Below are 57,219 nucleotides of genomic sequence, written 5' to 3' on the forward strand. Positions count from 1 at the left end.
GGTGGCACCAACACAGTGCAGCTCGCCACGGGCCAGCGACGGTTTAAGCAGGTTAGAGGCATCCATCGCCCCATCGGCCTTGCCCGCACCGACCAGCGTGTGCATCTCGTCGATGAACAGAATGATCTGGCCCTCGGCAGCGGTAATTTCCGACAGCACGGCTTTTAAGCGTTCCTCAAACTCGCCACGGAACTTGGCCCCGGCGATCAGCGCGCCCATGTCAAGCGCCATCAGTCGCTTGCCGCGCAACGCCTCGGGCACATCGCCATTAACGATACGCAATGCAAGCCCCTCGGCAATGGCGGTCTTGCCAACGCCTGGTTCACCGATCAGCACCGGATTATTCTTGGTCCGGCGCGACAGCACCTGAATGGTGCGGCGAATTTCTTCATCGCGGCCGATCACCGGATCCAGTTTACCGGCCCGGGCGATCTCGGTCAGATCGCGGGCATATTTTTTCAGCGCGTCATAGCCGTTTTCGGTGGTGGCGCTGTCAGCGGTGCGCCCTTTGCGCAGATCGGTAATCGCTTTATTGAGGCCCTGCGGTGTGACACCGGCAGCTTTCAGAATACGGCCCGCCTCGGTCCCCGTGGCCAGCGCCAGGGCCAGCAGCAGATATTCGGCAGTGACAAAACTGTCACCGACCTTTTTTGCGGCCTCCTCGGCGGCATCGAACAGCCGCGCAGTCTCGTTAGCCAGATAAATCTGACCCGCACCCTGCACCTTGGGCAGCTTGCTTAACGCGGTAGCAACGCCGGTGACGACATCTTCCGGTCGCCCGCCCGCGGCGGCGATCAGGCGGGCTGCCAGCCCTTCTTCGTCATCAACCAAAACTTTCAGTAAATGCTCTGGCGTGAAATACTGGTGCTGTTCGCGTAAAGCGAGGCTTTGCCCCGCCTGCATGAAACCGCGCGCCCGTTCGGTGAATTTTTCGATATCCATTTTTTCCTCATCAGCCCTGGTCCCCCACCCCATCACAACAGGCGGCAGGAAACCGTCCACCGTCACGGCCCGCTGAGGCACCGTGACCATTCTTATTTGGGTAGCAATGGGTTAAAGCTCAAGGGTAAGACTGATTTGAAATACGCCCTTCAGGACATTATATACGCTGCCCATGAGCAATGAATCCCCCAATGCCGTCGTCAAGGTCGGCCGTATCGAAATCGGCAACGCCAAGAAACTGGTGCTTATCGCCGGTCCCTGCCAACTGGAAAGCCGTGAGCACGCCTTTGAAATGGCCCGCGCGCTCAAGGAAATCACCGAACAGGTCGGCATCAGCCTCATCTATAAGACGAGTTTTGATAAGGCGAACCGGACGTCGGCCAATGCCCCGCGCGGCATCGGGCTGGAACGGGCACTGCCGATCCTGAAACAGATTCACGAGCGCTTTGGTCTGCCGGTGCTGACCGACGTGCACGAGCGCGATCATTGCGCCGCCGTCGCCGAAGCGGTCGACATCTTACAGATTCCCGCCTTCCTGTGCCGCCAGACCGATCTGCTCGATGCGGCCGCACGCACCGGCAAGGTGATCAATGTGAAAAAGGGTCAGTTTCTGGCCCCGTGGGACATGAAGAATGTCATCGCCAAACTGACCGGCGCAGGCAACCCCAATGTGCTGGTGACCGAACGCGGCACCTCGTTTGGCTATAATACGCTGGTCAACGATATGCGGGCGCTGCCGATCATGGCCAATTTCGGTGCCCCGGTGGTGTTCGATGCCACCCATTCGGTGCAGCAGCCCGGCGGGCTGGGCGCCGCGACGGGGGGCGATCGCACCATGGTGCCGTATCTGGCCCGGGCCGCAGTTGCCACCGGTGTGGCGGCAGTGTTCCTGGAAGTCCATCAGGACCCGGACAATGCCCCCTCAGATGGCCCCAATATGCTCAAGCTGGAAGATCTGCCCGCACTGCTCAAAGAGCTGGTGGCAATTGACGCCATCGTCAAAAAGCGCGTCTGATTGGGTATTACAGATACAAAAAAAGCCCCGCATGACATGCGGGGCTTTTTGTTTGTCCGCGTTTTAAGCGGCAAAGCCAAGCCCGATACCGATCAGGCTGAGCAATAACAGGCCAAGACTGGCCAGCGCGCCCAAGCCAAAACCGGGGCCACGTTTGGCCGGGTCTTCCATATAAAGGCTGGCATAGAGCACCCGCCCGATAATCCACACCAGCCCAAGCGCCGCAGGCAGCCAGGGCAGCGGCGTGAAGAACAGCGTTGCAATCCACAACAGCGGCAGAAACACCGCAAGCTGTTCCAGCGTGTTCATCTGCACGCGGAAGGCCCGGTCGAATTCAGCATGACCGCTGGTCGCCGGGGCCTTGATGCCGTGTTTGCCGCGCATCCGCCCGACATTAACCGAAAAGGCAAAGTAGATAATGACGGTCAGCACCGTGATGGTGGCGCTGAATAAAATGCCAAGCGAATGCATATTCATCCTCCGGTTTGAAAATTTGATTTAAATTGCCGATAGATCAGCCTTACTGATCGCCGCAGCCGGGCGACGTTCACCCACTTCGATACCACGCGTATTAAGGATGGGGGCGCGGACAAAGGGCTGAATATCCGGCCCCGCCACACCCAGGCCCGCCAACACCGCGGCCATCACGGTCTCGCAAGCCCGCGCGCCACCATCGTCGATTTTCAACGCGACGCCAAGGCCACTTTCGGGAATAAACGCAGCATAGACGCCTTCTGCCCCGGATTTGACCGCCGCACGGCCATGACAGGCCCGCATAAAAGCGCTACATGTCCGCCCGGTGCCGGCGACCAGTTCCGGGAAAGTCGTCATCGCACTGAATATCCGCACGGCGCCTTTGGTTTTACCACCGGCCATCCGGGCCAGCGCGCGCGAGAACCCCGTCAGCGACAGACAGAAATTCGGCGCGGCGCAACCATCGACGACATAGGGCAGATTTTCCACCCCGGACAGCCGCCGCAGCGTCGCCGCAATCTCTTTTTGTACAGCATGATCGGCATGGATATAGCTGACCGGCCCGGCACCCAGATGCTGGGCCACGGTGAGAAAACCGGTATGTTTGCCGGAACAATTGTTATGCAGGCTGGTCGGAACCTCGCCCCGCGCAGCCATCTCGATCCGGGTCTTTTCATCAAAGGGGGGATGGGGACCGCAGGCCAGATCGGCCTCGGAACAACCAATACGCTTTAACCACGCGGCGATGCGGGAAATGTGCATCGCTTCGCCAGAATGGGACGAACAGGCCAGTGCGACCTCCTCATCGCTGACGGAAAAATGTTCCGCTGCGCCGGTTTCGATCAACGGCAAGGCCTGTATAGGCTTGAGCGCCGAGCGCGGCGCGGTGAGCGATTGTACATCGCCGCGGGCAAAACGGATCACACCATCGGCGTCGGCTATGGCGAGCGAACCGCGGTGAACGCTCTCAATCAGGCTGCCGCGGGTAATCTCAACCAAAATAGGGTTGGACATAACGGGCTCCAGCTTTATTGCATACTTGACGAGAAGATGGGCTTACCGGCACACGAGTGCAAGGCTCGAAAGGGAAAAGCAGCTATGCGTGGTTATTTTGCCGTCGGGGTCGACGGAATTTCGAAAGCGATGAATCTGGGCAATCTGATCCGAATTGCCCATGCCTTCGAGGCGAGTTTCTTCTTCTCGGTCAATGCGCGGGTCAAATTCTCCGATACCGAGTCCGATACCTCGCGCGCATCGCTGTCGATGCCGTCCTATAATTACGATACGGCCGACGAAATGCGCCTGCCGGTGGGCTGCAGCCTGGTCGGGGTCGAGATCACCGAAGATGCGGTCGAACTGCCGCGTTTTCGCCACCCGCACCGCGCCGCCTATCTCTTTGGGGCGGAACGCAATTCCATATCACCGCAGATGCTTAAACGCTGCGAGTTTGTCGTCAAGATTCCGATGCGGTTTTCGATCAATGTCGGCATGGCCGGGGCCATTGTGCTCTATGATCGTCTGGTCAGTCTGGGTGGCTATCCCGGTCGCCCCCTGATGCCAAACAAGCCCGACAGCGCGCTTATTCCACCGCCGCACACATGGGGCGCACCGCGCGTTCGCAGCAAGGAATAAGACCAATTGGCCGCAGCAAAGACAAATATGGGGCCGGATGGCCACACTGATGCCGTGACGTTTTCTTGAAATTAACCATGGCACACGCTCACATCTTTGTTTTTTCTGTATTCGCCATGGACGTATCGGCCGGGCGACTTTATTCTCCGGCCGCACGAGGAGTTACGATTCAATGCCCGCAATGATGCGTACGATTTCGTTTTTAGCCCTGACCGGTGTGGCCTTTACGGGCAGCCTGGTGGCGGCTGGTTTTGCGCCCGCCCTCGCGGCAGACAAAAAACCCACTTTGATCGCCACGTTGAAAAACTGGTCGGCCTATAGCTGGAAAACGCCGGATGGTAAGGTCTGCTATGCCATGGCCAAGGCGGCATCGACCAGCCCGGAAAAGGTCAAACGCGACCCAGCCTATATCATGATCAACAACTGGCCGGGCCGTAAGTCTACCGGCGAGATCCAGGTGGTTCCGGGGTATCTCTATGACGAGAATGTGCCGATCAAGGTGACGGTTGGCAAACTTTCGGTCGATTTCTTCGCCAAGAATGACGGCGGTGCAGGTTCGGCCTGGATCAAAGATACCGCAGACGAGCCCAAATTGCTTGATGCCATGCGCAAAGGCAGCCGTCTGACGGTTACCGCCGCAGCGCGCAAAGGCGGCAAGACCCAGGACACCTACTCGCTTGCGGGGCTCGGCGAGATGGTCGATAAAGCCCGCAACGCCTGCGGCAAGTAAGGAACAGCGTGCAACCATCCCTGATCGGACTTTCGCCACAAGCACTGGCAGCGGAACTTGCGGCGGCCGGCGTGCCGCCCAAGGCGTTGTCCATGCGTGTGCGCCAGTTATGGAACTGGATCTACGTCCACGGCGAAAGCGATTTTCCGGCCATGAGCAATCTGGCCAAGGATTTCCGCAGCCTGCTCGAAAACGCTTTTACACTGGCCCGTCCCGAGATCGTCACGGAACAGATCTCGAACGACGGTACCCGTAAATGGCTGCTGCGCGGCCCGGATGGCCAGGAATTCGAGACGGTTTATATTCCGGAATCTGACCGCGGCACGCTGTGCGTTTCGAGCCAGGTCGGCTGCACGCTCAATTGCCATTTCTGCCATACCGGCACCCAGGCCTGGGTGCGCAACCTGTCTCCGGCCGAAATTGTCGGCCAGATCATGGTGGCGCGCGATGTGCTGGAGGACTGGCCCTCGACCGGCGTTAGCCGCCGCGTCACCAATGTGGTGATGATGGGCATGGGCGAGCCGCTCTATAACTTCGACAATGTGCGTGATGCGCTGAAAATTGTCATTGATGGCGATGCACTGGCGCTGTCGCGACGCCGGGTGACGATTTCGACCTCTGGCGTGGTGCCGATGATCAAACGCGCCGGGGAAGAGCTTGGCACATCGCTGGCGATTTCGCTGCATGCGGTGCGTGATGACGTGCGCGATGTGCTGGTACCGCTCAATAAAAAATATCCGATCAAAGAACTGCTCGACGCCTGCCGCAGCTATCCCGGTGTGTCCAACGCCCGCCGCATCACCTTCGAGTATGTCATGCTCAAAGGCATCAACGACTCCCTGACCGATGCGCGCGAACTGGTCCGTCTGGTCGCCGGGATTCCGGCCAAGATCAATCTGATCCCGTTCAATCCCTGGCCCGGCTCGCCCTATGAATGTTCCGACTGGGCGCAGATCGAAAAATTCGCCGAGATCGTCAATCGGGCTGGTTATGCCTCGCCGGTGCGCACCCCGCGCGGGCGCGATATTCTGGCGGCCTGCGGTCAGCTTAAAAGCGCCTCGGTTCGCCAGCGGGCCAGCGCAAGGGTGGCAGCCGTGGCCGCGCCACCGGACACGACCACCACGACAGACGAAAATTAGCTTTCTCAAAATGAAACGATTTAAGGGGCCAGGCGCAAGTCTGGCCCTTTTTTGATACATGCCCTGATGGGGCGAAGTGCGCATCGACTCCTGACATGAATATGAATTATTCTTCACGTATTACGGGTAGAAAAAGAGTTTCATGAAACCGTCAAAGCTGGCTTTTATACACCCGGTCAGAAGAAGGGGCATTTGTCATGGTCAGTGTATCCCATTCCACGGTTGATGCCTTCTGTGGCACCTGGTGTGGCCAGACATCGATCTTTGGCAAGGTCGTGCATTTCTCCTTCTATGTCGGCTTATGCGAGGACGGCTTTGCCGCCACATTCGATTGCCGCGAACCCGGTTTTGTCGGCATGGCGGTGCGCCAAACCAGTTTTCAGCGCAATGTGGTCTATTTTGACCTCGGCAGCTTTGAAACCTCGTTCCGTGGCGTGCTTTCGCCGCTCGGCGATGAAATCTCCGGCTTTATCAGCCAGGGGGCCTATCGCTTTGCCCTGACCCTGACCCGACCGGTGGAAACCAGCCATCCGGCTGCAAACAGCGCTGACCAGCTGCAAAGCGGCCCGGCGTTTGACAGCGACCTGCAAGAATATAAACAACAGGCACTTTCTGTATAATTAAAAACATTATCTGATCTATCACTGTACAAAAAATATTTTGTACATATATACTTCTGCAGAGAACAAAGCTGTCGATGCAGGAGTACTCTCATGTCTGGCACAAAACCCGGCCGCGGTCGGATATTCGATTCCATTACCGAAACGATTGGCAATACCCCACTGGTCCGCTTAAAGCGCCTGCCCGCCGAAAGTGGTGCCAAAGCCGATATTCTGGTCAAGCTTGAGGCCTTTAATCCGAATTCCTCGGTAAAGGACCGCATTGGCGTCGCCATGATCGAGGCGCTGGAAAAAGCCGGCAAGATCTCGCCCGAGAAGACCGTTCTGGTCGAACCGACCAGTGGTAACACCGGTATTGCGCTGGCCTTTGTCGCCGCCGCCAAGGGCTACCGGCTGATCATCACCATGCCGGAATCGATGTCGATTGAACGGCGCAAGATGCTCGCCTTTTTCGGGGCCGAGCTGGTGCTGACCGAAGCCTCCAAGGGGATGAAGGGTGCCATCGCCAAAGCTGCCGAAATTGTCGAAACCGTACCGGGCGCGGTCACACCGGGCCAGTTCGACAATCCGGCTAACCCCGATATTCATCGCCGCACCACCGCCGAAGAAATCTGGAACGACACCGATGGCGCGGTCGATGCCATCGTCGCAGGCACCGGCACCGGCGGCACGCTGACCGGCATTGGTCAGGTCCTGAAACCGCGCAAACCAGGCATCAAATTCTTCGCCATCGAACCGGAAGATTCGCCGGTTCTGTCGGGCGGCAAACCCGGTCCGCACAAGATTCAGGGCATTGGCCCCGGCTTTGTGCCCCCCATTCTGGACCGCAGCGTGATCGACGAAGTCATCACGGTTTCCAATGAAACCGCGCTGGAAACCGCCCGCCTTGCCGCCCGCCACGAAGGCATTGCGGTCGGCATTTCCGCCGGTGCGGCGATTGCCGTGGCGCTGGAAATCGGGGCACGGCCGGAATTTGCCGGCAAGACCATCGTGGCGATCGCACCCGACTTTGCCGAGCGCTATTTGTCCACGGCGCTGTTCGACGGCATCGGAGCTTAAAACGCTTCCAAAACTCGTCCGTAAGCGGAAAAAGAGTTTATCTGCAAAACGCCGGCCATTGCGCCGGCGTTTGCTTTTTTAAGGCCGGATTTTGCAAATCTTTTTATCCCTCATGACAACGGGGTTGCCACAGAAACGTCGTAATGCAATGAAAACGTCCGACAAAAGATACTGCCAAAATCGTCTTGTTGGGGAAATCGCTGTCATGCGAACTGGTTTTGCATTTATCGACGCGGTTATCGGGCGAAACCGCCGGAATAGACTGCTCGCACCACTGATCGCCTTAAGCGTTGCCGCGCCATTATTGGTGGCCCCGGCCATGGCGGGCAGCTTCCCCTGGACCAACAAAGACCTTTCCGCCGACCGGCGCGCCGATCTCGTGCTGGCGCAGATGACCGAGGATGAAAAACTTCAGCTTGTACATGGTCACGGCTGGGGCGCGCTGAAGGATCAGCCGCAGCCCGGTTCCAATGGTGGGGCCGGTTTCGTGCGCGGCATCCCCCGCCTTGGCATTCCCAATGTTGATATGGATGATGCCGCCATCGGGGCGCGGCTTAGTGCCTATAACGGGCGCTACTCGACTGCGCTGCCCTCGGTACTGGCGCTGACCGCCAGCTGGAACCCGGAAACCGCCTATCTCTATGGCCAGCTGATCGGCCGCGAACTGCGCGCCCAGGGTTATAACGCCGCCCTTGGCGGGGGCGTCAATCTGGCCCGCGATCCGCGTGCCGGACGTGGTTTTGAATATGCCGGCGAAGACCCGCTGCTGGCTGGCACCATTGTCGGCCGTCTGGTCAAGGGCGTGCAGTCACAGCATGTGATGAGCACGATCAAGCATTATGCCCTCAACGATCAGGAAACCTTACGCGGCAGCGGCAATGTGGTAATCGACGAAAAGGCGATGCGCGAAAGCGACCTGATGGCCTTTCAGATTGCGCTGAAACAGGCCGAGCCGGGCGCAGTGATGTGCGCCTATAACAAGGTCAACGGCGATTACGCCTGCGAAAATGATTTCCTGCTCAACAAGGTGCTCAAGCATGACTTTGGCTTCAAGGGCTTTGTCATGTCGGACTGGAGCGCCACCCACAGCACGGTGAAGGCGGCACTGGCTGGTCTGGATCAGGAACAACCCGATAGCCCGTATTTCGGTGACGCCCTCAAAGACGCGATTGCCAAAGGCGATGTGCCGACCGCCCGCCTCAACGATATGGTGCACCGCATCCTGCGCAGCATGTTCGCCAGTGGCCTGTTCGATTATCCGGTCAAACGCAGTGTGGTCGACCCGTTCCGTGGCCGCAGCGAAGCCCAGACCATTGCCGAGCAAAGCTTTGTTCTGCTCAAGAACACCAACTATATTCTGCCGTTCAAGTCCAATATCGCTTCAATTGCGGTGATCGGTGGCCATGCCGATGCCGGCGTGCTGGGCGGCAGTGGATCGGCAATTGTCGATCCGCCGGGGGGCGATGTCGTCCCGGCCGACAGCAAGGTGCCCGACTGGCTGCGGCCGGTCTATTACCCTTCGGCCCCGCTGCAGTTCATCCGCGCGCGTGTGCCCAATGCCAAAATCGACTTTACCGACGGCCAGAATATCGAGGCGGCGGCCAAACTGGCGGCCAAGTCCACGGTGGCAGTTGTTTTCGTCACCCAGCATATGGCCGAAGGCCATGATGCCGAAAATCTGTCCCTGCCCGGCAATCAGGATGCACTGGTCGCCGCGGTGTCCTCAGCCAACCCGCACACCATTGTGGTAATTGAAAGCGGCGGACCCGTTGCCATGCCCTGGCTTGATCAGGTCGATGCCGTGCTGGAAACCTGGTACCCCGGCATTGGTGGCGGCGAAGCCATTGCCGCCACGTTGTTTGGTGATACCGCCCCCAGTGGCCGCCTACCGGTGACCTTCCCGATCAGCGACGCCGATCTGCCCCACCCCACCATTGCTGGCACCGGGCTTGCCAAAAAGAGCGAGATCGACATTCCGTATACGGAAGGTGCTCTGGTCGGCTACAAATGGTTCGCGACCGAGGAAAAACCGGTACAGTTTTCCTTTGGTTACGGGCTGACCTACACCACCTTTGCTTATGCTGACCTACGTATTGATACCAAATCCTCGTCGGTACGGGTGACGTTGCGCAATATCGGCCCACGCACCGGCACCGACGTTGCGCAGGTCTACGCCCTGCTGCCCGGTGATCCGCAGTATCCCCGTTTGGTCGCCTGGTCTCGCGTCACACTGGCACCGGGGGAAAGCCGTACGCTGCTTATGCCGATCGATCCGCTGGTGCTGTCGCGCTACGATCTGTCCGACAATGCCTGGCACATCGCCCGCGGCACCATCCATTTTGCCGCCGGGCCGTCCTTCGGCTTCCTACCGCTGCAGGCCGATGCCACGCTGCGTTCACGCTAGGGGCAGGCAAATCCGGTTGCGATGTTGACGCGAAGACGGTATCTTTCGCGTCAAATGCAGGAAAATCTGTGTAACTGGGGCAGATTGACGTTTCACATACGACCCCACCGCAACCGGCTCGACGCGCCTCGCGCGCGGCGGGAAATTTCCACATGGTGGGGCTGATGGAATTTCCTAGTCAGGCGGAATATGTGCTCGATTGGTCACCGGCGCTTGGCTGGTCCTATGGGCAGTTTCTGGCAGCCAAGAAATTTGACTCCACCATCCGTTTTGCCGTTCAGGCCAAGCTGCAGCCGTTGATCGGCCATCCGGCAGAGCTGGAAAAACGTGGCTACCAAACCGGCACGCCCCCATCCCCGGATTTTGTTGAACTGATCCGTAACGAAAGCGGACTGGAGCAAAACGCCCGGATCGGCACTGCGGATACCGCATCAGCCTTGCGCTGGGGCTTTACCCAGCCCGCCATTGGGATGACCCGCTTCAACGACTCTCTGAAGGAGTTGAAAGAAACTTTAAGCAATGCCGCGCAAGCCTGGGCGTATGAGCAATTCACCCGCGCCCGGGACGAGTATAATCGTGGTCAGTATGCCCAAGCGCTGAACGGTGTGACCCAGGCACTGGAAGGCGGCATGGGCCATGCCGGATTTCCATCAGAATTTCGTTTTCATTTTCTGCTCGGGCGCATCCGCATTGGCAGCTGGTTTGGCGATTACAAAAACGATGATCCGACCCTGATCGATGCCGTGGCCGCCGAGACCGCGTTTCTTGACGCCGCCCGGCTGCGCAAACAGGCCCGCACCCCGGCCAGTGTGCACATCAATGAAACACAGCGCCAGATCGACAGTGCCGAAACCGATACCGGTCTGATCCTGTTGTGGGCCGGGCGCGCCGCCTATATCGCCGGGGCAACGGATCGCGCCATCAGCCACACCCGGCAAGCCCTGAACGCTTTATCGCCTGCGCTGGTGTCCGTGTATGCCGCCGGGCACTATCAATTCGCCCGATTTCTTTGCACCCGCGGCGGGCTTACCGACCTCAGTGCCGCAACCGACGCCTTGAAAAAAGCCTTCTACAGCGCCCCCGGTCTGGTGGTGGAAGCGGCGGGCGATCCCGAGTTTCTTGCCCGCCCACAGCTGCTGGAAAAAATTCTGGCCGATCAGGTGCACGACACCCAAAAGCGCGTTGCCAAACAGCGCAGTGATCTCGACGTGCAGCTGAAGCGGCTGCAGACATTTCGCCATGATGAAACCCCGGCCGAGTGGCTGCTGGCCGAAGAAACCGCCGCTTTACGTAAAGCGCTGGAGGAAAGCGCGGCCGGTGCCGCAGGCGGGCTGTTTGATCTGGAAAACGCTGGTGCCCTGCTGACCGAGGCAATGCCGAAAACCGGTTTTCTGTTTGGCCTGTTCAAAACCCGTTTCGCCAAGGACCGGCTGCAGAAATGGGAAAGTCAGGATATTACACGCGCCGCCAAAGATTCTGTTTCCTATCTCAAATGGTGCGAGGAAGAATATAAAAAGGCTGAAGCATATTATCGCCAGAATGGCGGCTTCAACCGCGATGGCGGTGCTGACAAGCTGGGCTATGCCGTGATCTGCCTGCTCTTATCGATCTATATGTTTTTCGCCCAGGCCCGCTGGGGTGGCCACGCGATCATTATGGCGATTTTATCGCTATCCGCGTCACTGTGGTTTTTCCTGCTCTTTCTGCGTATCAAACTCGGTTTGGTTGATGGCTATGAAAAATATCGCGCCTGCCGCAGCGAACTGAATGCCGCACGCCGCGATGCCACCCGCAAAGATGATGCCGCCGCCAAAGCCTGGCTGGCCTATCAACGCACCATCGATCAGCTTTCAGAGATGCGTGCGCCTTTCTAGCCCACTATAGTAGGTGGAAACCGACGGGCAGGCAGGTCAGTATTTGCCGACGGGACCGGGCAGGATCACCGGTGTTTTGCTTGTAAAACCATACTTTTGTACTATATTATTTTTAGGTATTTGGGATACCGCTTTTAAAGCGAGATATGGAGATAAAAATGAAAATTGCCGTGTTCGAGGCGGAGGAACGCGAGCGCGCAGCCTTCAAGAAACTCAGCGCCAAACATAACGTCGTCTTCGAGAGCGAGCCGCTGCGCCCCGGTATGATCAAGCATCAGGATGCCGACATCATCACCACCTTTATCTATTCGGAACTGAATACCGACGTCATCAAGCAGTTTCCCGATCTTAAACTGATTGCCACCCGCTCCACCGGTTTCGAGCATATTGATGCGGCCAGCTGCAAAGCGCGCGATATCGCGATTTGTAATGTGCCGTTCTATGGCTCGAACACTGTGGCCGAACATGTTTTCGCACTGCTGTTATCGCTCAGCCACCGCATGCCGGAAGCAGCAGATCGCGCCCAACGCGGCCATTTCTCGCCCTTTGGTCTGCAGGGCTTTGACCTTGCCGGCAAGACTTTCGGCGTGATCGGCACCGGTGGCATCGGCCGCAATGTGATCCGCATTGCCAAGGGCTTCGACATGGATGTCATCGCCTTTGATGTCTTTGCCAAAGAGGAAGTCGCCCAGGAAATGGGCTTCCGTTACGTCTCGCAGGATGAGCTGTTTGCCCAGTCCGACATCATCTCGCTGCATGTACCGTCGATGCCGTCGACGCATAACCTGATCCGTGAAGAAACCATCGCCAAAATGAAAGACAGTGCGGTCATCCTCAACGTCTCGCGTGGCGATCTGATTGAAACCGGCGCGCTGATCAAAGCGCTGACCGTCGGCAAGATTGCTGCCGCCGGTCTCGACGTGCTGCCGGACGAACCGATGATCCGCGAGGAAGCCTTGCTGATCAATTCCATCCTCGGCAATGAAGACGAGCTGCGCACCCTGGTGACCAACCATGTTCTGCTGCGCATGCGCAACGTCATTGTCACGCCGCACAGCGCCTTCAACACCAAAGAAGCGGTGGATCGTATTGTTGCGACCACGGTTGATAATATCGCGGGCTTCTTAAGCGACACGCCGCAGAACATCGTCAGCCTGAAGGGCTGAAACGCCTCCCACCGCCTGGGATGATCTTCCGCTCCACGGACAGCCGTGGGGCGGAATTTTTTATGATTTGTTTTTTCGGCTGAGCGGATGGGCATGGGCCACAGTGGCGGCCAGCCGGTCCTGCGCCAGATGGGTATAGATCTGGGTGGTGGCAATATCGGCATGGCCCAGCATGGTCTGCACGCTGCGCAGGTCCGCCCCGCCTTCCAACAGATGGGTGGCAAAAGCATGGCGCAGCACATGGGGCGACAGCGTGTCGGGATCAATCCCGGCCTCGACCGCCAGCTCTTTGAGCAATTGATGACAGCGTCGCCGGGTCAGATGATGCTCGGCCCCGCGCGAGCAGAACAAAAACCGTTCCGCACCACGACCAGCCTCGCCTTCGGGCAGGAAATGCGCACGACACGCCAGATAGGCCGCAACCGCCCCCATCGCCTCGCCATTGAGCGGGGCAAGCCGCTCCTTGCCGCCCTTGCCACGCACCAGCACCATGATTGGCTCGCCGTTTTGCCCGGCGGATTGGGTGCCGCGTAACGCCGCCAGCGGCAGTTCAACCAGTTCCGAAATGCGCAAGCCCGATGCGTAGAGCATTTCGATAAGGCACCACAGACGGGTGGCTTCAGGCACTTTACCCGCCCCCTTTGCCGCCTTGTTGCGGGCGGTAAGGATCAGGCTTTCGACATCGTCGCGGGATAAAATCTTTGGCAACGGGCGACCGCGTTTGGGCGTATCGAAGGCGGTGGCAGGGTCGTCGGGCCGGAAACCCTCGGCATAGAGGAAGGTAAAAAACTGCCTCAGCGCCGAAAGTTTACGCGACTGGCTGGTGCCCGCCAGCCCGGCGGCGGACAAATGGCTAAGATACTGGCTGATATCATCGCGCCCGGCAGCAGCCGCGGCCATCCCGCGGCGGGCCATATAGGCGTTAAAATCGGTCAGATCGCGGCGATAGGCGGCCAAAGTGTTGGCACTGGCACCGCGCTCGGCGCTCATCATATCGAGAAAAGCCTCGATTTGTTCGCCGCCGGGTCTGGCTTTGGGGGCTTGCCGTTTCACCGCCGCAGGCCCTTAGCGGGCGAAACGTCCGTCAGGCAGAACTTTTTCTACCGACTGCTGCAAAGGCGTAATGGCACTACCATAAATCGCCAGACCGATAACCATCAGGATCACGATGGCGCCGATCACGATGGCGATCTTGCTCCCCAAACCGGTGCTTTCCTGCATTGCCAAGCTGCGCATATCTACCTCACCCAAGATCCATCGCGGCCCTGCACCCAACCGTCGGGATGCTATAGTTTAAGGCGCTGACGGATTCGGATAGAATCTATACAAGTCGACTGTCAAAAACATCTGTTTTTGTATGAATATCAATATCATGTGTGGGGTTGGGGAATGTCGTTGCATAAAATCGTCGCCCTGGTGGGCATGATGGGGGCGGGGAAAAGTTCGCTGGGACGCCGCCTGGCCCAACGTCTGAATGTGCCCTTTTTCGATGCCGACATCGAAATTGCCAAAGCCGCCGGGTGCAGCATTCCTGAAATATTCACCCGCTATGGTGAAAAAGCCTTCCGCGATTGCGAACGCAAAGTGCTCAGCCGGTTATTGACTGAACCGCCCCACATTCTGGCCACTGGCGGCGGCGCCTTCATGGACGCCACCACGCGTGACCATATCCGTACGCACGCCGTTTCGATGTGGATTAAAGCGCCGGTTGAGGTGCTGGTTTCCCGTGTTCAGCGCAAGGGTGGCGAGCGGCCATTGCTGAAAGAGGGCGATTTATGCGAAACCCTCACCCGTCTTCTGGCCGAACGCGAGCCCTTTTACACCCAGGCCGATCTGACCGTGGTCAGTGAAAATGTCCCCCATGGCGAGACCGTCGATCGCATGGTGGAGATTTTGAAGCAGGTCGGCATTTGCGAGGAAGCATGAACGAGACCATTGCCGTATCCCTTGGCGCGCGCAGTTACGACATCCATGTCGGCCCCGGCCTGCTGGCAACGGCGGGTGAAAAGCTCAAAAGCTTTGCCCGTGGCGTGGTCCCGGTGGTTACCGACGAAACCGTCGCCGGGCTCTATCTCGACCGCTTCACCGCCAGCCTCAACGCCGCCGGCATTGAAAGCCACCCCATCATCATGCCGCCGGGCGAGGCCAGCAAGAGTTTCGCCGGGCTGGAGAAACTGTCCGGTGCGCTGCTGGAACTGGGTGTTGACCGTGGCGGGCTGATCGTGGCGCTGGGCGGCGGGGTGATCGGCGATCTGACCGGCTTTGCCGCCGCCATTCTGAAGCGCGGCGTCGATTTTGCCCAGGTGCCAACCACGCTGCTGTCACAGGTCGATTCCTCGGTCGGCGGCAAAACCGGCATCAATACCGAAGCGGGCAAGAATCTGATCGGGGCCTTTCATCAGCCCCGCATTGTGCTGGCCGATACCGCGGTGCTGGCCACCCTTTCCCGCCGCGAGCTGGTCAACGGCTATGCCGAGGTCGCCAAATATGGCGCGCTGGGTGATGCGGGCTATTTCGACTGGCTTGAGGCCAACGCCGAAACCGCACTGGCGGGCGATCCTGCCGCCATCGTCCATCTGGTTTCGCACGCCTGCCGCATGAAGGCCGCCATCGTCGCCAAAGACGAACAGGAAGCGGGCCTGCGCGCCCTGCTCAATCTGGGCCATACTTTCGGCCATGCGCTGGAAGCCTCGACCGGGTTTTCCGATCGGCTCAAGCATGGTGAGGGCGTGGCGGTCGGCATGGCGCTGGCCTTTAAGATGTCGGAACGGCTGGGTTTATGCCCCAAGGCGGATGGGGAGCGCTTTATCGCCCATCTCAAAGCCGTCGGCCTGCCCTGCCATATCGGCGACATATCCGGTCCGCGCCCCAATGTAGACGAGATGCTGGCGCATATGCAGCATGATAAAAAGGTCAAAGACGGTAAGATCAATTTCGTCCTGTTACGGGCCATCGGCACGGCCTTTGTTACCAACCGGGTGCCGCCGGATGTTCTGCGCTGGATTCTGGCGGCAGGGTAAGCGTGAAAGGCTAATTCCATGGATATAGCGATCCTGCTGACCTGTGTCGGGCTGTTGCTGCTGATGGCGCTCAGTGCCTTTTTCTCGGGTTCGGAAACCGCGCTGACCGCCGTTTCGCGCGGCAAGATGCTGCAACTGGAGAAGGACGGCTCGCGCGCCGCCGGCAACGTCAACAAGCTGATGCACAGCCGCGAGCGCATGATTGGCGCCCTGCTGCTCGGCAATACCTTCGTCAATATCCTGGCCTCGTCACTGGCCACCGCCGTATTCGAGCACAGACTGGGCCACAAGGCGGTGGCGATCATCACGCTGGTGATGACGCTGCTGATCCTGATCTTCTCGGAAGTGCTGCCCAAAACGCTGGCCATTGTGCGGACCGACCGCTTTGCCCTGACGGTTGCCGGAACAGTGCGCAAGGTGGTGGCAGTGCTTGGCCCCATCGTGGTGACGGTGCAATTTCTGGTCTGGCGCCTGCTCCGCCTGATCGGGGTCCAGCACCATGTCGCGCAATCGGCGGAACTGGCCCATGACGAGATCCGCGGCACGGTCTATTTACGCCATCAGGAAGGCACGGTGGAGCGCGAAAGCCGCGACATGATTTCCGCCGTGCTCGACTTGAGCGATCTGACCGTCAGCGATGTCATGTGTCACCGCAAGAATATGGTGACGATCTCGGCGGACCGCCCGCTGGCCGAGATCGTCCGCGCCTTGACCACCACCCAGCATTCCCGCATTCCGGTGTGGCGCGATCAGCCGGAAAACATCATCGGCGTGCTGCACACCCGCACGGTGGTGCGGGCGGTACTGGCCAACCGCGGCTCGCTTTACGGCATCGACATCAACAAGATGATCCGGCCGCCCTTTTTCGTGCCCGAAACCACCTCGCTGGAGGAGCTGCTGGCCTCGTTCCGCGAGCGGCGCTCACACTTCGCCCTGGTGGTCGATGAATATGGCGTCATCCTGGGGCTGGTGACGCGCGAGGACGTGCTCGACGAAATCTTCGGCAAACTGCCGGATGAAGGCGTGACCAAGATCCAGTCCAACATCCACCCGCAGGCCGATGGCTCGCTGGTGGTGGAAGGCATCACCCCGATCCGCGATCTGAACCGGGCGTTCGACTGGAACCTGCCGGACGAGGAAGCCACCACCATCGCCGGGCTGGTCATTCACGAGGCCCGCACCATCCCCGATGCCGGACAGCGCTTTGCCTTCTATGGTTACGAGTTCGAGATCCTGCGCCGCCAGCGCAACCAGATCACCGTCCTGCGCATCATCCCGCCGGGGACGGCAGACTGAACCGGGGGCAGCCGATCACGGCAGCACCTCCAGCCCCTCCGGCCCGGCCAGCACGATCTCCGGCCCGTGATAGCGTTCGACGATCCCGCGCACGCGCACCCGCCGACCGGCCAGAACCATCGGGTCAAGATGGGCATGGCGGAAGCGATGCATGTCGGCCGGGGCGACGGTGACGGTGAAATCGGTTTTCCAGTCCGCCCCGAAATTGAGAAACACCCGGCCATCTTTTTTGGTCACGGTCAGGACGCGCCCTTCGATAACCTGAAACTGCCCCGGCAGGGCACCTTCCGGCGTCTGCACAGCATAGGCCGGATCGGCCCACAGTCCGGCACGGTGCAGGCGGGCACTTTGCTCAATCGCGTAAAGTGTCGTGGTGCAGGCCGCACCGGGGGCGGGGTCAACCCGCGCCAGCCCGCGCTCGATCAGGTCGCCCTGCAGCCAGATGCCATCGGCCACCGCCTGCACCGGCTGGCGGCCATAGCGGTCGGGGTCCCCGACGGGATAGAGCATCAAGGGGGCGCGGGTCAGTTCTTGCAGCCGGGCGGCGGCGATGCCCCCCCAGCGCGACGGCGGATCGAACTTCATCCCCGGCAACACGACCCCTGCCAGCACGGCCTTGCCCTGGGGTAACTGCAGCACCGCATCGGCCCCGGCGCGCACCGGCACCGTCAACGCCGGATCCCCCAAACAGTCCGGCAACACACCGGCGGGTAATACACCAGGGATGCCACCGGGTGTCACCGCGGCGACCGGACTGATGGCAAGCAGTAGAACGAGTGCCGCACAACGCATCGAATTCCCCAGACAGCGCTTAAGCGCCATCACACATCGGACGGCGCGATATTGCAACGTGACAGAAGCGGGGTTTGGTTTTATGAAGCGACATGTCCAACGCGCATGTTACCATTGTCTGCAAGCCGGACGCCGACGGTATCGCCGCGGCAGCCGACGCCCTTCAAAAGGGCGCGCTGGCGGCGTTCCCAACCGAAACCGTTTATGGCCTGGGCGCCGATGCCACCAATGGCACGGCGGTGGCTGCCATCTATGCCGCCAAGGGGCGACCCAGCTTCAACCCGCTCATAGTTCACGTTAAGAACGAAGAACATGCAGCTGAATATGTTGAACTTTCTGAATTATCTAAAAAACTGATCGATGTTTTTTGGCCTGGTCCGCTGACGTTGGTGCTGCCCCGGCGGGCGGACTGTAAACTTTCCCTTCTGGTCAGCGCGGGCCTGCCCACCGTGGCCATCCGCTGCCCCGATCACCCGGTGGCGCAGGCGGTCATCGCCGCCTCGGGTCTGCCAGTGGCCGCCCCCAGCGCCAACCCATCGGGCAAAATCAGCCCCACCACCGCCGCCCATGTCTATGACGGGCTGAACGGCAAGGTCGCGGTCATCGTCGATGGCGGACCGACCGAAATCGGTGTTGAATCAACGGTGTTAGGCTTCGATGCTGATAAAGCCGTCCTTTTACGGCCCGGCGGCCTGCCCCGCGCCGCGATCGAGGCCATTACTGGCCCGCTTCTGGCCCCGGTGGCTGGCGTTATCGCCTCGCCCGGCCAGCTCAGCAGCCATTACGCCCCCAGCGCCGCGGTGCGGCTGAACGCCCGCGATGTGCGCCCCGATGAAGCCTTGCTGGCGTTTGGGCCTCATCCGCTCGCCGGGGCAAGCCGGACGCTCAACTTAAGCCCCACCGGCGATCTGTCTGAAGCGGCTGGCAATTTGTTCGCCATGCTCCACACCCTCGACGAAGATGGCACCAGAAACATCGCCGTGATGCCAATCCCGACCGAAGGCTTGGGCGAGGCGATCAACGACCGCCTCAACCGCGCCGCCGCACCCAGAACTTAAAAAGCCAGCCGCCCCTATTTCTTGCCCTTTGGGGCCGGGATGACCGGTGGTTTACCTTGCGAGCCATAAAGATCGTCGAGGATCTTTAAGTTGGTCTGCCCAAGCTCGGCGCGATACACCTGCACATTCTCGACCACGCGCTGGACATAGTTGCGGGTCTCGCCAAAAGGAATGCGCTCGATCCAGTCGACCGGATCGACGCCACTCTGGCGCGGATCGCCATTGGCTTTGACCCAGCGCAGCGCGTTGCTCGGCCCCGCATTATAGGCCGCCACCCCAAGGATCAGCGAACCGTCCCAGTGCCCGAGATAGCCTGAGAACATCGTCATGCCGAGCTGCATGTTATAGGTCGGATCGCGGGTCAGTTCGTCCAGCTTGAAGGGCAGCCCGGCGGACTTGGCATATTGTTTGGCCCCCGACGGCATCACCTGCATCAGCCCGCGCGCCCCGGTCGAGGACACAGCGGCAATGTCAAACTCGGTCTCCTGCCGGATCAGGCTGAGCACCAGCGCGGCCTCGGGCGCGTCACCGGTGCCGCGGAACGCAGGCACCTTAATCACCGGATAGGCGTAGCTGGGAAATGCCGCCCCGTCATACCCCGCGGCCTTGGCCACGCGCACCGCAACCGGGCGGAAGCCTGCCTCGGTCAGGAATTGGAGCAGCCGCTTAGTCCGCCCGACATCCCCACCCGAGGCCTCATAATAATGCAGCGCGAAGCGACGTAAGAGACCGGGCGACCCCAAATCGGCCAGCACCCGGATGGCCTGGATCTGCTCGTCCTTTTCAAACTGGGCGGCGGACGGTGTCCGGGACGGGGTCTCGTGCACCGTCAGTACTGGGTTCGCGTCGATCCGCGACAGCGACAGCATGCCGTAAAACGTCTCGGGGTGCTGCGCCCCGACATGATAGGCCGCCCACGCCCCCGGCAGATCGCCAAGGGCTTCCAGCGCCCGCCCCTGCCAATAAGCCCCGCGCGCCACACTGATCGGGCGCGAGACATTGGCGGCGACATTCTGAAAATGTGTCAGCGCGGTCTTGGGGTCGTTCAGCACTCGAAGCGCAATCCAGCCAGCCAGAAACTGGGCGTCGGCAAATTCCGCACTATTTTTGGGCTGGAACCCCGCCCCTGCCACCAGCTTGTAGGCCCCCCGGCCATCACCATCCTGTAAGGCCTGACGCGAGGATGCCGCCACCTCGACCCAGGTCTGGCTGGCGTGATCCCGGGCAAAAGGGGCCAGCGCAATCCGCGCCAGCAGCGCGCGGGCGGTTTCCATGTCACTGGCTTTGCGGGCCATCATGGCCCGGTCATAGAGCAGCGCCGGATCGTCGGACAGCTCGGCCGGCAGCCCCGCCAGCAAGGCCCTGGCATCCCGCCGCCCACCGCGCAGAGCCAGCCGCACCGCCGCGATGCGCGCCGTGGCACCATCGGTCCGCGCAGCCTGACGCGCAGCCGCCTTAATCTCGTCCCGCCACAACAGGGAATCGAGCCGGGCCTTCTGGGTGGCGCCATCGAACAGATCGCCATACTGGCGCAGGATGGACGCTTCGGTAGCGGCATCAAAACTGCCGTCGATCCAGGCCGACCGGATATGGGCCTGCCCGGCATCGGTCTTGCCGGTGGCAAGCTCGGCCTTACCGAGCTTCATCCTACCGAGGGCACTTGTCGGCTCGCGCCCGGCGAACCATGCGACGACAAAGGCCGGATCACTTTCCGGCAGCACCGTCTCGGCCCGGGCCAGCAGGGTTTCGCGCATCGGCCAGCTGGGATTGTTTTTAAGGAAGCCGTCGATCTCGGCAAACGGCGCGCCACTGTTGGTGCTGGTCAGATAGCGCCATTCGATCAGCTTAGCCGCCACGGCTTCGTGCCCGTTGGCCGCCAGAGCGCGGGCCTTGTTCCAGTCCCCCCGGTCGGCGGCGGCGAAGGCCTGGACATACAGTGCCCGTTCGCTGGCTGTAATATAGCGGTAAGGCGCCGGGGTGCCCCCCCGGACCAGCTCGGCAATAGCACTGAAAACGCCGGGGGCGGCATCACCGTCTTGCGCATACAACGCGGAACTGGACAGACACAGGGCCGAAAAGGACAGCAAGGGGACAGTAAACCAGGAAGATCGGGGGGACATCGGCTCCAGCATCGCTAATAGCAGATATGCAATTTCTGCATGTAATTTCTACAGAGGACTATCGTTATAGTGCGTGTAGCGGCGCACCAGGCGTCAACTTAACCCAGCCGGCAAAGCCAATTCCACCCTAACCCGCCGCTTTGGGGGTGAAACTTTGGCGCAAATCTCTTGCTCTGGCCGCCGCGGACTGTATTTTGTCGGCACTTTTCATTTCCACATTTTGTGACAGGCACGACCATGGCATTCGCCCCGCATGACTTCAAAGGTTCCTTCCCGGCCCTGATTACGCCGTTCAAGAACGGTGCTGTCGATGAAGCGGCCTTCCGAAAGCATGTCGCCTGGCAGATTGAACAGGGCTCGAGCGGTCTGGTGCCCTGTGGCACCACCGGTGAGTCGCCCACCTTAAGCCACGAAGAGCATATGCGCGTGGTCGAGCTGTGTGTGACTGAAGCAGCGGGCCGCGTGCCGGTAATCGCCGGGGCTGGTTCCAATTCGACCACCGAAGCACTGAAACTGACCCGCTTTGCCAAAGATGTCGGGGCCGATGCGGTGCTGTCGGTGACGGGTTACTATAACAAGCCGTCGCAGGAAGGCATCTACCGCCACTATGCCACCATTGCCGAGGCGGTCGATATTCCGATCATCCTCTATAATATCCCCGGCCGTGCGGTGGTCGAAATCTCGGTCGAGACCATGGGCCGGCTGTCCAGGATCGCCAACATCATCGGCGTCAAGGATGCCACCGCCAACCTCGCCCGCCCCTTACACGAGCGTGAGGTCTGTGGCCCCGATTTCGTCCAGCTTTCGGGCGAAGATGCCACTGCGGTTGCCTATGTCGCGGGAGGCGGCAATGGCTGCATTTCGGTCACGGCCAACTGCGCCCCCAAACTGTGCGCCGAGGTTCAGACCTTGTTACAGGCAGACGATTACAAGGCGGCGCTGGCCTTGCAAATGAAACTTCTGCCCTTACATGATGCCATGTTCTGCGAACCCTCGCCTGCGGCGGCGAAATACGCTACCTCTCTGCTGGGCTTTGGTTCGGATGAGGTTCGTCTGCCGATGATGCCCGCAACCGAAACGGCCCGCGCCCGCGTTACCGCGGCGATGAAATCGCTCGGGCTGATCTAGGGCCCGGCCCCCACTGCCTCATCCTTCGACAGGCTCAGGATGAGGAAAGCAGGCCAGACACGATAGAAGCCCCTCATCCTAAGCCCGTCGAGGGCTGAGGAAGGCAAGCGAGACACAATAGAAGATCCTCATCCTGAGCCTGTCGAAGGATGAGGGAAAATACAAATTCAATGCATATCCTCATCCTGAGCCCGTCGAAGGATGAGGATCTCCGACAGACGGCTCCGGGAGCTTCATGGCAAAAAAAAGAGACGACGACGGTTGCAAAGTCGCCGCCGAAAACCGCAAAGCCCGATTTTCCTACGCCATCGAAAGTAACGTGGTGGCGGGCATCATGCTGACCGGTTCCGAGGTGAAGTCCCTCCGGAACGGGCGGGCAACGATTGCCGAATCCTATGCCACGATCAAAGACGGCGAGATGTGGCTGATCAACGCCAACATCCCGGAATATGTTCAGGCCAACCGCTTCGGACACGAGCCCAAACGCGTCCGCAAGCTTCTGGTGCACCGGCGCGAGGCCAACAAGCTTGCCATTGCCATGCAGCGCGAAGGCATGACACTGGTGCCGCTGAAGCTGTTCTTTACCCCCAAAGGCATCGCCAAGATCGACATCGGCGTGGCCAAGGGCAAGAAGCTGCATGACAAGCGCGAGACCGAAAAAGCCCGTGACTGGCAGCGCGACAAGGCCCGCCTGATGCGGGACAAGGGGTAATTTCTTTCTCTCACATCCGTTATGTCATAACCTCGCCTTGCTGCAGGCACTCCGAGGTCACGGACCATGTTTTCGCATGTACATATAGGCGTGCGCGATTTTACCCGCGCTTATGCATTCTATTCTGCACTTATGCCTGTTCTGAACTGGCCGCTTAAATTTGTCGAAACAGACAGACAGTGGGCCGGATGGCACCCGAAAGGTCAGGACCGGCCACTGCTGATCGTCGGGGTACCATTTGACGGAAACCCTGCATCCGCCGGGAATGGCCAAATGGTGGCATTTATGGCCGCATCACGGGACTGTGTTGACCGATTTTACGCTACAGCCATGGCCCATGGCGCGACCAATGAAGGACCACCAGGCCCCCGGCCGGAATATCACAGCCTTTATTACGGTGCTTATGTACGGGATCCTGATGGCAACAAGCTTTGTGTCTGTAACCACGATGGCCAGCAGAACAATCCGGAATAACCCGATCACCCCACAGCCATAATTTCCTGACACGGCACCACCTTCACCGGGCCATTGACGGCGATGAAGTCCGCCCAGACATAATTGTGGTGGGCGATGATTTGCGGGGCCTTTAAATGCGGCCGATCGGCGGTGGTGTGACCGTCCGACGGCACCCAGACCGGATAGCCCTTGGTCGCCGCTGTGCGCACGGTGCTGTCGAGGCAGAAATCGGTGGCGCAACCGGCAAAGATGATGCGGTCAAACGGCTTTGCCTTCAGCGTTTCGTCCAGCGCCGTGTGGAAAAAGCCATCGCAGGCGGTCTTGCCGATATAAATATCCCCGGCATCTGTGATCAGCGAGGCAATGACCTGCCAGCCGAGACTGTCCGGCACATAGATCTCGTCATCCTCATGCCGAATCCAGATGACCTGACCGCCCTTCTCCCGCACGCTGGCGGATAAAGCATTGAGCCGCCCGACCAGTGCGGCCACATCATAGCGCGGCACCTGCATGGTCGCATTCTGCATATCGACGATGACCAAAGCGTCCATTATTTTCCCCTCAAACACACAGACGGTGTGACCATAGCAGCTTGATAGCCAAAACAAAACGGCGGAAAGGTTGCCCCTTCCGCCGTTTTTCATTAGCCCCTCATCCTTCGACTAGCTCAGGATGAGGACGGTCTTTCAAAATCAGAACGCGTGCGCCAGCACCGCCAGCAGCAACAGCGCCACGATGTTGGTGATCTTGATCATCGGGTTGACGGCCGGGCCTGCGGTGTCCTTGTAGGGGTCACCGACGGTGTCGCCGGTCACCGCCGCCTTGTGGGCGTCGGAACCTTTGCCACCAAAATGGCCGTCCTCGATGTACTTCTTGGCATTGTCCCACGCACCGCCGCCCGAGGTCATCGAGATGGCGACGAACAGGCCGGTGACGATCACGCCGATCAGCATGGCACCCAGAGCGTTGAAGGCCTGGACCTTGCCGGCAATGGCGTCAACGATCACGAACAGCACGACCGGCGACAGCACCGGCAGAAGCGACGGGATCAGCATTTCGCCGATGGCTGCCTTGGTCAGCATGTCGACCGCGCGGCCATAATTCGGCTTCTGCGTGCCTTCCATGATGCCGGGCATTTCCTTGAACTGCCGACGCACTTCTTCGACCACAGCACCGGCGGCACGACCGACCGCCGTCATGGCAATACCGCCGAACAGATAGGGCAGCAGACCACCGACAAACAGACCGACGATCACCCAGGGTTCCGCCAGCGAGAAGTTCAGCTTGGCCAGATCCAGACCATAGAAGAACGAACCCACCGTGGCATTCTGGGTGAAATAGTGCAGATCCTGCGTATAGGCCGCAAACAGCACCAGCGCGCCAAGACCAGCCGAACCAATGGCATAGCCCTTGGTCACTGCCTTGGTGGTGTTGCCGACCGCGTCCAGCGCGTCGGTCGTCTTACGCACATCGCCTTCCAGACCGGCCATTTCGGCAATGCCACCGGCATTGTCGGTCACCGGGCCAAAGGCGTCGAGCGCCACGATCATACCGGCCAGCGACAGCATGGTCGACACCGCGATGGCGATACCGAACAGACCTGCCAGCAGATAGGAGGCAATGATACCAACGCAGATCACCAGCGCGGGCATTGCGGTCGATTCCATCGATACCGCCAGGCCCTGAATGACGTTGGTGCCGTGACCGGTCTGCGACGACTTGGCGATGATCTGTACCGGATGATAGTTGGTTCCGGTATAATACTCGGTGATCACGACCAGCGCGCCGGTGATGAGCAACCCGACCAGACCGCAATAGAACAGACTTTGACCGGTGAAGTGCAGGCTGCCAATGGCAAGATCCGCACCAATACCGCCGGGCAGCAGCGTGTTCATCAGGGGCCACAGGCCAATCAGCGACAGAACGCCGGTGGCGATCACACCCTTATACAGGGCGCCCATGATATTGCCGCTTTTGCTGAGGCGGACAAAGAAGGTGCCGATGATCGAGGTGATGATGCACATCCCGCCAATGGCGAGCGGCAACATCATCAACGCCGCCCGAGCAGCACCGGTGAAGTAGATCGAGGCCAGAACCATGGTGGCGACCGTGGTCACCGCATAGGTTTCGAACAGGTCAGCGGCCATACCGGCGCAGTCACCAACATTGTCACCGACATTGTCGGCAATGGTGGCGGGGTTGCGTGGGTCATCTTCCGGAATACCGGCTTCGACCTTACCGACCATATCGCCGCCGACATCCGCACCTTTGGTGAAGATGCCGCCGCCGAGACGGGCGAAGACCGAAATCAGCGATGCGCCGAAGCCGAGGGAGACCAGGCTGTCGACGATGATGCGGCTCTGTTCCGGGTTGTCGATCGACAGACCAAGACCGCCGGTCAGGAAGGCATAGTAGCCCGCCACACCGATCAGACCGAGACCAGCGACCAGAAGGCCGGTCACGGCGCCAGCCCGGAAGGCCAGCGTCAGCCCGGCACCCAGGCCGTGGCGCGACGCTTCGGCGGTGCGCACATTGGCGCGGACCGAAACGTTCATGCCGATATAACCGGCCGCGCCCGAAAGGACCGAACCGATCAAGAAGCCAACAGCCATCTGCCAGCCCAGACCAAGCCACGCCAGCACGAAGATGACCGCACCGACGATGGCAATGGTGGTGTACTGACGGTTCAGATAGGCCGAAGCGCCTTCCTGAATGGCCGCAGCAATTTCCTGCATACGGGCGTTGCCCGCACTTTTGTTTAAGACCCAACGAACGGTAAGTGCGCCGTAAATAAGCGACAGCAAACCGCACGCTAGAATGATGGTTAGTGTACTCATAGCTTCCTCGTTTCCGATTTACCGAAAATTACGGCCGACGTAGCCCGCCGGGTTCCCGAGCGGAGGCAAATCCCCCCCCGCATGAAATTCTGGCACGGGAACATGCCAAAAGGATTTTAGGCTAAAGACCCGCAGCTTCCCGCTTTACTGCACATGGCCCCATATTACTGCACATGGGAAGAGGTACCTGATTGCGATACCGCACCGCCCGCCTCGGGCGCGTGACCATCTTTTGGTTGCCCCGGTCCTGGCGCAGCCCCCTCCGTCGAGGGCACGAAAAGCCCTCCGCCCGGTTTGGGATGAATCGGGGAAAACTTCATATCGACAAAAACCAAGTCGGACACTTTCTTAGGCCCAGCGATCCGTCGGGCAATGGCAATCATGCGGTCGTGCAACGTGTGGGCATCAACCTTGGTCTGGTCGTTTGCCATACCAACAGCGGTTTTGTAAACGTCCCTGACAAAGGCATCCTGAATTATCGCGACTTTATTGCGGATATCGGGCAAATCAGCCGGGGTCGGGGCCATCAGCCGATAAGAAATATAATGGAATCCAATCAGCGTATCGCCGCGATTGGCAGGGGCGACCAGAAACGGCATGTCGAGCCCATTGGGCGGTGCCGCACTACGCTTACGATCCGTTTCTACGGCCAGAGATGTTTGCACCACGCAAAGCAAAGCCAGCAGTAAGACGAGTACCCGACGCATCACCGACATTCCCCTAGATTCGCGAACATGGCTCTTTTGTCCCCACCTTATATCAGAAATGTCGGTATCCGGCGCGGGAAACCGCGATTTCACCAGCGCTTCCCATCAAAAAAACACCGGCACCTTCCGACACCCGTCCGATACGACACACCCCAAGCGCCGCCGCGTCGAGGGGGCCAGCGGTAAAGGCGATTTCATAGTCGTCGCCAGCGGTCGCCGCACGCAACACCGCATCCTCGCCCGCGCCCCACACACGCCGCAGCGCAGGCGAAAGCGGAATAAGGGCCGCATCAACAACGATTTTCACGTGGGAGACATCGGCAATATGGCCAAGATCAGCGATCAGCCCATCGGACACATCCAGCGATGCGGTGACCACATCACGCAAAGCCAGCCCTTGTACCAATCGCGGCGTTGGCACCCGATACCGATCGATCAGATAGAGCGCGGCATCATCATCCGCGTCGAGCTGTCGCACCCCATGCGCCACATCTTCGGGGGCGGCGGACCGCCGGGGCGCAGTCGCGCCCTGTAAAAGCTCCAGTCCAGCCCCGGCATCCGTTTCTTGCGCTCGCGCGGGTCGCACGCTGTGCGACGGCTCCGCGGGGGCGGCGGACCGCCGAGGCGCAGTCGCGCCCTGTAAAAGCTCCAGTCCAGCCCCGGCATCACCAATAGTGCCGGTGACATAGACATAGTCGCCCGGTTTCGCCCCGCCCCGTCGTGGCATCGCCCCTTTGGGCACAAAGCCAAGCGCGGTGATGGCAATCATCAGCGGACCCGGGGTCGATGTGGTATCACCGCCCAATAAAGGCAGTGAAAATTCCGCGCCATCCAGGGCCAGCCCATGGGCAAAGTTTTGGAGCCAGTCAAAATCGAGCCGCGCCGGCAGCGATAACGCCAGCAAATAACCCGCAGGCACCGCGCCTTTGGCCGCCAGATCGGACAAATTCACCCGCAAGGCTTTTCTGGCAATACTTTGCGGCGGGTCCGTGGCCAGAAAATGCACCCCCTCGACCAGCGCATCGGTGGTGATCACCATCTCGTGCCCCTCGGGCGGGGCGATCAGCGCGGCATCGTCCGTCAGCCCCAGCGCGCCGGGCGCGGTGGCCAGCGGGGCGAACAGTTGGGCGATCAGATCGAATTCAGATGGACGGTCCACGCGAGATAGCTTTTCGTAAAAGACGGCCTTGGCATAAACTGCTTTGCCGCAAATGTCAGCGCACCGGCCCCGCATTTGGGTGTTTGCACAGAGACTTGTGCCGACAGAGACACACACCGTAGCACCTTTTGATTTGTAACAAACATTGTCATGGTGTCAAAACAGGCTGTAGTGTCACCTGTGAGCCGGATGAGGCAGACCAACCCATGGCATATCTGTATTTCCTAAAGCCCCAGACCTGTCTGGCGCTGAGCCTGCTCGCATTGCTGCCCGGCATTGGGCAAAGCGCCCAAGCGCAATCCACGTCACCGGAGTCGCCGCCAGTGTCGTCGCCATACGAACCACCGCCGCCCCCACCAGCCTATTGGCCGGGGCCCTATTACGGACCGCCGCCCTATACTCCCCCCCGCCCGGCGAAGTTCCGTCGCAAGGTCTGCCGCGTCGATGGCGGCTGCCGCGCCGTCTATATCCGTAAAATACCGTCCGAGGCCCTGACTTGCGAGCAGGCTGGCGGCGTGCCGGTCTTTCTGGATCTGGGGCCGGATGTCAGCCCGCGTTTTGCGCGATGTGACCGGCCCCGGCCACGGATGAACAACGACCACCCGTAATCAAGGCATAAAAAAACGGGGAGGGGCCGCACCAGCAGACGGGCGATCCGCGAATCGGTCCCAAGCCCAACAATCAGCAACAAGAGTTGATTTTAATCGGCACGGCTGCCAGTGTACCGAGAATGCCGGGAGCGCTCCCACAAACAAAAGAAGCACTAATACGCGTAGGGGGGGGAGGTGCCATGACGAAAAAGCTGCTGAATTGGTCCATTCTGTTGTTGTTTACCCCCACGGCCTGGGCCGGGGCAGAAACACTGTCACCGCTGCGTCCGACGGATGCCATCACATTTGCTGCACAATCCACCCCAGGCGCAGTACAGCTCTATGACCATGCCCCCACGCCCATTATAATCGATGAGGGCGATAGCAAAACCGTAGCGATTGCTGCCGGATTATTAGCAGAGGATTTGGGTCGCGTCGGCGGTACGACCGCGAACGTATTGCATAACATCAAGACAGCGCCCAATGGCGGCGAAGCCGTCATCATCGGCACGCTAGGAGCCAGCAAGCAGATCGATAGGATCGTAGCTGACAACAAGATAGATGTTTCGGCGATCAGTGGGAAATGGGAAACCTATCTTATTCAAACCGTCGAACGGCCCGCCCCCAACATACACCGCGCCCTTGTCATTATCGGCAGTGATCGGCGCGGCACGGCCTATGGCGCGCTTACGCTTTCGAAACGCATTGGCGTGTCGCCCTGGTACTGGTGGGCAGACGTGCCAGTTCCCCATCGCAATGCTGTCTATATCGGACCGGGACGGTTTTCTGATGGCAGCCCTACCATCAAATACCGCGGGATTTTCCTGAACGATGAAGCCCCCGCAATGAGTGGCTGGACACAGGAAAAATTCGGCGGCTTTAACAGCAAAATGTACGTCCATGTTTTCGAGCTGTTATTGCGGCTGAAAGCCAATTACCTGTGGCCCGCAATGTGGGGAGCGGCCTTCAATGTGGACGATCCCGAAAACCCAAAACTGGCGAACGATTATGGCATCGTCATGGGAACCAGTCACCAGGAACCCATGCTGCGCGCGCAGGGCGAATTTGATCACCGTTTTACCGCGGACAAATGGAACTATGCCACGCACCCCGATGTCTTACACGACTTCTGGCGCGATGGTGTAGTGCGCAACAAAGCGTATGACAGCATCATCACGATGGGATTGCGCGGGCGCAACGACGCCGAAATGATCCCGGGTGCAAGCGAGGCACAAAGCATAGCGTTATTGGAAAAAATCTTTAATGATCAGCGCAAAATCCTCGCCGATGACGTAAATCCTGACGTTTCCAAAATCCCTCAGCTCTGGTGCCTCTATAAGGAAGTTCAGAGCTATTACGAGCATGGCTTACGCGTACCAGATGACGTCACACTGTTATGGAGTGACGATAATTGGGGTAATCTTCGCCGCTTACCTACAGCAGAGGAACGCAACCGAGCCGGCGGATCCGGTATTTATTACCACTTCGACTATGTCGGAGGTCCGCGCAATTACAAATGGATCAACACCAATCCACTTGGCAAAATCTGGCATCAGATGACCCTGGCCCATAGCTATGGTGCCGACCGGATCTGGATCGTCAATGTTGGCGATCTCAAACCAATGGAACTTCCCATCGACTTTTTTCTGACCATGGCATGGAACCCTGACGCTATGACCGCAGAGACTGAACGCCACTTTGTACAAAGCTGGATGGCGGCCCAGTTTGGCCCTGCCCGTGCCGACGAAATGGCCGAACTTTATCGATGGTATGTGACCCAGAACGGCCTGCGCAAACCCGAACTGCTCAACACAGATCCAAACGGTATTTACAGCGAGAACTATGATGAAGCGCAGCATGTACTGGATACTGCCCGCACCATGCGCCAGAAGGCGGCCGCACTTGCGCATCAAATCCCCACAGCGCAACGCGATGCCTTTTTCGAACTGATCGAATATCCCGTTTCGGCCACCGCAGTCGTCAACGAACTGTACATTCTGGCAGCACGTAATCGCCGCCATGCCGCGCAGGGTGATAGCGTCGCCAATGCGCTGGCCAATGATGTACGCGCCCGGTTTGCCGAAGATGCGGCGCTGACTGCGCGCTATAATCACGATCTGGCCGGAGGAAAGTGGAACCATATGATGGATCAAACCCATATTGGTTACACCAACTGGCAGGAACCCAAACAAAACATACTACCGAAACTGTTTTCGGTCGCGGCAGACAGCAATCCGAAACAGCAACCGGCAAGCGCAGAAAAAATCTGGCCCGTCACACCATCAGATGCCCACGGTTTTATCGAAAAAAACGGCATCGTATCGATGGATGCCGCCCACTTCACCGACCGAAAAGACACCCCGACCGCCCGATGGCAGACAATCGATGGTATGGGGCGCAGTGGGCTTGCCGTAGCGATCATGGCACCGCCGGACGTGACACGAATAGCACTGCAGGAGGCACGGCTGTCCTACGACTTCACCACCGTAAGCTGCGGCTACACCAGAGTATTATTCTATGCCTCACCGACATTGCCGGTAGTATCGGGGCGGACATTGCGCCTTGAAGTACAGATTGATGACAGAGCGTGGCAACGGGTCGATTTTGCCGCCGATACCAGTAATGGTACCTGGCAAAACGCAGTTAAAAACACCATACGCATAGCGGAGACCACGCTAAATTTAGACAGCCCCGGCAAGCACAGACTTACCTTGCGCGCACTAGATCCCAATATCGTGCTGCAAAAGATTGTCATCGACGAAGGCGGTCTGCAACCCAGCTATCTCGGCCCGCCGGAAACGCGCATCAAATGATACCAAATAAAACGAGACGTTACCGCCCCGTTTTATTTGTCATTTTGTAGCGATCAGAATTCCAGCTTAACGTCCGTGCTGGGCAGGCCGAATTCCGCCGGGCGCTTCTGCCGCGCCAGCGTATCCAGCGAAGCATTGACGAAAGCCGTTTCATCCGGCGTACAGAACCCGCGCGCCAGATCGACATATTCCGAAATCACCGCTTTGGCCGGCACTTCGGCCATACCGATCAGTTCATACATCGCAGCACGCAAAATGGCGCGCATGGTCGAATCGACCCGCGACAGCTTCCATTTTTTATTGAGCGCGCCAGAGATCGACTGGTCGATCTCCTCCTGATGGCGCGGTACGCCATGGACTAAAGCGGTGAAAAATTCCTCATCCGGCAGACCAAGCGCCGTCACTTCGGGCTCGGAACCAAAACGGAAAGAAACGAATTCTTCCTGCACCGAGGTCGCATCAACCCCGGTCATCTCCATCTGATACAGTGCCTGAACCGCAGCCAAACGAGCAGCATGACGCCGCGAAATAGCATCAGCGGTCACGACGGGCCCCCATACGATAGCGCAGTTCGATCAGTGCCAGACAGGCATCAACTGCACCGCCGCCTTTGTTCATCTGGGCCGGATCGGCACGGACCATAGCCTGCTCTTCGGTATAGGTGGTCAGAATGCCGTTGCCGATGCACAGGCCGTAATTGACGCCCAAATCGGTAAGGGCACGGGCCGACTGGGTCGCCACGATGTCGAAATGGTGCGTTTCGCCACGAATGACACAGCCGAGCGCGACAAAGCCATCATAGCTGCGGCCACCACGGCCGCCACCCTTCACGGCAAAGTTGATAGCCGTGGGAATTTCGAGGGCACCCGGCACCGAAACGCAATCAAATTCTGCGTTTGCCTTGAGCAGTGCGGCCTTTGCCCCCTCCATCAACAACCGAGAGATGTTCGGATAAAACGGGGCCTCGATCACCAGAATATTGGGAACCATATCGGATGTCCTTTCCCCGGGGACAAAGGGTTGCGAAGACTGCACGCTACTCAAATCCTTTCCATGACCGGGACGCAGGACTACCCCGCCCGGTAACGCCAAACAGAACACGGCCTTTTTGAAGCTTAGCCTCAGACCTTTAAAATACTTTACTTTAGCCGGATCGGCCGGGTTGCCACGATATTGAGGTCGAAACCATCCAGCGCCACGACACTTTTCTCCGGCGTGTCGGTCAACAATACCATGTTCTTAATGCCAAGATCGAGCAACATCTGCGCCCCAACCCCAGCTTCCTTGACCCGGCGACGGTCGGCATCTTCCTGCGCCCGGTGCAAAAGCTGATCGGAAACAAAGCTTGCCCGCGCCGGACGCAACAAAACCACCACGCCACGGCCCGTTTCGGCAACCACGGCCATTGATGCGGCCAGCTTATTGCCACTGCCGGCTTCAGCCAGTGCATCGGTCAGCGGATTCATAGCGTGCATACGCACCAGTACCGGTTCCGGCCCGGAAATATCGCCCTTCACCAGCGCAATATGTTCGGCATATTCATTGGTGTTGACATAAACATGGGCCTGCCACGCACCACCGACATCGCTTTCAAACGGCACCGCCGCGAGTTTTTTGACGAAACGGTCGTAGCGGCGACGATAGGCAATGAGATCGGCAATGGTGCCGATTTTCAGACCATGCTTACCAGCAAATTCGATGAGGTCGGGCAGACGGGCCATGGTGCCGTCATCCTTCATGACCTCGCAAATCACGCCGGACGGATTAAGCCCGGCCAGCCGCGCAATATCGACCGCCGCTTCGGTGTGACCGGCACGCACCAGAACGCCACCTTCGCGCGCGGTCAGCGGAAAGACATGGCCCGGCACCACAATATCTTTCGGCCCCATCGCCGGATCAATCGCCACGGCAACGGTGCGGGCGCGGTCTTGCGCGGAAATACCGGTGGTGACGCCTTCGGCCGCCTCGACCGATACGGTAAAGGCGGTGCCAAGCGGCGCACGGTTATGCGCCGTCATCTGCGGCAGCTTCAATTCATCGGCACGGCCCTGGGTAATGGCCAGACAGACCAGCCCACGGGCATGGGTCGCCATAAAGGCAATCGATTGGTCGGTACACATCTCTGCCGGAATGACAAGATCGCCTTCGTTTTCGCGATTTTCATCATCCACCAGAATGATCATACGCCCGGCTTTTGCCTCGGCAATCAGTTCTTCAGGGCTCGACAAAGCACGGGGGGAAACAGAATGCATCTTCAACCTTTCATCAGCCGCGCCATGTAGCGGGCGAGCGGGTCTATCTCGATATTCACTGTGTCGCCGACTTTCAACGAACCGAAGGTAGTAACTTCCGCCGTATGCGGAATAACATTGACGCCGAAACGCCGCCCCTCGGCTTCATTAACCGTAAGCGATACACCATCGAGTGCCACCGAGCCTTTCGGGGCGATGAATTTGGCCAATGGCGCCGGCGTCTTAAAGATGAAACGCAACGATTCACCCTCGGGCGTAATCGAGGTTACTTCCGCCACACCATCAACATGACCGGTGACAATATGACCGCCAAACTCGTCACCAACGCGTAAAGGCCGTTCAAGATTAAGTGTGCGCCCCGCTTCCCATTCCCCCATTGTCGTTTTGGAACGGGTTTCTTCCGATGCCGAAACCGAAAACCAGCGTTCGTTCTCAGACCCCTTGGCCACCACGGTCAGACAGATGCCGGCGCAGGCAATCGACGCCCCCATTGGAATGGCATCAACATCATAGTGGGTCTGAATGGTCAGGTGGGTATCGCCGTGCTTTTCGATGTCACGGATAGTGCCCATATCGCTTACGATACCGGTAAACATAACGGTCGTCCTCTTCATCAGCTCGCAAATAGAACCTACTCTGGGCGGGCGAAGCTTTCCAGCAGGTCGGCAGCGATATCTCGACGGCTTATACGGTTAAAACGCGGGACTTCGCTTAAAGACAGTGCGCACAGCGCATCAATGGCACTGGTACCACCACCGCCCAGTAGCATTGGCGCGGTAAAAAGCTCCAGCCGATCAACCAGATCACGGTCTAAAAAGGATGCCGCCACCCCAGCGCCCCCTTCAATCAGCAGGCGGGTAATGCCGCGGCGCGCCAGCTCGGCCAGAACCGCCGCGCAATCGGGCCGACCGCGCGCATCACGTGCCACTTTGACAACATCGACCCCATCGGCCGCCAATTTCTGATCGTCGGATAAAGTAAACACCAGCAAAGGCCAGCGCCGCGCGGTTTTAACCAGTTTCGACCAGGCTGGCAGACGCAAGCCGCTGTCCAGTACCACCCGGACGGGGGTGCGATCCTCCATCCCCGGCAGGCGACAGCTGAGTTCCGGATCATCGGCCAGCGCGGTGCCGATCCCGACCAGAATGGCATCATGACGTGCCCGCAGCAGATGGCCATAGCGGCGGGCACCGGGGCCGGTGATCCACTGACTTTCGCCACCGGCGCTGGCAATCTTGCCATCCAGCGATGTCGCCAGTTTCAGCGTAACCAGTGGCCGCGCTGCGGTTTTGGTCAGAAAGAATCCCTGATTGAGGGCCCGCGCTTCGCGCTGGCAGACCCCTTCGGTTACCGCGATGCGGGCCGCGCGTAGCATTGCGAAACCTTTACCGGCCACCCGGTGATCGGGGTCGGTGGTGGCAGCCACCACACGGGCAACCTGCGCATCAATCAACGCCTGGGCACAGGGCGGGGTTTGACCGTAATGGGCGCAAGGCTCCAGCGTAACATAGGCGGTGGCGCCCTTGGCCGCGGCCCCCGCCGCAGTCAACGCCTGCGTTTCGGCGTGGGGGCGACCGCCCGGCTGGGTCCAGCCGCGCCCGACAATGCACCCGTCAGCAACAAGGACACAGCCTACGGACGGATTAGGAGCCGTGCGTCCCAGACCACGCTGTGCAAGCCCCAGCGCATGTCGCATATGACGAAGATCCACAGAAGGGATACTCATATAAAATTAAGCCCATAAGCTGCCGAAACCAGAATAGCATTAGACGTTGCATGAAACACTACACCGGGACGTAAAGAGCCAGTATGAATAGCCCAATAGGACATAACCATACCATCACCCCACAGCTGAAACACATACCAAACACCCTGCACACCGGGAAAATGCACTAGAGTACCATGCGCCAGTGAAAAAATAAGCGATGATACGGCAGCGGCGCGCCAGACAGGCATTTTCTGACGCAACCAATCGAGAACAAAACCACGAAAAAACAGTTCTTCAACAAGTGGCGCAGCTACGCTTATCTCAACAAGCGCCACAACATACTCCAGAGCAGTTCGTGGCTCATGCCCCCGCATACTGCTGGTGAAATCTGCACCCGTAACAAATTCGAGCAACGCACACAGCAGGATGATTGGGAGCAAAACTGCCCATGCCGATGCGAACGCCCACCACAAAAAACGGGTGGAAACAGGGGGAAAGAAACGTCTGATCCTATCAGGATATGACGGCACCCCTGACTGAGAAAACGCTATTTTGAAAGATGTAGCTGCCGGGTAGAGACTAAGCTGCTTTGCATACCCCCAGACGAAACACCCCAAAACGAAATAGAAAACAATCCCACCCAAACTACCCAGCAGCACCGCGTTACGGCGCAGCAGGGCATCAATATGGATAAAATAGTCGTATCGAGCAGGCCCACCGGATGGAGCCGCCGCATAGCTCAGTATGCGGAACAGAACAATTCCTACAACACATACCGCAATCGCGCATATCAGGCCACCCAAGAAGGCCAACAAGACATCGCGCCACCGGATAGGCACGGGCAGATCACGATGTGCCACCGTGAAGAACTGCCCACACGCAATACGCATATCAGGCCCCCTTGGGACCCGGTTCCTCGCCGGCAGCGCCCGCGGTGGTGATCTGACCAAGGAGATTTTCGAAATCCTTGGCTTCGCGGAAGTTTTTATAAACCGAGGCAAAACGCACATACGCCACTTTGTCGAGGCTTTGCAGCGCCTGCATCACCAGCTCGCCGATCATCGGCGAATTGATCTCGTTCTCGCCCAGACTTTCCAGACGACGAACGATCCCGGTGATCATGCGATCAACCCGTTCCTGCTCGACCGGGCGCTTACGTAAAGCGTGGTTGATCGAGCGTTCGAGTTTATCGCGATCGAAAGGCTCGCGCCGTCCATTTTTCTTGACCACGATCAGCTCGCGTAACTGCACCCGCTCGAAGGTGGTGAAACGCCCGCCACATTCAGGGCAATGACGTCGCCGCCGGATCGCCGAATTGTCTTCGGACGGACGGCTGTCTTTGACCTGAGTATCGTCGTGACCGCAAAATGGACAGCGCATGATAATGCCTTTCTAGCCGTTAACCGGCCCAACCATAAATCGGCCTAACCGTAGATCGGAAAGCGGGCGCACAGAGCACGCACACGATCCCGCACGGAAGCTTCCACCGAAGCATCGCCACCTTCGCCATTCTGGCCCAGGGAGTCGACAACCTCGATGATCCATTTGCCAATCTCGCGGAACTCCTCCACACCAAAACCACGCGTGGTGCCCGCGGGCGTCCCCAGACGGATGCCCGAGGTGATGGCCGGCTTCTGCGGATCAAACGGAATGGCGTTTTTGTTGCACGTGATATAGGCGCGATCGAGTGCTTCCTCTGCCGCCTTGCCGGTGACGCCCTTGGGGCGCAGATCCACCAGCATGACATGGGTATCGGTGCCGCCCGAAATGATGTCGAGCCCGCCTGCGTGCAGTGTCTGGGCCAGCGCCGCCGCATTATCGACGATCTGCTTGGCATAAGCCTTGAACTCGGGTTTCAGCGCTTCACCAAAGGCCACCGCCTTACCGGCGATGACATGCATCAGCGGGCCGCCCTGCAGGCCGGGGAAAATCGCCGAATTGAGTTTTTTGCCCAGCGCCGCATCGCGGGTCAGGATCAGGCCGCCACGGGGGCCGCGCAAGGTCTTGTGGGTGGTCGAAGTGACGACATGGGCCCAGTCGAGCGGATTGGGGTGGACGCCGCCGGCAACCAGACCGGCGAAATGGGCCATATCGACCATCAGATAGGCCCCGACTTCGTCGGCGATCTTGCGGAAGCGGGCAAAATCAATCACGCGCGGATAGGCCGAACCGCCGGTAATGATCAGCTTTGGCTTATGTTCCTTGGCCATGGCTTCGACTTCGTCCATGTCGATGCGATGGTCCTGACGGCGCACGCCATAGCCGACCGCATTGAACCACTTGCCCGACATGTTGACCTTGGAGCCGTGAGTCAGATGCCCGCCCGAGGCCAGCGACAGCCCCATGAAGGTATCGCCTGGCTGCAACAGGGACAGAAACACCGCCTGATTGGCCTGCGAGCCTGAATTGGGCTGAACATTGGCATAGGTGGCACCGAACAACGTGCAAACCCGCTCGATAGCAAGGGTTTCGACTTCATCGACGAACTCGCAACCGCCATAATAACGATGGCCAGGATAACCTTCGGCATATTTATTGGTCAGGACAGAGCCCTGCGCTTCCAACACCGCTTTACTGACGATGTTTTCAGACGCGATCAGTTCAATCTTTTCTTGCTGACGATGCAATTCCCGACCGATCGACGCGAAAAGATCAGGATCGACATCGGAAAGACTACGGGAAAAGAACCCGGAATTGTTCTGCTCTGAACCACTGGCCATATCGAAACCCCATTTGCCTTGACCAAAAACACCGGCGTAATGCCGTTATTACGGTGGCTGGCGGCCTCGAATGCAAGCGACCATGCGCAGCCTAAAGGGGAAGTACCCTGCCCGCGTCACTAAATCTAGAGCAAAACTCGATAAAAAACGCCATGTATCGTTTTCTGCCAGACAATACCGCGGATCCAAGGCGAATCATGGCAACAACCGCCAGGCCGTGACAAATTGAAATTAACCCGCAGTCGGTTTTACGGATACAAAGAGCGCGGCACCGCTGCCTTCAAATGACAAAAAACATAAAGCCAAGTTACGACAAACATTAATTATTACGAATATTTGACCATAAGTCAGCGATTGATACAAAATAAGATTTGATTCCGGATCGGATATGGCTAGATAGAGAGAGCGAACCGGATTTCGCCAATAGACAAATGCAGGGATAATACTCGATGGCCACGCACGATATAGATGATAACAAGTATGACGAGATCCTCACCTTGACCGGTGAAATCGTTGCTGCCTATGTCAGCAACAATCCGGTTCAGGCCGGGGATCTTCCCAACATTATTAAAAATATTCATGCCACGCTGGGCAGTCTGACCGGTGCACCAGTTGCCGAGATCCCCACCGCGCTGAAGCCGGCAGTCCCCGTCAAGAAATCGGTCACGCCGGAATATCTGATCTGCCTGGAAGACGGCAAAAAGCTGAAAATGCTGAAGCGTTATTTGCGCTCGCGTTACGGCCTGACGCCGGACCAGTATCGCGCCAAGTGGAACCTGCCGGCGGATTATCCCATGGTGGCTTCGAACTATGCTGCACAGCGTTCAGAATTTGCCAAGAAGATTGGCCTTGGCAAAGGGGCGCAGCCGCCCAAGGGCAAACGCCGCTAAGTATCGGCCGTACAGGCCCCACCCGGGGCTTTGCCGTACCAGATAAAACAAAAAAGCGGACGCTGTTCAGACAGCGCCCGCTTTTTTGTTTCGCATCCGGTAAGGTAACAATAAATCTATGGTCTTTACTTAGGTCTTATTCTTGGCCTGAACATACTGAAGCTTGGCGACCGCATTTTTAATCAAGACCTCACGCGGTGTTGTGCGGGGACCAAAAATGCACACCTCGGTCCCCGTCACACTATCAATTGCGGTGGTCTTGACCAGCGCCCCCTGGACCAGAAATTCGATATAAATATCGCGCCCCGGCGCCGAAATGGTTTTGCGATCTTCCGCCAATGCTTTAGCTCACCCGTGGCAAATGGTGGGTGTTCCAGACAACGTCCAGCGCATCGACCAACATCTTCATCATCTCGGGCGTATGCACCGGCGACGGGGTAAAGCGTAAACGCTCGGTACCGCGCGGCACGGTGGGGAAATTAACCGGCTGAACATAGATCCCGTGGTCGTTCAGCAAGGCATCGGCGACCGATTTGCACTTGGCGGCATCACCGACCATCACCGGCACAACATGGCTCGGCGAATTGATCATCGGGATACCAGCATCCTGCAGCAGCCCCTTCAGCCTGGCGGCATTGGCATGCAGCGCCTTGCGTTCAACATCACTTCCTTTGAGATGACGAATACTGGCAATTGCACCCGCCGCCAGCACCGGAGCAAGAGACGTCGAGAAGATAAACCCGGGACCAAAAGAACGGATTGCATCGATCACTTCGGTCTTGCCGGTGATATAGCCCCCCATCAGACCAAACGCCTTGGCCAGCGTGCCTTCGACGATGTCGATGCGGTCCATCGCACCATCACGCGCCGCCACACCGGCACCGCGGGGCCCATACAGACCGACGGCATGGACTTCGTCGATATAGGTCATGCAGCCATACTTTTCTGCCAGATCGCAGATCGCATGGGTCGGGCCGAAATCGCCATCCATCGAATACACCGCCTCGAAGGCAATCAGCTTGGGCGCAGCCGGATCGGCCTCGCGCAGCAGTTCTTCAAGATGGGCCAGATCATTATGGCGGAATATGCGCTTTTCACCATGGCCGCGACGGATCCCCTCGATCATCGAGGCATGGTTAAGCTCGTCTGAGAAGATGATCAGCCCGGGCAGCAGCCGGTACAGCGTCGACAGCGTGGTATCGTTGGAGGCATAGCCGGACGTAAAAGTCAGCGCCGCTTCCTTGCCATGCAGATCGGCGAGCTCATGCTCCAGCTCGATATGATAATGCGTGGTGCCGGAAATATTACGCGTACCGCCCGCGCCCGCGCCGGCTTTATCCAGCGCCGCATGCATGGCGGCAATCACGTCAGGATGCTGTCCCATACCAAGGTAATCGTTGCTGCACCACACCGTGATCGGGCGGGTGCCACCACTGGTAAAATGATCGGCCGCCGGGAAATTGCCGCGTCTACGCACCAGATCGGCAAAAACCCGATAGCGCCCCTCGCGCTTCAAACCGGCAAGGGCCTCCTGAAACCGCGAAAGATAGTGATAAACCATGTATCCGTCTCTCATCCTGAAGGGAGCGAGCCGCGTTAGCTCACAAGTCTGGCGGCACATTAGACCAGCGTCTGCCAACGATCCATCCGATTTGCGTCAAAAACGCCCAATTACACCGATTGCACGATCACAAACCTCAAAACGCATAAAAAAACAGCGCGTCCGATATTTTTTATCGCAACGCGCTGCCGCTACACGCCAGCCCCCAAGGGAAAACCGGCAGATAAAAGACCTGAAATAAGAATCGCAAAACCTCTCTACGTGCGACAAGAGCCGTAAAACATGCGGCCCCAGGCACGTAAAGCCAGGCTTAAAGACGGAAACGCACCTGATCGATCCAGAATCGTTCAACCCGCTTCAGGCTGGTATTCAGTCCATCAAGATCCCCGTCGGTGACATTGCCAACCGTTTCCAACGAACCGAGATGGCGCTGGAACAGTTCGCGTAACATGTCACGCACCAGTTCCCCCTTGCGGGTCAGGCGTACCAGCACCGAGCGGCGGTCCGTTTCGGAACGCGAATGGTGCACATAGCCCAGATCAACCAGCTTTTTCAGATTATAGGAGACGTTCGAGCCAAGATAATGGCCACGGGAACGCAATTCCCCCGCCGACAATTCCTGATCCCCGACGTTAAACAAAAGCAACGCCTGAACGCTGTTAATCTCGCGTTCCTCACGACGGTCGAGCTCGTCCTTGATGACGTCGAGCAACTGGCGATGCAAACGCTCCACCAAATTCAACATCTCAAAATACGGGCTCTTCGGCGGGCGCTCAGCTTCCGGATCGTTTGACGTCTGCGTCTGCGCATTTGCCACTGCATTCATCGTATTACTTCCTGTTCCCCAGTCCGTCACAATCAGCCCCGATACAATTCAATCCCGTCAGAATCTTAAGTCCCGCCAGAATCCACCCGACGTAATTAAGAAAATGTGTAGTTCGGCACCCGTTAACGATATGTAAAATTACCTGAGAAGAGAACTATGATATTCATAAAAGGAGAATATAATATACTGCAATCACTATTAAAATACATCCCAACATCTAACAATGAAAGTAGGTAATGGCCCCTTAAGAAGACACGGCCAACTCACCTTCTGGTAACGGTGCAAAACAGGCTTCGACTTCAGCATCGGTCACCGCATCCGGCGCCGCAGCCCATTTAGGATTATTATCCTTATCAATAACGGTTGCCCGAATACCTTCGCGGAAGTCAGGCAAACGCTTTATCCGGCAGGCCACCCGGTATTCCATCTGCATGCAGGCATCGAAATCGAGCGTACGGCCGGCGTGCCAGGCATGGAACGCCACCTTGACCGACAAGGGCGAACGCGACCGGATCATGGCCGCCGTTTCACGGGCAAACGACGTGTTGTTGCGATCCAGCGCACTGAGCACCCCTTCGACAGTGGGGGCCGCAAAAGCCGCATCAATCACACCGCGCTGTTTTTCGATGGCCGATTCCAACCCGGCGCTGCGGGCACGGCGCAACAGATCGCCAACCTCGTCACCGCTGGCCAGTGCATCAATAAAATCTGGCCATTTCTTCTGTGGCAGCACATGGGTGATCAGACCAAGATACAGCGCATCAGCCTGTTTGGCGCGCGCCCCGCTCATCGCCATGTAGAGCCCGGTCAGCCCCGGTGCCCGCGACAGGAAATAGCTGGCCCCGACATCGGGGAAGAAACCAATGCCGGTCTCGGGCATTGCACAGACCAGATTTTCCGCCCCAACGCGGAAAGTGCCCGGCACGGCAATGCCAAGCCCGCCGCCCATGGTAATGCCATGCAGCAAGGCCAGATGCGGCTTGTGATAATGATGGATATAGGAAATCAGCGAATATTCATCGAACCAAAAATCTTCCGCCGCCCGATCCCCGGCCACGGCCGAGGCATGGAACATGCGGATATCACCGCCGGCGCAGAAAGCCCGTTCGCCTTCACCACACAAAATCACCGCGCCGATCGAGTCATCATCCCCCCACGCATCCAGCGCCTCGCGTAAGGACCGGATCATGCCATGGTTAAGGGCATTGAGCACCTTGGGGCGATTGAGCGTGATAATCCCGGCTGCGCCGCGACGTTCGAAGAGAATGTCATCCATCATGTACCGTCCTGTTATCTCAAGCTTTAGGAATAGGCGGCCTCCACGTCAATCGATGCATTGCCGCGCCCCGCGTTAGGATTATAGTTTAAGGCAAAATCCTCAAACTGGCCGTTTCCCCCTTTTAGGCCGCCCATTTGCAAAAGGAACTTGTCGATAATGTCTGCAGTTTCGCCTGAGTTTCCCGCCATTCGCATGCGTCGCACGCGTGCCCAATCCTGGTCACGCGCGCTGTGCGCTGAAAACACACTGTCCGCAGCGGATTTTATCTGGCCGATTTTCATCATCGATGGTGAAAACAAAACTGAAGCTGTCGCAACCATGCCGGGCGTATTGCGCTACAGCGTCGACAAAGCCGTGGAAGCCGCCAGGGAAGCGGCCGATCTGGGCATTCCGGTTATCGCCCTGTTCCCCCATACCGACCCGGCACGTAAAACCGCCGACGGGCGCGAAGCCTATAATCCCGATAATTTGATCTGCCGCGCCACCCGCGCCATCAAAAAGGCGGTGCCGCAGATCGGTATTCTGTGCGATGTGGCACTCGACCCGTTCACCACCCACGGCCATGACGGACTGATCGAAGGCGATTATGTCGTTAACGACGAATCCGTCGAGGTACTGATCAAACAAGCCCTCGCTCAGGTCGAAGCCGGCTGTGATATCATCGCCCCTTCCGACATGATGGACGGGCGCATCGGTGCCATCCGCGCCGCACTGGAAAGCCACGGCCACAAAAACACGATGATCATGGCCTATGCCGCCAAATATGCGTCAGCGTTTTACGGCCCGTTCCGCGATGCCGTCGGCTCGTCCAAAGCGCTGATCGGTGACAAGCGCACCTATCAGATGGACCCGGCCAATACCGACGAAGCCTTACGCGAGGTGGCCCTCGATATTAGCGAAGGCGCCGATATGGTGATGGTCAAACCCGGCATGCCCTATCTGGATGTGCTGGCGCGGGTCAAAGCCACCTTCCACATGCCGACGTTCAGCTATCAGGTGTCAGGCGAGTACGCCATGCTGATGGCAGCGATGAATGCTGGCTTTCTGGATCCTGACCGCATCATTCTGGAAAGCCTGATGGCATTCAAACGCGCCGGCGCCAATGGCATTCTGACCTATTTTGCCGTCGATGCGGCCAAACGGCTGCGCGGATAATTTCCCGGCTCATCAGCCAAATACGAACAAGGGGCGCATTTGGCGCCCCTTGTGCTATCCGGCACATTCCACGGATGATTTTCAGTTGGCCACTTCATCGAGATCCGGCGGCAGGGGCAGAACATCAATGCCCTCCTCGGCCAGATCGGCGGCCTCCTCCAGCGTCGCCTCGCCATAGATCTGGCGCATTTCCTTGTCGCCGTAATGAATGGCGCGGGCTTCTTCGGGAAAGCGTTGGCCGACATCCTCGCCATTATCGAGGACATATTTGCGCACGCCCGCCACCAGTTTGCGTATCTTGTGCATTTCATCGGCATTGAGGCTGGGCTTTTTCGCCCCGGATAAGGCCGGTGCCATCACCGATTTTTCGACCTGATGGCTACTACAGAACGGGCACAGTACATTGCCGCCGCTCGACTGCTCATCGAACGCGGTACTGGAGGCGAACCACGCCTCGAACTCATGGCCGTGGTCGCAAGTGAGGTTATAGACGATCATGCTATAAAAATGGGGGTAATGGCCGTCTGGCGCAAGGGGGGATTACATGTTGCGGTGAACAACTCCATACCCACATGCGTTCGCACCCAGATCACAGAAAAGCCCGGTCGCCGATCAAACTCGGCACCCGTGCACGCGCGTCATAAGCCAGGGCCGGATTGATGTCGGCCATGATGACGCCGGGGCTTTCGCCCCCCTCGGCCAGCACCTCGCCCCAGGGCGAAACAATCAACGAATGGCCATAGGTTTGCCGCCCGCCCGGATGGCTGCCGCATTGCGCCGGGGCAATAATGAAAGAGCCGGTTTCAATGGCGCGGGCCCTGAGCAGCACATGCCAGTGGGCACTGCCGGTGGTTTTGGTGAAGGCCGCCGGTACGGTGATAAAAATCGCCCCGGCCTGCCCCAGCGTGCGATAAAGCTGCGGAAACCGCACGTCATAGCAAATCGAAAAGCCCACCCGGCCCCACGGCAGACGCGTGTTCACCGCCCGCGCGCCACTTTCGACCGTGTTTGATTCGCGATAGCGCTCGCCCGAAGGCAGGCTGACATCGAACAGATGGATTTTATCGTAGCGGGCCACGATCTGCCCGTCAGGGGCAATCAGCAGGCTGCGGTTGACGGTTTTATCGGGGCGGATTTTGATCGCCAGCGAACCGATTAGCAGCCAGACGCGCAACTCGGTCGCCAGGGCAACCACCTTAGGCAGCAGCGTATCATCGCTTTCGGAAAAGCTCTGCGCCAGCTTGGTATCCGGATCGGGGGCCATCAGCAGGGTATTTTCCGGTGTGGCGAGGAACTCGGCCCCCGCCGCCCGGGCTTCATGCGCCAGAGTGTAGAGCGAATCGAAATTCCCGGCGCGGTCAGCGCCGGAATTCATCTGCAAACAGGCCGCGCGAAATTCCGTCATTGCGCCAGAAGGGGATCAAGACCGCCAGCCTTGTCGAGGGCGTAGAGATCGTCGCAACCGCCGATATGCTGATCGTTGATGAAAATCTGCGGCACCGTACGGCGACCACCGGCTTGCTGGGTCATGGATTCGCGCAAAGCGGCATCATCGGAAACATCGACTTCCTCATACGCGACGCCCTTCTTGGCAAACAACGACTTGGCGCGCACGCAATAGGGGCACACGCGGGTGGTGTAGATCTTGATATTCGCCATAGCATCCTAACCTTTGTTGACACATGAGCTTATATAATACCCTCGGGGGTGCGGACAACGCGCGCCACCGCCAGCACCGATACTTTTTCAGCACCAGCCCATTTCAGCGCCCGGGCGCAGGCATCAACCGTTGCCCCGGTGGTTAAAACATCATCAATCAGTAGAATATGACGGCCCTGCACCGCGGCACGATGGACCACGGGCACCACAAAAGCCCCACGAACATTGCGCCTTCTAGCCTTGGCCGAGGGCATCTCGCCCTGACTTTTGGTCGCCCGCCGCCGCTGCAACAGTAAGGGCGCATAGATCCGTCCACTCTGGCGAGCGATAAAACGGGCCAGTTCCGCCGCCTGGTTATAACGCCGTCGCCAGAGCCGCATGGGGTGCAGCGGCACCGGCACAATCATATCGGCGGTATCGATCAAATCCTGTCCGCTGCGCAGCATCCAGTGCGCCAGCATCGGGGCCAGATCGAGCCGGTCGGCATGTTTCAACGCCAGAATCGGTGCCTTACTGGCATCGTCATAGCGCAGCACGGCCCGGGCCATGGCAAAGGCTGGCGGATGGGCCAGACAGGCCCCACACACCGCCGCCGCGCCCGGATCAACATCGAAGGGTAGCCCGCACACCGCGCAGACCGGACCGTCGAGAAAATGGACTTCTTTCCAGCAATCCGGGCACAGGCTGGCGCGATTTTCCACCGGCGTGCCGCAAATCAGACATTGGGGCGGAAAGATCAGACGAACCAGAGCCTGAGCAAAGTCATACAGGCTGGCACCGCCCAGCCCCCGGGACCAATTTTGCGACGGGTTTTGCAGACTGCTCAATTGCGCCCACCTCTCGTCTTGCTATCTTAGCCGTTATGACCGAGTCAGCCCACAGGACATTAGAGCCCATCTTCGATTCCGTGCGTCGCGTCCGTCAGCGCGCCCGTGCCATGGCCCGGCTCAATACCGAACCGCCCGTTTTATGGCGCGAGGCGGCCGAAGGTATTGCCGACCGACTGATCCCCACCACACGGCATTTTACCCGCGGGCTTCATCTGGGGGGCTGGCAAAAGGGTTGGACAGCCGAAATCGCCGCCTTTGCCGACAGCTGGCAGCCGGGCAGCTTTGACAGCCACGAGGCCCTACAGGCGGAAGGGGAATTCGACCTGATCGTCAGCCTGCTCGATCTGCACAGCCTCAACGACCTGCCCGGTGCGCTGGCCCAAATTCGCCAGCGCCTCAAACCCGACGGGTTGTTCCTGGCCGCACTGTTTGGCGGCCAAACCCTGCAAGAGCTGCGCGAGACTTTGGCCGAAGGCGAAATCGCCACCAGCGGGGCCGCCATCCGCCGCATAGCCCCCTTTGCCGAGGTGCCCGATCTGGGCAAACTGCTGCAGCGGGCCAAATTTACCATGCCAATCGCCGATTCTGAGCGCACCACCGTGCGCTATCGCGCGCTTGGTACGCTGATGGCAGACTTACGCAGCATGGGCGAGACCGGCTATCTGGCCGCCCCCACCCCGAAAGCCTTCACCCGCACCATCTGGGCCGCCACACAGGCATTCTATGCCCAACGTTTCAGTGTAGACGGGCGTTTTGCGGCCACCTTTGACATTGTCTATCTTACCGGCTGGGCCCCACGGGCCAAAGCGCTGCGCCCCCAGCCAGCAGGGCCGTTCAAGCCACAAAGCGCCACCAAAATCCGCATTGCAAAAAAACCTACTCATTAGCTTGAAATTACCGACACAGGTTATATGTAACAAAGTCTGTTACATACGCACACGAAAGGCAGTTTCATGACGAAAGTTGCAGTGGTTTATTATTCCGGCTACGGCCACACCCACGAACAGGCCAAGGCCGTTGCCGAAGGCGCGTCCACGGCCGCCGGGGTCGAGGCCAAGCTGTACCGCATTGAAAGCGCCACCCAGGATTTCAGCCCCATTATTGAAGAACTGACCAACGCCGATGCCATTATTTTTGGTGCACCGACCTATATGGGCTCAGTCCCCTATCAGTTCAAAGCCTTCATGGATGCCTCGTCGAAAACCTATGCCACACGCGGCTGGGCCAACAAACTGGCGGGCGGCTTCACCAACTCTGCCAGCCAGAACGGTGACAAGCAGACCACGCTGATCCAGTTGTTCACCTATGCCGCCCAGCAGGGCATGCTGTGGGTATCGCTCAACCAGCCAGGCGGCAATAACAACACCAAAGGCTCGCCGGAAGATCTTAACCGCTTAGGCGGATCGATTGGGGCGATGGCGCAAAGCCCGGCCGATGCGGGCCCCGATGTCGGCCCGACCGCATCCGACAAGAAGACTGCCGCCGCCTATGGCAAGCGCATTGCGGAAGCGGCGCAAAAATGGGCCGGCAAATAATTTTAAGACGTATACAGATCAATAAAAAAACGCCGCCCAGTGGGCGGCGTTTTCGTATCTGATATTGGCGGATGACTACATCGCCCGCGAACCGTAAGCGTGTTTGTAAAACACGTGGTTACCAATCTGCACCGTACGGGTGAGATAGCCAGCCCAATCCGGTTGTACCGAAATAGCGTGGTAGCTGGTGGCGCCCCCGGTGATATCGTTAAGATGCTCTTCGTTGGTTAGAATCTTCGCGGCAAGAAGCTGCGAATTCATCCACACCGATGCGTTCTTCTTTTGACCGATCATGCCGTTACAGGTGAACGAGAACTGGCAGCCCGGTTTATAGGCGCCCTCATAGACCACGGCACAAATTGAATGACCATAGTTGCCAGTGCGCAAACGATGGAAGATCACTTCCGCCACCGCCTTCTGCCCACGATCACCTTCACCGCGGGCTTCGTAATACAACGCTTCAGACAGGCAACGATGTTCCTTCAATAAATTCTCAAGCACTTTGTTCTCGGCGGCCGAGGCAAAGTTTGTCCGTTCCAGCGGCACGGCATTGGCCGACGCATCATTGGCCATCGCCGGCATTGCGGCGCGCACCTGATTGGCATCGGCATTCTGTAACACCATAGCTGCCGGCGAAACGGCGGGGGCAGAACGGGAATTATCCGCACTCGGATGATATGCGGCCGTAGCCCCGACTGCCGCGCTGGCAGCTGCCAACACCATGGCCAGAGCACCAACGAGGATCTTGTCTGAACGCCGAAGAGCTTCACTGCGTTTCTTGGTCATAGGGTCTTACTCTCCACGGATTGAGAAACGTAAGTCCGGTGTAAAACTCCCAATGGCTCACAACTCCTACTGTTTTCAAGGCTGTTTTTGGCCAAGAAATTCGTCATCGTCAAACAAAAAAATCTTACCGCGTGACACTGCGTCACGCAAAACACTGAAAAACATAGGGAATCCCGGCATTTGCCGGGGTTCCCATTCAAGTTATAAGCGAATTGCAAGCATTATTAATTGAGGTCTTTTTGCGATTTTAACGCCGCTTGCGCCGCGGCAAGGCGTGCAACAGGTACACGATAGGGTGAGCAAGAGACGTAATTCAAGCCAGCTTCCTGACACAACATAATCGATTCAGGATCACCACCATGCTCGCCACAAATACCAATCGAGATATCAGGACGCGTTTTACGACCGCGTTCCGCTGCAATTTTTATCAGCTCGCCAACACCATCACGATCGATGGTGACGAACGGATCGTGCATCAACAAACCCTTGACCTGATACTCGGTCAGGAACGGACCAGCATCATCACGGCTGACACCCAATGTTGTTTGCGTCAGATCATTGGTACCGAACGAGAAGAACTCCGCCGTCTCGGCCAGATCACCCGCGCGCAAAGCGGCGCGCGGCAACTCGATCATCGTTCCGACCTTATATTTCGGGAGTTTTCCGCGTTCCTGTTTTACCGCCACCGCCACTTTATCGATCACCGATTTGGCGAAATCGAGCTCGGCTTTGAAGGCCACCACCGGGATCATGATCTCGGCATGGACATCGCCACCATCGGCTTCGACATTGAGTGCGGCTTCAAGAATGGCCCTCGCCTGCATCGCGGTAATTTCCGGATAGGTGATACCCAACCGGCAACCACGGTGACCCAGCATCGGGTTCATTTCCTGTAGCGCATTACATTTGGCTTTGAGCTTCTCAACCGACACACCCGCAGCAGCCGCAACCGCAACGAACTCTTCTTCCTTATGCGGAACAAATTCATGCAGCGGCGGATCAAGCAACCGAATGATGACCGTTAACCCGTTCATCGCACGGAAAATGCCTTCAAAATCACTACGTTGCATTGGCAACAGCTTGGCCAGAGCCTTTTCACGTTCTTCCAGTGATTCGGCGAGAATCATCTGTCGTACTGCAATGATACGATCCGCATTAAAGAACATATGCTCGGTACGGCACAAACCAACCCCCTGCGCACCGAAGCCAATTGCCGTTTCGGCATCTTCAGGCGTATCGGCGTTGGTGAATACTTTCAGTGTACGGACTTCATCCGACCACAGCATCAGGGTTTTGAAATCGTCGGTCATTTCGGGCTGCTGTAACGCCACCCGCCCCTTGTAAACATGGCCGGTCGACCCATCGAGGGTGATGATGTCGCCACGCTTAACCACGATCTCGCCGATGTTGATCAAACCGGCATCTGCGTTGATGCGCAATTCGCCCGCACCGGCTACACACGGCCGCCCCATACCACGGGCCACAACGGCCGCATGGCTGGTCATACCACCACGCGCGGTCAGAATACCTTTGGCCGCATGCATACCTTTGATATCTTCCGGGCTGGTTTCGGTGCGCACTAAAATGACGTCCTTGCCTTCTGCCGTACGCGCTTCGGCTTCTGACGCCGTGAAGGTCACCTCACCAATCGCCGCACCCGGCGATGCCGCCAACCCCGTTGCCAGCTTGATTTTCTGCGCTTTGGGATCGAGTGTCGGATGCAACAGTTGATCCAGCGCTGACGGGTCGATCCGTGCCAGCGCCTGCTTCTTGGTGATCAGCCCTTCTTTGACCTGATCAATGGCAATGCGCAAAGCCGCCCGCGCGGTCCGCTTACCGGTCCGACATTGCAGCATAAAAAGCTTACCTTCCTGAATGGTAAACTCCATATCCAGCATTTCGTGGAAGTGGCTTTCCAGCTTGTCCGAGATGTTTTTCAACAGCTTATAATTCTCGGGCATCGTCTCTTCCATCGACGGATTTTCGTGATGGGCGCGGTCGCGATAAATCTTGGAAATATCTTGTGGCGTACGAATACCAGCGACGACATCCTCACCCTGCGCGTTGATGAGATATTCGCCATAGAGCAGATTTTCACCGGTTGACGGGTCGCGGGTAAAGGCGACGCCGGTGGCCGATGTATCACCAAAATTGCCATACACCATGGCCTGCACATTGACGGCCGTGCCCCAGTCTTCCGGGATTTTATTGAGCTGACGATAGGCCTTGGCACGGGGAATTTGCCAGGAACCAAACACGGCCCCAATGGCGCCCCAAAGCTGTTCGTTGACATCATCCGGGAACGGACGGCCAAGCTCTTGCTTGACCAGCGCCTTATAGCGTTCAACGACAACTTCCAGATCACCGATGTCCAGATCGGTGTCGTGCATCAGACCTTTGGCGTCTTTCACATCGTCGAGGATTTCCTCGAACTTGTCATGGTCGATACCGAGCACGACATTGCCATACATCTGAATGAAGCGGCGGTAGGAATCATAAGCAAAACGCCGATTGTTGGTCGCCCGGGCCAGCCCTTCCGTGGTGGCGGGATTAAGACCAAGATTGAGCACCGTATCCATCATACCCGGCATCGAAATACGCGCACCGGAACGCACCGAAACCAGCAACGGGCGGCTGGGATCACCGAGCGATTTGCCCATGCGATTACCCAACAAATCGACCGCCTGTTCGACCTGATCGGTCAAATCAGATGGATAGCTACCATCATGCTGATAGAAATACGTGCAAACTTCCGTCGTTGCGGTAAAGCCTGGAGGTACGGGCAGCCCGAGGTTACTCATCTCTGCCAGATTGGCACCTTTGCCACCGAGCAGATTGCGCATTGCGGCATCGCCGTCGGCTGTGTTCTCTCCGAAATTATATACCCATTTGGTCATAGTTTTTTTCCTATCCCTGAACTGGTTAGTCACAACAGAACCAATGGTTTTCGGCTACTCCCTGCAAACCCTGGGGCAAGCAGGGATTTTCGTGCTCTTATTATCAGCGCCTGTTTGACGCTTGTGCCATTATATCACGCTCGTCACACCCGTGAGAAATGCGCCCACGGCGCGGGAGCCGTGCAGGAATATTCGCATGTTCCCGCTTGAGTGCAAAGCGTATCTGATACACGTAACGATATTTACACCGATACTAATCGCCTTATTTTGACACACACTACCGTACCAACACCGCACCATCCTAAGACGATGGGGAAGCCCTTTGGCAAAGGTCCCGTTAGCGCACGGCGACAGGAAGGCCGGCGCGGAATGGTAATAAAAGTTAAAGCCCGCGCTTAACCAGCATTTCCTTAATCGAGGCAATGGCTTTGGCCGGATTAAGCCCTTTGGGGCAGGACGCCGTACAGTTCATGATGGTGTGACAGCGATACAGCCGGAACGGGTCTTCCAGCATGTCGAGCCGTTCACCGGTCATGTCGTCCCGGCTGTCAACGATCCAGCGGTAGGCCTGCAGCAAGGCCGATGGCCCGAGATAGCGCTCGGCATTCCACCAATAGCTCGGGCAGGCGGTCGAGCAACTGGCGCACAACACGCACTCGTATAAGCCATCAAGCTCTGCGCGGTCCTCAGGGGCCTGCCGCCACTCCTCGTCCGGGGGGGCGTCACGGGTCTGCAGCCAGGGCATGATCGCAGCGTACTGGGCATAGAAATGGGTCAGATCGGGCACCAGATCCTTGACCACCGGCATATGTGGCAACGGAAAGACCTTGACCGGGCCGGACACGTCGGTGATCGCCTTGGTGCAGGCCAGCGTGTTCTGGCCATCGATATTCATGGCGCAGGAACCGCAAACGCCCTCGCGGCACGAACGACGGAAGGTCAGCGTCGGATCAATCTCATTTTTGATCTTAATCAGGGCATCGAGCACCATCGGCCCGCAGTCGTTGAGATCGACGTAATAGGTATCGATCCGCGGATTACCGCCCTCGGTCGGGTCATAGCGATAGATGCGAAAGGGTTTTACGCCCTTGGCGCTTTTGCCGACGGCGTTCTTGGGCCCGTCCCAGACCTTGCCCTTTTTCGGCCGGCTGCCTTTCGGCAAAATATATTGCGCCATGATCGCCTCCTATTATGGGGTGAAAATGCTACGCAGCCCCGATCTGTTCAAACACCCAGGTGATCTCTACCGGGGCACCCTGCATTTCGCCAGTGAGTACTAACTGCTCGCACCGCCGGGGGGCGGGGCCACCGAAATAGATACTCTCCTCCACCGCCACCGGCAGCGAGGTGCGAAAACGCCATCCCTCGCCATTAGGCAGTTTCAGCAGGACATCGCCGCTTTGCGCCCGTGACAGGCGCACATCGGGATGGATATGAAAGCGTACGACAAACCCCGCCGCACGCGGCTTACGCGCTGGCAGAATACGATCAACCCCGGTCAACGCCAAGCCCTGCTGTGACAGGGTCAGTTCGCGCTCGATCGCCACGCCAAAGGCGCGGGTATAACCGTCATGCCCGGCCGAAACCGTCCAGCCACGCACGCTCTCGCCACGTTGGGAAACGGTACGAACCGGCCCGCGATAGAGCCGGGGACCCAGTGTCCGGCGCAGCCAGCCCGGCTGCAGCACCTGCGCCGACGAGGTATTGGCCAGTGTCACCGCAGAATGGGCGGCGGTAGATTTCAGCACATCTTCCCACGACGTGTACCCTGCCCCACCCGCCGTGCCGCAATTGACCACGATGCGTTGGGCACCCGAGCTCAGCTCGAAACTGAGGCAACCGGCATGGGCGCGCCCCGAGAACACCCCGGGCGGCACCCGACCGCACTCGACCAGCGCCAGGGTGTGACCGGCGCTCAGGCGGTGATAGCCGGAATGATGGGCCTGCAACGGCGGCTTGGCGCGGGCGTCATCCTGCGACAACAGCCAGCTGATGGTGCGCGGATCGCTTTCCGCCCCGCCATTGAACAGAGCCAGCGCCCCGTCACCATGGCGGAAGAAGCGGATCATCGGCGCCATACGCTCCATCGCGATGCGCATGAAGTCCGGCCGCTCAACCCCGCGGGCCGCCAGGGCCTCGCGCAGCATGACCAGAAGCCGATAGATCTCAGCCAAAGCCTCAGGGCTGCGGCTGATATGGCCGCCATCTGGCAGAATCTGGCGGATAATCTCCGCCTGCAGCCGGGTCAGCCCCAGCGTCAGCCGCCGGATATTACCGCCATCGTCCAGACACAGACCAGACAGCGCCACCGCCACCGCCGTCTCAAACCGTGGCACACCATCGGGTGCCTCCAGAATGATACGGGCCAACAGCCGGGTCTGTTCGCGCAGGCTGACAAACAGCTGCGAACGCCACATCAGATCGGAATTGGCAATGGTAAAGCGGCTATGGGCAAAAATACGGATCAGGCGACGGGCCAGAATGTGCGGGCGATAGGCCGGTTCGCAATAGCGTGGATAGCGATGCAGCCACTGGGCAATCAGGCTGGTCGCCATTTTACGGGCGGGCTCGCCACCGGCCGCAGCCAGCGGCGGCAACCAGGCAAAGGCATGCAACTCTTCCGCCCAGGACAGCGACGGTGCCTGATAATCGAACACCGAACTGCCGATGGCCTCGACCGTCTCGCCACCAAAGGTAAAGCGCCCCTTGAGCAGTGCGTTGGCATCGTCCAGACGGCGCGGGGCGACATCATTGGGTGCCAGCGCCAGGGTATCGCACAGCTGGCCTTTAAGCAGGCGACGATAGAACCAGCGCCTGCGATACCAGCGCCGCAGCGTCGCCAGCGGAACACGGCACAGGCACTGCACAGCCTCGATATAATAGCCCGGCGGTGGCGGCGGACGGTTAATTTTACCCGCCATGGTCACCCCCTCAGTGCGGCGATTGCCGCCTGATAGTCACCGCCCGGGGCACCAAACACCGCCGTACCTGCCACCAGCAGGTCGGCACCGGCCGCAATCACCGCCGGTGCGGTCTTGGGCGTGATGCCGCCATCAACTTCCAGCGCGATAGCGTGGCCGGTCTTGCGAATTCGTTCAGCCACCGCCGCAACCTTTTGCAACTGACTATCAATAAACGCCTGACCACCAAAACCGGGATTGACTGTCATCACCAGCACCAGATCGACCAGATCAAGGCAGTAATCGAGCACGTCTACCGGTGTACCGGGGTTGAGCGCCACCCCGGCCTTTTTGCCAAAGGACCGGATGAGCTGCAGCGTGCGATGGATATGGGGGCCGGCTTCCGGGTGCACGGTGATACCATCGGCCCCGGCAACGGCAAAGCTTTCGATGAAGGCATCAACCGGGGAAATCATCAGATGCACATCAAAGGGAATTTTCGCGTGTGGCCGCAAGGCCTTAACGATTTGCGGGCCGACGGTGAAATTGGGCACAAAATGCCCGTCCATCACGTCGACATGGATAAAATCGGCACCCGCCGCCTCGACCGCCGAGACTTCGGCACCCAGACGGGCGAAATCTGCCGCCAAAATGGAAGGAGCAATGCGAACCGCACAAGCCATGTTTCGCTACGAACCCACTCTTTAGCTATTGCGAACGAATACCCCCACGCGTTCTTTTCGCGTATGGGACCGCGCAAGGGATTCTCCCGCCCCTAGCAGTTTCATAAAGGAATTGTCGCGACGCGAAAACGATATTCTTACGCGACACACACTTACAACGGTATTTTACCCCATAGTATGCACAAGCGCGGCCTAAATTCGCGTCGTGAACCTTGCGGCAAATTTGGTGGCGAGATGACGCCGCTCGGTCAAAATCAGCACAAACGGCGCAATCCACACCAATCGGGATTGATAGCGGTCATGCGGACCAGAGAACATCCCGCACACCAATGCATTGCCCAGAAGCGCAATGAACAGATAGCCCGGCAGAATTGCCCGCCCCCACTGCCGGCGCCGGATCGCCCCGCTCAACACGAAAATCAACCAGATCAGCGACGCGAACAAAAGCGGCACATGCACCACATTAACGCCGGAAAACCAGATTTTTCCTTCCTGCTGGCGGGCATGCAGATAGGCCTTGGCCTGCCCCGGCATGAAATGGGCAAAACCATCATTCAGCACCCATTCGGTCGGGCTGATGCCATCACCGGTGCGGATCATGAAGAACTGACGGACCGAGGCCCACAGCCCCGAGCCGAGGATTTCGAGCGGATAGCGTTCGAGGCTTTCGCGCACCAGAAATTCATATTCCTCGCGCGGGCCGTAGAAACGTCCAATTTTATTAAAAGGCGTATAAGGACCCCACAAATAGGAATCCGCCGTCTTGGGCAGGTAATCCTTGTAGGGGCAGAGCTGCAGCTTGTGGGTAGGGCAAACCGCATACAGGGTCTTTTTTGCAGTACCATCACCGATCAGGCGGGCGGCAAAGAAAATCGTGCCTGAACGGTTGAGAAAAATCTTGCCGGTCAGCGTGTAGTTCGCCGCCATGGTCAGCGCGATGGCCAGAAACACCGTCAGCGCAGGCAGCAGGGGATTGGCCCGCGGCAGCCGCACACGATGGCGCAGCAGTAACGCACCCAGCACAAAGAGGATGGTGACCAGCGTCAGCCCGCCCGCCAGACCAAGATGGGACGGATGGGCCCCAATGGCCAAAGCCCCGACCAGCATCGTCAGCCCGCTGCGCAACCAACCCATCTGCCGCCGCCGAAAGCCAACCAGATATAGTGTCAGCACCACAACCGGGGTCAGACAGTCAGGTTCGACCTGCCCGGCGATCCAGGCGATACCGGAAAACAGCGTGATCAGCACGCCCAAACCCAGCATGGCCCACAGGCTGGTGCGCGGGCGCAAACTGCGCGCCAGCTGTACCATAACGAACGAGATGATCAGGCATTGCGCCCCGGCAACGAACCACAGGCTGGTGCGCCCCTGCACATAGCGCAGGAACAGCGAATAGACCGGGGATCGTTCTGGCACAAAGACTTCGGCAAAACCTTCCAGCATGTAGGCGCCGGAATCAAAGAACAGCAGCGGAAAGCCATTCCACAGCGCAGCATGCAGCAGAACCGGCACCAGCAGCACGATGGCCAGCAGTTCGTACGGCCAATAGCCGATCGGGGCCCGGGCAAGGGCCCGTGCCAAATTGCGCGTTAAACTTTGAAGACGCGGCCCCAAACTGGCGGAGCTCACGCCCACGGACGGACTTATATTCATGTCGTTGTTGTTAAAGATTCTGCTTCAGAGACTTAAACCTGCCGCAGACCGGATCAAAGCGCAAACCCTGATCTGTACTACCATTACGAAAAGCTGTGATGAAACCAGGACTAGAGGTTGACAGCCGCCCCGCGCCCCCTAC

Annotated in this window: 55 protein-coding genes (1 of these 55 cut by a window edge); 22 read left to right on the top strand and 33 right to left on the bottom strand. The window is 58.6% G+C overall.

Annotated features, from left to right (window positions below):
- A protein-coding gene (clpB, locus tag ACZ5RI_RS11225; protein ID WP_464513124.1) for an ATP-dependent chaperone ClpB crosses the window boundary here: on the bottom strand, window positions 1–942 show its beginning. The gene continues 1,671 nt to the left of window position 1, outside the view; only the first 942 of its 2,613 coding nucleotides appear in the window; the start codon lies at window positions 940–942; its stop codon lies beyond the left edge, outside the window.
- Window positions 943–1,114: 172 nt separating this feature from the next.
- Between clpB and kdsA the strand changes: the two genes are divergently transcribed.
- Window positions 1,115–1,957, top strand: coding sequence for a 3-deoxy-8-phosphooctulonate synthase (gene kdsA, locus ACZ5RI_RS11230; RefSeq protein ID WP_464513128.1), 843 nt, complete (start codon window positions 1,115–1,117; stop codon window positions 1,955–1,957).
- Between the two features lie 63 nt (window positions 1,958–2,020).
- Here the strand turns inward: kdsA and ACZ5RI_RS11235 are convergent, their stop codons facing one another.
- The gene (locus tag ACZ5RI_RS11235) at window positions 2,021–2,428 is read right to left on the bottom strand and encodes an MAPEG family protein (protein ID WP_464513132.1); all 408 of its coding nucleotides are present in this window, start codon (window positions 2,426–2,428) and stop codon (window positions 2,021–2,023) included.
- Between the two features lie 27 nt (window positions 2,429–2,455).
- A complete protein-coding gene (locus ACZ5RI_RS11240) occupies window positions 2,456–3,445 on the bottom strand; it encodes an asparaginase (protein ID WP_464513136.1) in 990 nt (329 codons plus the stop codon).
- A gap of 84 nt (window positions 3,446–3,529) precedes the next feature.
- On the opposite strand from ACZ5RI_RS11240, the gene ACZ5RI_RS11245 reads away from it, so the two are divergent.
- From ACZ5RI_RS11245 to ACZ5RI_RS11280, 8 genes are all read left to right on the top strand, one after another.
- Window positions 3,530–4,063 carry an RNA methyltransferase gene (locus ACZ5RI_RS11245; protein ID WP_464513140.1) on the top strand — a complete coding sequence of 178 codons (534 nt, stop codon included), beginning with the start codon at window positions 3,530–3,532 and terminating at the stop codon, window positions 4,061–4,063.
- A gap of 172 nt (window positions 4,064–4,235) precedes the next feature.
- On the top strand, window positions 4,236–4,793 hold the full coding sequence (locus ACZ5RI_RS11250; protein ID WP_464513144.1) for an invasion associated locus B family protein: 558 nt from the start codon (window positions 4,236–4,238) through the stop codon (window positions 4,791–4,793).
- Entirely contained in the window at window positions 4,781–5,932 is a 1,152-nt protein-coding gene (gene rlmN / locus ACZ5RI_RS11255; RefSeq protein WP_464515592.1) for a dual-specificity RNA methyltransferase RlmN, read from the top strand. Before ACZ5RI_RS11250 ends, rlmN begins: the two co-directional genes overlap by 13 nt.
- A 197-nt stretch (window positions 5,933–6,129) precedes the next feature.
- Window positions 6,130–6,552, top strand: a complete 423-nt coding sequence (locus ACZ5RI_RS11260; RefSeq protein ID WP_464513147.1) for a hypothetical protein — start codon at window positions 6,130–6,132, stop codon at window positions 6,550–6,552.
- 93 nt (window positions 6,553–6,645) lie between these two features.
- Complete coding sequence (cysK, locus tag ACZ5RI_RS11265; protein ID WP_464513151.1) at window positions 6,646–7,611, top strand: cysteine synthase A; 966 nt, start codon at window positions 6,646–6,648, stop codon at window positions 7,609–7,611.
- Between the two features lie 205 nt (window positions 7,612–7,816).
- The gene (locus ACZ5RI_RS11270) at window positions 7,817–10,015 is read left to right on the top strand and encodes a beta-glucosidase (protein ID WP_464513155.1); all 2,199 of its coding nucleotides are present in this window, start codon (window positions 7,817–7,819) and stop codon (window positions 10,013–10,015) included.
- 164 nt (window positions 10,016–10,179) lie between these two features.
- Entirely contained in the window at window positions 10,180–11,889 is a 1,710-nt protein-coding gene (locus ACZ5RI_RS11275; protein ID WP_464513158.1) for a hypothetical protein, read from the top strand.
- Between the two features lie 158 nt (window positions 11,890–12,047).
- Window positions 12,048–13,055: a hydroxyacid dehydrogenase gene (locus ACZ5RI_RS11280; RefSeq protein ID WP_464513161.1), complete on the top strand. Its 1,008-nt coding sequence runs from the start codon at window positions 12,048–12,050 to the stop codon at window positions 13,053–13,055.
- Window positions 13,056–13,115: 60 nt separating this feature from the next.
- Here the strand turns inward: ACZ5RI_RS11280 and ACZ5RI_RS11285 are convergent, their stop codons facing one another.
- Window positions 13,116–14,108, bottom strand: coding sequence for a site-specific tyrosine recombinase XerD (locus ACZ5RI_RS11285; RefSeq protein WP_464513164.1), 993 nt, complete (start codon window positions 14,106–14,108; stop codon window positions 13,116–13,118).
- Window positions 14,109–14,120: 12 nt separating this feature from the next.
- Window positions 14,121–14,291 (bottom strand): hypothetical protein, encoded by a 171-nt coding sequence (locus tag ACZ5RI_RS11290; RefSeq protein ID WP_464513167.1) that lies wholly within the window; start codon window positions 14,289–14,291, stop codon window positions 14,121–14,123.
- 153 nt (window positions 14,292–14,444) lie between these two features.
- Here ACZ5RI_RS11290 and ACZ5RI_RS11295 point away from each other — a divergent pair, with 153 nt between their 5' ends.
- The 3 genes from ACZ5RI_RS11295 to ACZ5RI_RS11305 are packed head-to-tail and all read left to right on the top strand — an operon-like array spanning window position 14,445 to window position 17,371.
- A complete protein-coding gene (locus ACZ5RI_RS11295) occupies window positions 14,445–14,981 on the top strand; it encodes a shikimate kinase (RefSeq protein ID WP_464513171.1) in 537 nt (178 codons plus the stop codon).
- The gene (aroB, locus tag ACZ5RI_RS11300; RefSeq protein WP_464513176.1) at window positions 14,978–16,075 is read left to right on the top strand and encodes a 3-dehydroquinate synthase; all 1,098 of its coding nucleotides are present in this window, start codon (window positions 14,978–14,980) and stop codon (window positions 16,073–16,075) included. Before ACZ5RI_RS11295 ends, aroB begins: the two co-directional genes overlap by 4 nt.
- A gap of 18 nt (window positions 16,076–16,093) precedes the next feature.
- Window positions 16,094–17,371 carry an HlyC/CorC family transporter gene (locus ACZ5RI_RS11305; protein ID WP_464513181.1) on the top strand — a complete coding sequence of 426 codons (1,278 nt, stop codon included), beginning with the start codon at window positions 16,094–16,096 and terminating at the stop codon, window positions 17,369–17,371.
- 15 nt (window positions 17,372–17,386) lie between these two features.
- Here the strand turns inward: ACZ5RI_RS11305 and ACZ5RI_RS11310 are convergent, their stop codons facing one another.
- The gene (locus ACZ5RI_RS11310; RefSeq protein WP_464513186.1) at window positions 17,387–18,163 is read right to left on the bottom strand and encodes a thermonuclease family protein; all 777 of its coding nucleotides are present in this window, start codon (window positions 18,161–18,163) and stop codon (window positions 17,387–17,389) included.
- Between the two features lie 92 nt (window positions 18,164–18,255).
- Here ACZ5RI_RS11310 and ACZ5RI_RS11315 point away from each other — a divergent pair, with 92 nt between their 5' ends.
- Entirely contained in the window at window positions 18,256–19,221 is a 966-nt protein-coding gene (locus ACZ5RI_RS11315; protein WP_464513191.1) for an L-threonylcarbamoyladenylate synthase, read from the top strand.
- A 14-nt stretch (window positions 19,222–19,235) separates the two neighbouring features.
- Here the strand turns inward: ACZ5RI_RS11315 and ACZ5RI_RS11320 are convergent, their stop codons facing one another.
- Window positions 19,236–21,341: a lytic transglycosylase domain-containing protein gene (locus tag ACZ5RI_RS11320; RefSeq protein ID WP_464513196.1), complete on the bottom strand. Its 2,106-nt coding sequence runs from the start codon at window positions 21,339–21,341 to the stop codon at window positions 19,236–19,238.
- A gap of 237 nt (window positions 21,342–21,578) precedes the next feature.
- Between ACZ5RI_RS11320 and dapA the strand changes: the two genes are divergently transcribed.
- The 3 genes from dapA to ACZ5RI_RS11335 all read left to right on the top strand — a co-directional run bounded on the left by dapA (window position 21,579) and on the right by ACZ5RI_RS11335 (window position 23,655).
- Complete coding sequence (gene dapA / locus ACZ5RI_RS11325) at window positions 21,579–22,469, top strand: 4-hydroxy-tetrahydrodipicolinate synthase (protein ID WP_464513201.1); 891 nt, start codon at window positions 21,579–21,581, stop codon at window positions 22,467–22,469.
- 235 nt (window positions 22,470–22,704) lie between these two features.
- Window positions 22,705–23,181 carry an SsrA-binding protein SmpB gene (gene smpB, locus ACZ5RI_RS11330; protein WP_464513205.1) on the top strand — a complete coding sequence of 159 codons (477 nt, stop codon included), beginning with the start codon at window positions 22,705–22,707 and terminating at the stop codon, window positions 23,179–23,181.
- Window positions 23,182–23,247: 66 nt separating this feature from the next.
- Window positions 23,248–23,655: a VOC family protein gene (locus tag ACZ5RI_RS11335; RefSeq protein ID WP_464513209.1), complete on the top strand. Its 408-nt coding sequence runs from the start codon at window positions 23,248–23,250 to the stop codon at window positions 23,653–23,655.
- A gap of 5 nt (window positions 23,656–23,660) precedes the next feature.
- On the opposite strand, the gene ACZ5RI_RS11340 is transcribed toward ACZ5RI_RS11335, so the two are convergent.
- From ACZ5RI_RS11340 to thiL, 4 genes are all read right to left on the bottom strand, one after another.
- Entirely contained in the window at window positions 23,661–24,188 is a 528-nt protein-coding gene (locus ACZ5RI_RS11340; RefSeq protein WP_464513213.1) for an isochorismatase family protein, read from the bottom strand.
- A 141-nt stretch (window positions 24,189–24,329) separates the two neighbouring features.
- Window positions 24,330–26,474, bottom strand: coding sequence for a sodium-translocating pyrophosphatase (locus ACZ5RI_RS11345; protein WP_464513218.1), 2,145 nt, complete (start codon window positions 26,472–26,474; stop codon window positions 24,330–24,332).
- Between the two features lie 164 nt (window positions 26,475–26,638).
- Window positions 26,639–27,184: a hypothetical protein gene (locus ACZ5RI_RS11350; RefSeq protein WP_464513223.1), complete on the bottom strand. Its 546-nt coding sequence runs from the start codon at window positions 27,182–27,184 to the stop codon at window positions 26,639–26,641.
- 49 nt (window positions 27,185–27,233) lie between these two features.
- On the bottom strand, window positions 27,234–28,340 hold the full coding sequence (gene thiL / locus ACZ5RI_RS11355; RefSeq protein ID WP_464513227.1) for a thiamine-phosphate kinase: 1,107 nt from the start codon (window positions 28,338–28,340) through the stop codon (window positions 27,234–27,236).
- Between the two features lie 206 nt (window positions 28,341–28,546).
- Between thiL and ACZ5RI_RS11360 the strand changes: the two genes are divergently transcribed.
- Both ACZ5RI_RS11360 and ACZ5RI_RS11365 read left to right on the top strand, forming a co-directional pair.
- The gene (locus ACZ5RI_RS11360) at window positions 28,547–28,948 is read left to right on the top strand and encodes a hypothetical protein (protein WP_464513232.1); all 402 of its coding nucleotides are present in this window, start codon (window positions 28,547–28,549) and stop codon (window positions 28,946–28,948) included.
- A gap of 182 nt (window positions 28,949–29,130) precedes the next feature.
- Window positions 29,131–31,743, top strand: a complete 2,613-nt coding sequence (locus ACZ5RI_RS11365) for a glycosyl hydrolase 115 family protein (RefSeq protein ID WP_464513236.1) — start codon at window positions 29,131–29,133, stop codon at window positions 31,741–31,743.
- 53 nt (window positions 31,744–31,796) lie between these two features.
- On the opposite strand, the gene nusB is transcribed toward ACZ5RI_RS11365, so the two are convergent.
- From nusB to glyA, 8 genes are all read right to left on the bottom strand, one after another.
- Window positions 31,797–32,288, bottom strand: coding sequence for a transcription antitermination factor NusB (nusB, locus tag ACZ5RI_RS11370; protein ID WP_464513240.1), 492 nt, complete (start codon window positions 32,286–32,288; stop codon window positions 31,797–31,799).
- Entirely contained in the window at window positions 32,278–32,733 is a 456-nt protein-coding gene (ribH, locus tag ACZ5RI_RS11375; RefSeq protein ID WP_464513245.1) for a 6,7-dimethyl-8-ribityllumazine synthase, read from the bottom strand. The genes nusB and ribH overlap by 11 nt, the downstream gene beginning before the upstream one ends.
- A 149-nt stretch (window positions 32,734–32,882) precedes the next feature.
- Window positions 32,883–33,995 carry a 3,4-dihydroxy-2-butanone-4-phosphate synthase gene (ribB, locus tag ACZ5RI_RS11380; RefSeq protein WP_464513250.1) on the bottom strand — a complete coding sequence of 371 codons (1,113 nt, stop codon included), beginning with the start codon at window positions 33,993–33,995 and terminating at the stop codon, window positions 32,883–32,885.
- A 2-nt stretch (window positions 33,996–33,997) separates the two neighbouring features.
- Window positions 33,998–34,591 carry a riboflavin synthase gene (locus ACZ5RI_RS11385; RefSeq protein ID WP_464513254.1) on the bottom strand — a complete coding sequence of 198 codons (594 nt, stop codon included), beginning with the start codon at window positions 34,589–34,591 and terminating at the stop codon, window positions 33,998–34,000.
- A gap of 35 nt (window positions 34,592–34,626) precedes the next feature.
- Window positions 34,627–35,691, bottom strand: a complete 1,065-nt coding sequence (gene ribD / locus ACZ5RI_RS11390; protein WP_464513258.1) for a bifunctional diaminohydroxyphosphoribosylaminopyrimidine deaminase/5-amino-6-(5-phosphoribosylamino)uracil reductase RibD — start codon at window positions 35,689–35,691, stop codon at window positions 34,627–34,629.
- A gap of 26 nt (window positions 35,692–35,717) precedes the next feature.
- Window positions 35,718–36,593: a lysostaphin resistance A-like protein gene (locus ACZ5RI_RS11395; RefSeq protein ID WP_464513263.1), complete on the bottom strand. Its 876-nt coding sequence runs from the start codon at window positions 36,591–36,593 to the stop codon at window positions 35,718–35,720.
- 1 nt (window position 36,594) lies between these two features.
- Window positions 36,595–37,083 (bottom strand): transcriptional regulator NrdR, encoded by a 489-nt coding sequence (nrdR, locus tag ACZ5RI_RS11400; RefSeq protein WP_464513267.1) that lies wholly within the window; start codon window positions 37,081–37,083, stop codon window positions 36,595–36,597.
- A 44-nt stretch (window positions 37,084–37,127) separates the two neighbouring features.
- Window positions 37,128–38,423 (bottom strand): serine hydroxymethyltransferase, encoded by a 1,296-nt coding sequence (gene glyA, locus ACZ5RI_RS11405; RefSeq protein WP_464513272.1) that lies wholly within the window; start codon window positions 38,421–38,423, stop codon window positions 37,128–37,130.
- 449 nt (window positions 38,424–38,872) lie between these two features.
- Here glyA and ACZ5RI_RS11410 point away from each other — a divergent pair, with 449 nt between their 5' ends.
- Window positions 38,873–39,313 carry a Ros/MucR family transcriptional regulator gene (locus tag ACZ5RI_RS11410; RefSeq protein ID WP_464513276.1) on the top strand — a complete coding sequence of 147 codons (441 nt, stop codon included), beginning with the start codon at window positions 38,873–38,875 and terminating at the stop codon, window positions 39,311–39,313.
- 129 nt (window positions 39,314–39,442) lie between these two features.
- Here ACZ5RI_RS11410 and ACZ5RI_RS11415 read toward each other — a convergent pair whose 3' ends face one another.
- The 4 genes from ACZ5RI_RS11415 to ACZ5RI_RS11430 form a co-directional block, all read right to left on the bottom strand.
- Window positions 39,443–39,652 carry a DUF6898 family protein gene (locus tag ACZ5RI_RS11415; RefSeq protein WP_464513280.1) on the bottom strand — a complete coding sequence of 70 codons (210 nt, stop codon included), beginning with the start codon at window positions 39,650–39,652 and terminating at the stop codon, window positions 39,443–39,445.
- Between the two features lie 4 nt (window positions 39,653–39,656).
- On the bottom strand, window positions 39,657–40,874 hold the full coding sequence (gene hemA / locus ACZ5RI_RS11420) for a 5-aminolevulinate synthase (RefSeq protein ID WP_464513282.1): 1,218 nt from the start codon (window positions 40,872–40,874) through the stop codon (window positions 39,657–39,659).
- 310 nt (window positions 40,875–41,184) lie between these two features.
- A complete protein-coding gene (locus tag ACZ5RI_RS11425) occupies window positions 41,185–41,700 on the bottom strand; it encodes a MarR family winged helix-turn-helix transcriptional regulator (protein ID WP_464513286.1) in 516 nt (171 codons plus the stop codon).
- A 244-nt stretch (window positions 41,701–41,944) separates the two neighbouring features.
- Complete coding sequence (locus ACZ5RI_RS11430; protein WP_464513290.1) at window positions 41,945–42,979, bottom strand: enoyl-CoA hydratase/isomerase family protein; 1,035 nt, start codon at window positions 42,977–42,979, stop codon at window positions 41,945–41,947.
- A gap of 156 nt (window positions 42,980–43,135) precedes the next feature.
- Here ACZ5RI_RS11430 and hemB point away from each other — a divergent pair, with 156 nt between their 5' ends.
- The gene (hemB, locus tag ACZ5RI_RS11435; RefSeq protein WP_464513295.1) at window positions 43,136–44,134 is read left to right on the top strand and encodes a porphobilinogen synthase; all 999 of its coding nucleotides are present in this window, start codon (window positions 43,136–43,138) and stop codon (window positions 44,132–44,134) included.
- A gap of 81 nt (window positions 44,135–44,215) precedes the next feature.
- Here the strand turns inward: hemB and ACZ5RI_RS11440 are convergent, their stop codons facing one another.
- From ACZ5RI_RS11440 to ACZ5RI_RS11455, 4 genes are all read right to left on the bottom strand, one after another.
- Window positions 44,216–44,632, bottom strand: coding sequence for a DUF1178 family protein (locus ACZ5RI_RS11440; protein ID WP_464513300.1), 417 nt, complete (start codon window positions 44,630–44,632; stop codon window positions 44,216–44,218).
- Window positions 44,633–44,723: 91 nt separating this feature from the next.
- A complete protein-coding gene (locus ACZ5RI_RS11445) occupies window positions 44,724–45,539 on the bottom strand; it encodes a carbon-nitrogen hydrolase family protein (protein ID WP_464513304.1) in 816 nt (271 codons plus the stop codon).
- Entirely contained in the window at window positions 45,536–45,793 is a 258-nt protein-coding gene (gene grxC / locus ACZ5RI_RS11450; RefSeq protein ID WP_464513309.1) for a glutaredoxin 3, read from the bottom strand. The genes ACZ5RI_RS11445 and grxC overlap by 4 nt, the downstream gene beginning before the upstream one ends.
- Window positions 45,794–45,822: 29 nt before the next feature.
- Complete coding sequence (locus tag ACZ5RI_RS11455; RefSeq protein WP_464513312.1) at window positions 45,823–46,620, bottom strand: double zinc ribbon domain-containing protein; 798 nt, start codon at window positions 46,618–46,620, stop codon at window positions 45,823–45,825.
- Between the two features lie 35 nt (window positions 46,621–46,655).
- On the opposite strand from ACZ5RI_RS11455, the gene ACZ5RI_RS11460 reads away from it, so the two are divergent.
- Both ACZ5RI_RS11460 and ACZ5RI_RS11465 read left to right on the top strand, forming a co-directional pair.
- Window positions 46,656–47,510 (top strand): methyltransferase domain-containing protein, encoded by an 855-nt coding sequence (locus tag ACZ5RI_RS11460; protein ID WP_464513313.1) that lies wholly within the window; start codon window positions 46,656–46,658, stop codon window positions 47,508–47,510.
- 66 nt (window positions 47,511–47,576) lie between these two features.
- Window positions 47,577–48,158, top strand: coding sequence for a flavodoxin family protein (locus ACZ5RI_RS11465; RefSeq protein WP_464513314.1), 582 nt, complete (start codon window positions 47,577–47,579; stop codon window positions 48,156–48,158).
- A gap of 75 nt (window positions 48,159–48,233) precedes the next feature.
- On the opposite strand, the gene ACZ5RI_RS11470 is transcribed toward ACZ5RI_RS11465, so the two are convergent.
- From ACZ5RI_RS11470 to ACZ5RI_RS11495, 6 genes are all read right to left on the bottom strand, one after another.
- Window positions 48,234–48,944 carry a cell wall hydrolase gene (locus tag ACZ5RI_RS11470; protein WP_464513315.1) on the bottom strand — a complete coding sequence of 237 codons (711 nt, stop codon included), beginning with the start codon at window positions 48,942–48,944 and terminating at the stop codon, window positions 48,234–48,236.
- Window positions 48,945–49,168: 224 nt separating this feature from the next.
- Window positions 49,169–51,841: a pyruvate, phosphate dikinase gene (ppdK, locus tag ACZ5RI_RS11475; RefSeq protein ID WP_464513316.1), complete on the bottom strand. Its 2,673-nt coding sequence runs from the start codon at window positions 51,839–51,841 to the stop codon at window positions 49,169–49,171.
- A gap of 382 nt (window positions 51,842–52,223) precedes the next feature.
- Window positions 52,224–53,018, bottom strand: a complete 795-nt coding sequence (locus ACZ5RI_RS11480; RefSeq protein ID WP_464513317.1) for a succinate dehydrogenase iron-sulfur subunit — start codon at window positions 53,016–53,018, stop codon at window positions 52,224–52,226.
- Between the two features lie 28 nt (window positions 53,019–53,046).
- A complete protein-coding gene (locus ACZ5RI_RS11485; RefSeq protein WP_464513318.1) occupies window positions 53,047–54,762 on the bottom strand; it encodes a heparinase II/III family protein in 1,716 nt (571 codons plus the stop codon).
- 2 nt (window positions 54,763–54,764) lie between these two features.
- On the bottom strand, window positions 54,765–55,424 hold the full coding sequence (gene rpe, locus ACZ5RI_RS11490) for a ribulose-phosphate 3-epimerase (protein WP_464513319.1): 660 nt from the start codon (window positions 55,422–55,424) through the stop codon (window positions 54,765–54,767).
- Between the two features lie 192 nt (window positions 55,425–55,616).
- The gene (locus ACZ5RI_RS11495; RefSeq protein WP_464513320.1) at window positions 55,617–57,005 is read right to left on the bottom strand and encodes a hypothetical protein; all 1,389 of its coding nucleotides are present in this window, start codon (window positions 57,003–57,005) and stop codon (window positions 55,617–55,619) included.
- Window positions 57,006–57,219 lie beyond the last annotated feature (214 nt).

Source organism: Micropepsis pineolensis, assembly GCF_055392125.1.

What these genes read in the sequence shown, in the direction of transcription:
- kdsA (WP_464513128.1), top strand. Translation starts at nt 1,115, where the DNA reads ATGAGCAATGAATCCCCCAATGCCGTCGTCAAGGTCGGCCGTATCGAA.
- ACZ5RI_RS11235 (WP_464513132.1), bottom strand. Translation starts at nt 2,428, where the DNA reads ATGCATTCGCTTGGCATTTTATTCAGCGCCACCATCACGGTGCTGACC.
- ACZ5RI_RS11240 (WP_464513136.1), bottom strand. Translation starts at nt 3,445, where the DNA reads ATGTCCAACCCTATTTTGGTTGAGATTACCCGCGGCAGCCTGATTGAG.
- ACZ5RI_RS11245 (WP_464513140.1), top strand. Translation starts at nt 3,530, where the DNA reads ATGCGTGGTTATTTTGCCGTCGGGGTCGACGGAATTTCGAAAGCGATG.
- ACZ5RI_RS11250 (WP_464513144.1), top strand. Translation starts at nt 4,236, where the DNA reads ATGCCCGCAATGATGCGTACGATTTCGTTTTTAGCCCTGACCGGTGTG.
- ACZ5RI_RS11260 (WP_464513147.1), top strand. Translation starts at nt 6,130, where the DNA reads ATGGTCAGTGTATCCCATTCCACGGTTGATGCCTTCTGTGGCACCTGG.
- cysK (WP_464513151.1), top strand. Translation starts at nt 6,646, where the DNA reads ATGTCTGGCACAAAACCCGGCCGCGGTCGGATATTCGATTCCATTACC.
- ACZ5RI_RS11270 (WP_464513155.1), top strand. Translation starts at nt 7,817, where the DNA reads ATGCGAACTGGTTTTGCATTTATCGACGCGGTTATCGGGCGAAACCGC.
- ACZ5RI_RS11275 (WP_464513158.1), top strand. Translation starts at nt 10,180, where the DNA reads ATGGAATTTCCTAGTCAGGCGGAATATGTGCTCGATTGGTCACCGGCG.
- ACZ5RI_RS11280 (WP_464513161.1), top strand. Translation starts at nt 12,048, where the DNA reads ATGAAAATTGCCGTGTTCGAGGCGGAGGAACGCGAGCGCGCAGCCTTC.
- ACZ5RI_RS11290 (WP_464513167.1), bottom strand. Translation starts at nt 14,291, where the DNA reads ATGCGCAGCTTGGCAATGCAGGAAAGCACCGGTTTGGGGAGCAAGATC.
- ACZ5RI_RS11295 (WP_464513171.1), top strand. Translation starts at nt 14,445, where the DNA reads ATGTCGTTGCATAAAATCGTCGCCCTGGTGGGCATGATGGGGGCGGGG.
- aroB (WP_464513176.1), top strand. Translation starts at nt 14,978, where the DNA reads ATGAACGAGACCATTGCCGTATCCCTTGGCGCGCGCAGTTACGACATC.
- ACZ5RI_RS11305 (WP_464513181.1), top strand. Translation starts at nt 16,094, where the DNA reads ATGGATATAGCGATCCTGCTGACCTGTGTCGGGCTGTTGCTGCTGATG.
- ACZ5RI_RS11310 (WP_464513186.1), bottom strand. Translation starts at nt 18,163, where the DNA reads ATGCGTTGTGCGGCACTCGTTCTACTGCTTGCCATCAGTCCGGTCGCC.
- ACZ5RI_RS11315 (WP_464513191.1), top strand. Translation starts at nt 18,256, where the DNA reads ATGTCCAACGCGCATGTTACCATTGTCTGCAAGCCGGACGCCGACGGT.
- ACZ5RI_RS11320 (WP_464513196.1), bottom strand. Translation starts at nt 21,341, where the DNA reads ATGTCCCCCCGATCTTCCTGGTTTACTGTCCCCTTGCTGTCCTTTTCG.
- dapA (WP_464513201.1), top strand. Translation starts at nt 21,579, where the DNA reads ATGGCATTCGCCCCGCATGACTTCAAAGGTTCCTTCCCGGCCCTGATT.
- smpB (WP_464513205.1), top strand. Translation starts at nt 22,705, where the DNA reads ATGGCAAAAAAAAGAGACGACGACGGTTGCAAAGTCGCCGCCGAAAAC.
- ACZ5RI_RS11335 (WP_464513209.1), top strand. Translation starts at nt 23,248, where the DNA reads ATGTTTTCGCATGTACATATAGGCGTGCGCGATTTTACCCGCGCTTAT.
- ACZ5RI_RS11340 (WP_464513213.1), bottom strand. Translation starts at nt 24,188, where the DNA reads ATGGACGCTTTGGTCATCGTCGATATGCAGAATGCGACCATGCAGGTG.
- ACZ5RI_RS11345 (WP_464513218.1), bottom strand. Translation starts at nt 26,474, where the DNA reads ATGAGTACACTAACCATCATTCTAGCGTGCGGTTTGCTGTCGCTTATT.
- ACZ5RI_RS11360 (WP_464513232.1), top strand. Translation starts at nt 28,547, where the DNA reads ATGGCATATCTGTATTTCCTAAAGCCCCAGACCTGTCTGGCGCTGAGC.
- ACZ5RI_RS11365 (WP_464513236.1), top strand. Translation starts at nt 29,131, where the DNA reads ATGACGAAAAAGCTGCTGAATTGGTCCATTCTGTTGTTGTTTACCCCC.
- ribH (WP_464513245.1), bottom strand. Translation starts at nt 32,733, where the DNA reads ATGGTTCCCAATATTCTGGTGATCGAGGCCCCGTTTTATCCGAACATC.
- ribB (WP_464513250.1), bottom strand. Translation starts at nt 33,995, where the DNA reads ATGCATTCTGTTTCCCCCCGTGCTTTGTCGAGCCCTGAAGAACTGATT.
- ACZ5RI_RS11385 (WP_464513254.1), bottom strand. Translation starts at nt 34,591, where the DNA reads ATGTTTACCGGTATCGTAAGCGATATGGGCACTATCCGTGACATCGAA.
- ribD (WP_464513258.1), bottom strand. Translation starts at nt 35,691, where the DNA reads ATGCGACATGCGCTGGGGCTTGCACAGCGTGGTCTGGGACGCACGGCT.
- ACZ5RI_RS11395 (WP_464513263.1), bottom strand. Translation starts at nt 36,593, where the DNA reads ATGCGTATTGCGTGTGGGCAGTTCTTCACGGTGGCACATCGTGATCTG.
- nrdR (WP_464513267.1), bottom strand. Translation starts at nt 37,083, where the DNA reads ATGCGCTGTCCATTTTGCGGTCACGACGATACTCAGGTCAAAGACAGC.
- glyA (WP_464513272.1), bottom strand. Translation starts at nt 38,423, where the DNA reads ATGGCCAGTGGTTCAGAGCAGAACAATTCCGGGTTCTTTTCCCGTAGT.
- ACZ5RI_RS11410 (WP_464513276.1), top strand. Translation starts at nt 38,873, where the DNA reads ATGGCCACGCACGATATAGATGATAACAAGTATGACGAGATCCTCACC.
- hemA (WP_464513282.1), bottom strand. Translation starts at nt 40,874, where the DNA reads ATGGTTTATCACTATCTTTCGCGGTTTCAGGAGGCCCTTGCCGGTTTG.
- ACZ5RI_RS11425 (WP_464513286.1), bottom strand. Translation starts at nt 41,700, where the DNA reads ATGAATGCAGTGGCAAATGCGCAGACGCAGACGTCAAACGATCCGGAA.
- ACZ5RI_RS11430 (WP_464513290.1), bottom strand. Translation starts at nt 42,979, where the DNA reads ATGATGGATGACATTCTCTTCGAACGTCGCGGCGCAGCCGGGATTATC.
- hemB (WP_464513295.1), top strand. Translation starts at nt 43,136, where the DNA reads ATGTCTGCAGTTTCGCCTGAGTTTCCCGCCATTCGCATGCGTCGCACG.
- ACZ5RI_RS11440 (WP_464513300.1), bottom strand. Translation starts at nt 44,632, where the DNA reads ATGATCGTCTATAACCTCACTTGCGACCACGGCCATGAGTTCGAGGCG.
- ACZ5RI_RS11445 (WP_464513304.1), bottom strand. Translation starts at nt 45,539, where the DNA reads ATGACGGAATTTCGCGCGGCCTGTTTGCAGATGAATTCCGGCGCTGAC.
- grxC (WP_464513309.1), bottom strand. Translation starts at nt 45,793, where the DNA reads ATGGCGAATATCAAGATCTACACCACCCGCGTGTGCCCCTATTGCGTG.
- ACZ5RI_RS11460 (WP_464513313.1), top strand. Translation starts at nt 46,656, where the DNA reads ATGACCGAGTCAGCCCACAGGACATTAGAGCCCATCTTCGATTCCGTG.
- ACZ5RI_RS11465 (WP_464513314.1), top strand. Translation starts at nt 47,577, where the DNA reads ATGACGAAAGTTGCAGTGGTTTATTATTCCGGCTACGGCCACACCCAC.
- ACZ5RI_RS11470 (WP_464513315.1), bottom strand. Translation starts at nt 48,944, where the DNA reads ATGACCAAGAAACGCAGTGAAGCTCTTCGGCGTTCAGACAAGATCCTC.
- ppdK (WP_464513316.1), bottom strand. Translation starts at nt 51,841, where the DNA reads ATGACCAAATGGGTATATAATTTCGGAGAGAACACAGCCGACGGCGAT.
- ACZ5RI_RS11480 (WP_464513317.1), bottom strand. Translation starts at nt 53,018, where the DNA reads ATGGCGCAATATATTTTGCCGAAAGGCAGCCGGCCGAAAAAGGGCAAG.
- ACZ5RI_RS11485 (WP_464513318.1), bottom strand. Translation starts at nt 54,762, where the DNA reads ATGGCGGGTAAAATTAACCGTCCGCCGCCACCGCCGGGCTATTATATC.
- rpe (WP_464513319.1), bottom strand. Translation starts at nt 55,424, where the DNA reads ATGGCTTGTGCGGTTCGCATTGCTCCTTCCATTTTGGCGGCAGATTTC.